This window comes from Actinoallomurus sp. NPDC052308, assembly GCF_040679195.1.
In the GTDB taxonomy this organism is placed as follows: Bacteria; Actinomycetota; Actinomycetes; order Streptosporangiales; family Streptosporangiaceae; genus Actinoallomurus; species Actinoallomurus liliacearum.
In genome coordinates this window covers 226361-283549 of record NZ_JBFAUM010000004.1, presented here as the reverse complement: position 1 = coordinate 283549, position 57189 = coordinate 226361, and the positions used below count along the sequence as shown (strand labels likewise).

Annotated in this window: 54 protein-coding genes (2 of these 54 only partly in view); 40 read left to right on the top strand and 14 right to left on the bottom strand. The window is 71.7% G+C overall.

The annotated features are described in order from the left end of the window. Positions 1 to 2763, top strand: partial view of a methionine synthase gene (gene metH / locus AB0L00_RS15910; protein WP_364433924.1) — the 3' portion only. Its footprint begins 711 nt before the window's first position; the window shows 2763 of its 3474 coding nt (coding positions 712-3474); the start codon falls outside the window, past its left edge; it ends in the stop codon at positions 2761 to 2763. A gap of 138 nt (positions 2764 to 2901) precedes the next feature. Here metH and AB0L00_RS15905 read toward each other — a convergent pair whose 3' ends face one another. The 5 genes from AB0L00_RS15905 to AB0L00_RS15885 form a co-directional block, all read right to left on the bottom strand. After that, on the bottom strand, positions 2902 to 3405 hold the full coding sequence (locus AB0L00_RS15905) for a S26 family signal peptidase (protein ID WP_364433921.1): 504 nt from the start codon (positions 3403 to 3405) through the stop codon (positions 2902 to 2904). A 37-nt stretch (positions 3406 to 3442) separates the two neighbouring features. Further along, positions 3443 to 5260: an ABC transporter ATP-binding protein gene (locus AB0L00_RS15900; RefSeq protein ID WP_364433918.1), complete on the bottom strand. Its 1818-nt coding sequence runs from the start codon at positions 5258 to 5260 to the stop codon at positions 3443 to 3445. Between the two features lie 40 nt (positions 5261 to 5300). Continuing rightward, complete coding sequence (locus tag AB0L00_RS15895; protein ID WP_364433915.1) at positions 5301 to 5804, bottom strand: hypothetical protein; 504 nt, start codon at positions 5802 to 5804, stop codon at positions 5301 to 5303. After that, positions 5804 to 6301: a MauE/DoxX family redox-associated membrane protein gene (locus tag AB0L00_RS15890; protein ID WP_364434452.1), complete on the bottom strand. Its 498-nt coding sequence runs from the start codon at positions 6299 to 6301 to the stop codon at positions 5804 to 5806. The genes AB0L00_RS15895 and AB0L00_RS15890 overlap by 1 nt, the downstream gene beginning before the upstream one ends. 71 nt (positions 6302 to 6372) lie before the next feature. Further along, positions 6373 to 6540 (bottom strand): hypothetical protein, encoded by a 168-nt coding sequence (locus AB0L00_RS15885; RefSeq protein WP_364433912.1) that lies wholly within the window; start codon positions 6538 to 6540, stop codon positions 6373 to 6375. A gap of 175 nt (positions 6541 to 6715) precedes the next feature. Between AB0L00_RS15885 and AB0L00_RS15880 the strand changes: the two genes are divergently transcribed. The 8 genes from AB0L00_RS15880 (at position 6716) to AB0L00_RS15845 (ending at position 16182) form a co-directional block, all read left to right on the top strand. Then, positions 6716 to 7372 (top strand): HAD family phosphatase, encoded by a 657-nt coding sequence (locus tag AB0L00_RS15880; protein ID WP_364433909.1) that lies wholly within the window; start codon positions 6716 to 6718, stop codon positions 7370 to 7372. A 171-nt stretch (positions 7373 to 7543) separates the two neighbouring features. Next, on the top strand, positions 7544 to 7999 hold the full coding sequence (locus AB0L00_RS15875; protein ID WP_364433906.1) for a hypothetical protein: 456 nt from the start codon (positions 7544 to 7546) through the stop codon (positions 7997 to 7999). Between the two features lie 255 nt (positions 8000 to 8254). Then, positions 8255 to 9253: an ABC transporter permease gene (locus tag AB0L00_RS15870; RefSeq protein WP_364433903.1), complete on the top strand. Its 999-nt coding sequence runs from the start codon at positions 8255 to 8257 to the stop codon at positions 9251 to 9253. Positions 9254 to 9299: 46 nt separating this feature from the next. Beyond that, on the top strand, positions 9300 to 11048 hold the full coding sequence (locus AB0L00_RS15865; protein ID WP_364433900.1) for an ABC transporter substrate-binding protein: 1749 nt from the start codon (positions 9300 to 9302) through the stop codon (positions 11046 to 11048). 79 nt (positions 11049 to 11127) lie between these two features. Then, entirely contained in the window at positions 11128 to 12141 is a 1014-nt protein-coding gene (locus tag AB0L00_RS15860) for an ABC transporter permease (RefSeq protein WP_364433897.1), read from the top strand. Beyond that, positions 12138 to 13199: an ABC transporter ATP-binding protein gene (locus AB0L00_RS15855; protein WP_364433895.1), complete on the top strand. Its 1062-nt coding sequence runs from the start codon at positions 12138 to 12140 to the stop codon at positions 13197 to 13199. Before AB0L00_RS15860 ends, AB0L00_RS15855 begins: the two co-directional genes overlap by 4 nt. Before the next feature lie 91 nt (positions 13200 to 13290). Beyond that, positions 13291 to 14385 (top strand): dipeptide ABC transporter ATP-binding protein, encoded by a 1095-nt coding sequence (locus tag AB0L00_RS15850; protein ID WP_364433892.1) that lies wholly within the window; start codon positions 13291 to 13293, stop codon positions 14383 to 14385. An 81-nt stretch (positions 14386 to 14466) separates the two neighbouring features. Further along, a complete protein-coding gene (locus tag AB0L00_RS15845) occupies positions 14467 to 16182 on the top strand; it encodes an ABC transporter substrate-binding protein (protein WP_364433889.1) in 1716 nt (571 codons plus the stop codon). A gap of 43 nt (positions 16183 to 16225) precedes the next feature. Here AB0L00_RS15845 and AB0L00_RS15840 read toward each other — a convergent pair whose 3' ends face one another. The 6 genes from AB0L00_RS15840 to AB0L00_RS15815 form a co-directional block, all read right to left on the bottom strand. Further along, positions 16226 to 18727: an FtsX-like permease family protein gene (locus AB0L00_RS15840; protein WP_364433886.1), complete on the bottom strand. Its 2502-nt coding sequence runs from the start codon at positions 18725 to 18727 to the stop codon at positions 16226 to 16228. Continuing rightward, complete coding sequence (locus AB0L00_RS15835; RefSeq protein WP_364433883.1) at positions 18727 to 19497, bottom strand: ABC transporter ATP-binding protein; 771 nt, start codon at positions 19495 to 19497, stop codon at positions 18727 to 18729. The genes AB0L00_RS15840 and AB0L00_RS15835 overlap by 1 nt, the downstream gene beginning before the upstream one ends. Positions 19498 to 19706: 209 nt before the next feature. Beyond that, entirely contained in the window at positions 19707 to 20384 is a 678-nt protein-coding gene (locus AB0L00_RS15830) for a response regulator transcription factor (RefSeq protein ID WP_345346765.1), read from the bottom strand. Beyond that, the gene (locus AB0L00_RS15825) at positions 20385 to 21566 is read right to left on the bottom strand and encodes a sensor histidine kinase (protein ID WP_364433879.1); all 1182 of its coding nucleotides are present in this window, start codon (positions 21564 to 21566) and stop codon (positions 20385 to 20387) included. A gap of 195 nt (positions 21567 to 21761) precedes the next feature. Then, positions 21762 to 22391: an exonuclease gene (locus AB0L00_RS15820; protein ID WP_364433876.1), complete on the bottom strand. Its 630-nt coding sequence runs from the start codon at positions 22389 to 22391 to the stop codon at positions 21762 to 21764. 73 nt (positions 22392 to 22464) lie between these two features. After that, complete coding sequence (locus tag AB0L00_RS15815; protein WP_364398345.1) at positions 22465 to 23364, bottom strand: PD-(D/E)XK nuclease family protein; 900 nt, start codon at positions 23362 to 23364, stop codon at positions 22465 to 22467. A 121-nt stretch (positions 23365 to 23485) separates the two neighbouring features. Between AB0L00_RS15815 and AB0L00_RS15810 the strand changes: the two genes are divergently transcribed. From AB0L00_RS15810 to AB0L00_RS15745, 14 genes are all read left to right on the top strand, one after another. Continuing rightward, a complete protein-coding gene (locus AB0L00_RS15810; protein WP_364433873.1) occupies positions 23486 to 24616 on the top strand; it encodes a site-2 protease family protein in 1131 nt (376 codons plus the stop codon). A 9-nt stretch (positions 24617 to 24625) separates the two neighbouring features. Beyond that, a complete protein-coding gene (locus AB0L00_RS15805) occupies positions 24626 to 25558 on the top strand; it encodes a tRNA (adenine-N1)-methyltransferase (protein WP_364433870.1) in 933 nt (310 codons plus the stop codon). A 238-nt stretch (positions 25559 to 25796) separates the two neighbouring features. Continuing rightward, positions 25797 to 27569, top strand: a complete 1773-nt coding sequence (gene arc, locus AB0L00_RS15800; RefSeq protein WP_364433867.1) for a proteasome ATPase — start codon at positions 25797 to 25799, stop codon at positions 27567 to 27569. Positions 27570 to 27862: 293 nt separating this feature from the next. Then, positions 27863 to 29377 (top strand): depupylase/deamidase Dop, encoded by a 1515-nt coding sequence (gene dop / locus AB0L00_RS15795; RefSeq protein WP_364433864.1) that lies wholly within the window; start codon positions 27863 to 27865, stop codon positions 29375 to 29377. Positions 29378 to 29611: 234 nt separating this feature from the next. After that, the gene (locus AB0L00_RS15790) at positions 29612 to 29821 is read left to right on the top strand and encodes a ubiquitin-like protein Pup (protein WP_252805181.1); all 210 of its coding nucleotides are present in this window, start codon (positions 29612 to 29614) and stop codon (positions 29819 to 29821) included. 6 nt (positions 29822 to 29827) lie between these two features. After that, positions 29828 to 30676, top strand: a complete 849-nt coding sequence (locus AB0L00_RS15785; RefSeq protein WP_364433861.1) for an endonuclease VII domain-containing protein — start codon at positions 29828 to 29830, stop codon at positions 30674 to 30676. A gap of 168 nt (positions 30677 to 30844) precedes the next feature. Further along, the gene (gene prcB / locus AB0L00_RS15780; protein WP_364434449.1) at positions 30845 to 31648 is read left to right on the top strand and encodes a proteasome subunit beta; all 804 of its coding nucleotides are present in this window, start codon (positions 30845 to 30847) and stop codon (positions 31646 to 31648) included. A gap of 51 nt (positions 31649 to 31699) precedes the next feature. Then, a complete protein-coding gene (gene prcA, locus AB0L00_RS15775; RefSeq protein WP_364434446.1) occupies positions 31700 to 32464 on the top strand; it encodes a proteasome subunit alpha in 765 nt (254 codons plus the stop codon). A 258-nt stretch (positions 32465 to 32722) separates the two neighbouring features. Beyond that, positions 32723 to 34081, top strand: coding sequence for a Pup--protein ligase (gene pafA / locus AB0L00_RS15770; protein ID WP_252783541.1), 1359 nt, complete (start codon positions 32723 to 32725; stop codon positions 34079 to 34081). Positions 34082 to 34167: 86 nt separating this feature from the next. Then, on the top strand, positions 34168 to 35583 hold the full coding sequence (locus AB0L00_RS15765) for an FKBP-type peptidyl-prolyl cis-trans isomerase (RefSeq protein ID WP_364433858.1): 1416 nt from the start codon (positions 34168 to 34170) through the stop codon (positions 35581 to 35583). A 25-nt stretch (positions 35584 to 35608) separates the two neighbouring features. After that, positions 35609 to 36517: an FKBP-type peptidyl-prolyl cis-trans isomerase gene (locus AB0L00_RS15760; protein WP_364433855.1), complete on the top strand. Its 909-nt coding sequence runs from the start codon at positions 35609 to 35611 to the stop codon at positions 36515 to 36517. A 49-nt stretch (positions 36518 to 36566) separates the two neighbouring features. Further along, positions 36567 to 37334 (top strand): transcriptional regulator, encoded by a 768-nt coding sequence (locus AB0L00_RS15755; RefSeq protein ID WP_364433852.1) that lies wholly within the window; start codon positions 36567 to 36569, stop codon positions 37332 to 37334. 33 nt (positions 37335 to 37367) lie between these two features. After that, positions 37368 to 37826, top strand: a complete 459-nt coding sequence (locus AB0L00_RS15750; protein WP_364433849.1) for a DUF3291 domain-containing protein — start codon at positions 37368 to 37370, stop codon at positions 37824 to 37826. 56 nt (positions 37827 to 37882) lie between these two features. After that, positions 37883 to 39355 (top strand): aldehyde dehydrogenase, encoded by a 1473-nt coding sequence (locus tag AB0L00_RS15745; protein ID WP_364433846.1) that lies wholly within the window; start codon positions 37883 to 37885, stop codon positions 39353 to 39355. Positions 39356 to 39373: 18 nt separating this feature from the next. Here the strand turns inward: AB0L00_RS15745 and AB0L00_RS15740 are convergent, their stop codons facing one another. After that, positions 39374 to 39922: a MarR family transcriptional regulator gene (locus AB0L00_RS15740; protein WP_345346719.1), complete on the bottom strand. Its 549-nt coding sequence runs from the start codon at positions 39920 to 39922 to the stop codon at positions 39374 to 39376. A 242-nt stretch (positions 39923 to 40164) separates the two neighbouring features. On the opposite strand from AB0L00_RS15740, the gene AB0L00_RS15735 reads away from it, so the two are divergent. From AB0L00_RS15735 to AB0L00_RS15665, 15 genes are all read left to right on the top strand, one after another. Next, entirely contained in the window at positions 40165 to 40986 is an 822-nt protein-coding gene (locus tag AB0L00_RS15735; protein ID WP_364433842.1) for an FAD binding domain-containing protein, read from the top strand. After that, on the top strand, positions 40983 to 41468 hold the full coding sequence (locus AB0L00_RS15730; protein WP_364433839.1) for a (2Fe-2S)-binding protein: 486 nt from the start codon (positions 40983 to 40985) through the stop codon (positions 41466 to 41468). Before AB0L00_RS15735 ends, AB0L00_RS15730 begins: the two co-directional genes overlap by 4 nt. Further along, positions 41465 to 43822 (top strand): xanthine dehydrogenase family protein molybdopterin-binding subunit, encoded by a 2358-nt coding sequence (locus AB0L00_RS15725; protein WP_364433836.1) that lies wholly within the window; start codon positions 41465 to 41467, stop codon positions 43820 to 43822. Before AB0L00_RS15730 ends, AB0L00_RS15725 begins: the two co-directional genes overlap by 4 nt. A gap of 104 nt (positions 43823 to 43926) precedes the next feature. Then, positions 43927 to 44448 (top strand): cupin domain-containing protein, encoded by a 522-nt coding sequence (locus tag AB0L00_RS15720; protein WP_345346707.1) that lies wholly within the window; start codon positions 43927 to 43929, stop codon positions 44446 to 44448. A 1-nt stretch (position 44449) separates the two neighbouring features. Then, positions 44450 to 45379: a PDR/VanB family oxidoreductase gene (locus tag AB0L00_RS15715; RefSeq protein ID WP_364433833.1), complete on the top strand. Its 930-nt coding sequence runs from the start codon at positions 44450 to 44452 to the stop codon at positions 45377 to 45379. Positions 45380 to 45500: 121 nt separating this feature from the next. Beyond that, positions 45501 to 45722: a recombinase-like helix-turn-helix domain-containing protein gene (locus tag AB0L00_RS15710; protein ID WP_345346701.1), complete on the top strand. Its 222-nt coding sequence runs from the start codon at positions 45501 to 45503 to the stop codon at positions 45720 to 45722. Continuing rightward, on the top strand, positions 45719 to 46780 hold the full coding sequence (locus tag AB0L00_RS15705) for a Rieske 2Fe-2S domain-containing protein (protein ID WP_364433829.1): 1062 nt from the start codon (positions 45719 to 45721) through the stop codon (positions 46778 to 46780). Before AB0L00_RS15710 ends, AB0L00_RS15705 begins: the two co-directional genes overlap by 4 nt. Next, a complete protein-coding gene (locus tag AB0L00_RS15700; protein WP_364433827.1) occupies positions 46777 to 47706 on the top strand; it encodes a VOC family protein in 930 nt (309 codons plus the stop codon). The genes AB0L00_RS15705 and AB0L00_RS15700 overlap by 4 nt, the downstream gene beginning before the upstream one ends. Then, complete coding sequence (locus AB0L00_RS15695) at positions 47703 to 48407, top strand: aspartate dehydrogenase domain-containing protein (RefSeq protein WP_364433824.1); 705 nt, start codon at positions 47703 to 47705, stop codon at positions 48405 to 48407. Before AB0L00_RS15700 ends, AB0L00_RS15695 begins: the two co-directional genes overlap by 4 nt. Then, positions 48404 to 49180, top strand: coding sequence for an alpha/beta fold hydrolase (locus AB0L00_RS15690; RefSeq protein ID WP_364433821.1), 777 nt, complete (start codon positions 48404 to 48406; stop codon positions 49178 to 49180). Before AB0L00_RS15695 ends, AB0L00_RS15690 begins: the two co-directional genes overlap by 4 nt. Beyond that, the gene (locus AB0L00_RS15685; protein WP_364433819.1) at positions 49177 to 49914 is read left to right on the top strand and encodes an SDR family oxidoreductase; all 738 of its coding nucleotides are present in this window, start codon (positions 49177 to 49179) and stop codon (positions 49912 to 49914) included. The genes AB0L00_RS15690 and AB0L00_RS15685 overlap by 4 nt, the downstream gene beginning before the upstream one ends. A 23-nt stretch (positions 49915 to 49937) precedes the next feature. After that, entirely contained in the window at positions 49938 to 50720 is a 783-nt protein-coding gene (locus AB0L00_RS15680) for an SDR family oxidoreductase (RefSeq protein WP_364433816.1), read from the top strand. Continuing rightward, the gene (locus AB0L00_RS15675) at positions 50713 to 52326 is read left to right on the top strand and encodes a thiamine pyrophosphate-binding protein (RefSeq protein WP_364433813.1); all 1614 of its coding nucleotides are present in this window, start codon (positions 50713 to 50715) and stop codon (positions 52324 to 52326) included. The genes AB0L00_RS15680 and AB0L00_RS15675 overlap by 8 nt, the downstream gene beginning before the upstream one ends. Beyond that, complete coding sequence (locus AB0L00_RS15670; protein ID WP_364433810.1) at positions 52323 to 53051, top strand: dienelactone hydrolase family protein; 729 nt, start codon at positions 52323 to 52325, stop codon at positions 53049 to 53051. Before AB0L00_RS15675 ends, AB0L00_RS15670 begins: the two co-directional genes overlap by 4 nt. Positions 53052 to 53099: 48 nt before the next feature. After that, positions 53100 to 54467 carry an MFS transporter gene (locus tag AB0L00_RS15665; RefSeq protein WP_364433807.1) on the top strand — a complete coding sequence of 456 codons (1368 nt, stop codon included), beginning with the start codon at positions 53100 to 53102 and terminating at the stop codon, positions 54465 to 54467. Positions 54468 to 54554: 87 nt separating this feature from the next. On the opposite strand, the gene AB0L00_RS15660 is transcribed toward AB0L00_RS15665, so the two are convergent. Both AB0L00_RS15660 and AB0L00_RS15655 read right to left on the bottom strand, forming a co-directional pair. Beyond that, on the bottom strand, positions 54555 to 54968 hold the full coding sequence (locus tag AB0L00_RS15660) for a hypothetical protein (RefSeq protein ID WP_364433804.1): 414 nt from the start codon (positions 54966 to 54968) through the stop codon (positions 54555 to 54557). A 145-nt stretch (positions 54969 to 55113) separates the two neighbouring features. Next, positions 55114 to 56184, bottom strand: coding sequence for a DUF3866 family protein (locus AB0L00_RS15655; protein WP_364433801.1), 1071 nt, complete (start codon positions 56182 to 56184; stop codon positions 55114 to 55116). 51 nt (positions 56185 to 56235) lie between these two features. Here AB0L00_RS15655 and AB0L00_RS15650 point away from each other — a divergent pair, with 51 nt between their 5' ends. Together AB0L00_RS15650 and AB0L00_RS15645 are read left to right on the top strand one after the other, a co-directional pair. Then, positions 56236 to 57180, top strand: coding sequence for a YafY family protein (locus tag AB0L00_RS15650; RefSeq protein WP_364433798.1), 945 nt, complete (start codon positions 56236 to 56238; stop codon positions 57178 to 57180). After that, on the top strand, positions 57177 to 57189 hold the start of the coding sequence (locus AB0L00_RS15645) for a WYL domain-containing protein (RefSeq protein ID WP_364433795.1). The gene runs 929 nt beyond the window's last position; the window shows 13 of its 942 coding nt (coding positions 1-13); the start codon lies at positions 57177 to 57179; its stop codon lies off the right edge, out of view. Before AB0L00_RS15650 ends, AB0L00_RS15645 begins: the two co-directional genes overlap by 4 nt.

Sequence of the window (57189 nt, the reverse complement as noted above, 5' to 3'; positions counted from 1 at the left end):
CGCTACCTGGCCCGCCACGCGACGACCGCGCTGTCGTGCATGCCGAACGCCGGGCTGCCGGAGCTGACCGCCGACGGCGCCTTCTACCCGCTGACCCCGGACCAGCTCGCCGACGCGCACGACACCTTCACCAGGGAGTTCGGCCTGTCGCTGGTCGGCGGCTGCTGCGGCACGACCCCGGAGCACCTGCGCCGGGTCGTGCGGAAGGTCCGCGGCCGGGAGCTCGCCGCGCGACGGCCGAGGCCGGAGGCGGGCGCCGCCTCGCTCTACCAGCACGTCCCGTTCCGGCAGGACACCTCGTACCTGGCGATCGGCGAGCGCACCAACGCCAACGGCTCGAAGGCGTTCCGCGAGGCGATGCTGGAGGCCCGCTGGGACGACTGCGTGAAGATCGCCCGGGATCAGGCCCGCGACGGCGCCCACATGCTCGACCTGTGCGTCGACTACGTCGGTCGCGACGGCGTCGCCGACATGAAGGAGCTGGCCTTCCGGTTCGCCACCGCCTCCACCCTGCCGATCGTGCTGGACTCCACGGAGCCGCCGGTCATCCAGGCGGGCCTGGAGATGCTCGGCGGCCGCGCCGTGATCAACTCGGTGAACTACGAGGACGGCGACGGCCCGCAGTCCCGCACCGCCCGGCTCATGCCGGTCGTCAGGGAGCACGGCGCGGCGGTCATCGCCCTGACCATCGACGAGGAGGGCCAGGCCCGTACGGCCGAGTGGAAGGCACGGGTGGCCACGCGGCTGATCGAGGACCTCACCACGAAGTGGGGCATGCGGGCCGAGGACATCATCATCGACTGCCTCACCTTCACGATCGGCACCGGCCAGGAAGAGTCCCGGCGCGACGCCGTGGAGACGATCGAGGCGATCCGCGAGATCAAGCGGCGGCACCCGAACGTCCAGACCACCCTGGGCCTGTCGAACGTCTCGTTCGGGCTCAACCCGGCCGCCCGGATCGTGCTCAACTCCGTCTTCCTCAACGAGTGCGCCAACGCCGGCCTCGACTCGGCCATCGTGCACGCCTCCAAGATCCTGCCGATGGCGCGGATCCCCGACGAGCAGCGCCAGGTCGCGCTCGACCTCGTGTACGACCGGCGCCGGGACGGCTATGACCCGCTGCAGCGGTTCCTGGAGCTGTTCGAGGGCGTCGACGCCGCCGCGATGCGCGCCGACCGCGCCGCGGAGCTGGCCGCCCTGCCCCTGTGGGAACGCCTCAAGCGCCGCATCATCGACGGCGAGTCCGACGGCCTGACCGCCGACCTGGACGAGGCGCTGGCGCAGCGCCCCGCGCTGGAGATCGTCAACGAGGTGCTGCTCGACGGCATGAAGACGGTCGGTGAGCTGTTCGGCTCCGGTGAGATGCAGCTGCCCTTCGTGCTGCAGTCCGCCGAGGTGATGAAGGCCGCGGTCGCCCACCTTGAGCCGTACATGGAGAAGAGCGACGAGGGCGGCAAGGGCCGCATCGTGCTGGCCACCGTCAAGGGCGACGTCCACGACATCGGCAAGAACCTCGTCGACATCATCCTGTCCAACAACGGCTACGAGGTGGTCAACCTCGGCATCAAGCAGCCGATGTCGGCGATCCTCGACGCGGTCGGGGAGCACCGGGCCGACGTGATCGGCATGTCCGGTCTCCTGGTCAAGTCGACCGTGATCATGAAGGAGAACCTCGAGGAGCTCAACTCGCGCGGGCTGGCCGGCCGCTGGCCCGTGCTGCTCGGCGGCGCCGCGCTGACCCGCGCGTACGTCGAGCAGGACCTCGCCGAACTGTTCGACGGGGAGGTCCGCTACGCCCGCGACGCCTTCGAGGGACTGCGCCTGATGGACGCCTTCATGGCCGTCAAGCGCGGCGAGGCCGGCGCGGCGCTGCCGCCGCTGCGCCGCCGCCGGGTCACCGGCGGCGCGAGGCTCCAGGTGACCGAGCCCGAGGACATGCCGAAGCGCTCGGACGTGGCCACCGACAACAAGATCCCCGACCCGCCGTTCTGGGGCGACCGGGTGGTCAAGGGCGTGCCGATGGCCGACTACGCCGCCTACCTGGACGAACGGGCCACCTTCATGGGCCAGTGGGGCCTGCGCGCCGCCCGCGGCGGCGACGGCCCGTCGTACGAGGAGCTCGTCGAGACCGAGGGGCGGCCGCGGCTGCGGATGTGGCTGGACCGCATCCAGACCGAGGGCCTCGTCGAGGCCGGCATCGTGTACGGCTACTTCCCCTGCGTCAGCGAGGGCGACGACGTCGTCCTGCTCCATGACGACGGCTCCGAGCGCACCCGGTTCACCTTCCCCCGGCAGCGGCGTGACCGGCACCTGTGCCTCGCCGATTTCTTCCGGCCCCGCGAGTCCGGCGAGACCGACGTGATCGGCTTCCAGCTCGTGACGGTCGGCTCGAAGATCAGCGAGACCACACAGGAGCTGTTCGAGAAGAACTCCTACCGCGACTACCTGGAGTTGCACGGCTTGTCGGTACAGCTCGCGGAGGCGCTCGCCGAATACTGGCACACCCGCGTCCGCGCGGAGCTGGGATTCGGCGGCGAGGACCCCGGGGACCTGGACGCGTTCTTCAAGCTCGGCTACCGGGGCGCGCGGTTCTCCCTCGGCTACGGCGCCTGCCCGGACCTGGAGGACCGCGCCAAGATCGTGGACCTCCTGCGGCCGGAGCGGATCGGCGTGACGCTGTCGGAGGAGTTCCAGCTCGTCCCCGAGCAGTCCACCGACGCCATCGTCGTGCACCACCCGGAGGCGAAGTACTTCAACACCTGACGCCGTCCGGGGACCCGGTCACCCCGAGGGGGAGTCCGCACCGGGTCGGCGATCGCGACGCCGTCCGGAGACGCCGTCACCCCACGGAGAGCCCACACCCGGCCGCGTCGGCGACCGCAGCGCCGTCCGGAGACGCCGTCACCCCGCGGAGAGCCGGCGGACCGCCACGCCGACGAACTGCTCGGCGTGGACGAACCCGTAGTCGCGGGAGTCCCAGCTCGTGGGCGCGTTGTCGCCCAGCACGACCAGGGCGCCCGGCGGCACGGTCGAGTGCGGGGTCTCCCGCAGGCACGGCACCCGGTCCACCGGCACGGGATCGCCGGCCACCGCGATCACCCGCTTGATGAACAGGAACCCATCCGGGTGCATCAGCTCGATCGGCACCTCCGGGACCTCGTCCTCCGGAGCCGGATCCAGGTCCGGGGGCGGTGCGTCCAGCGTCGGCGGCTGAATCCGGACCACCACGATCTGGCCCACGCGTACGCGCCGGGTCCGGCGGACCAGCAGCCGGTCGCCGGCGTAGAGCGTGGGCTCCATGCTGGGGCCGTCGACGGTGGTGACCAGGTAGCGCCGGCGTACCCATCCGGCCAAGACGCCGGCCACCACCAGCAGGCCGCCCACCGCCGCCGCGAGCGACGTCATCCGAGGTCCTCCCAGAGGTGACGACTCCGTCGCGGGTTCACCCGGCCGCCTCCTGGTATCCGGCCGCCTGCAGCCGGAACAACCGGGCGTAGTCGCCGTCCGCCGCCATCAGCGTCTCGTGGGTGCCGAGTTCGGCGACGCGCCCGCCGTCGAGAACCGCGATGAGGTCGGCCTCCCGTACTGCGCTGAGCCGGTGTGAGATCAGCAGGCTGGTACGGCCGGCGCGGTGGCGGCGCATCTGGGCGTGGACCTCGTGCTCGGCCTCCGGGTCGAGCCCGGAGCTGGGCTCGTCGAGGATCATCAGGTCCCGGCCGTCGCGGACGAAGGCCCGGGCCAGCGCCAGACGCTGCCACTGGCCGCCGGACAGCACCACACCGGTGTCGGGGTCGTCCTTGTCGGCCTCGGAGAAGAACATCCGGGTCAGGAGGGTGTCATAGCCGCGGGGCAGCCCGGCGATCCGGTCGTGGACGCCCGCCCGCACGGCCGCCCGCTCGACCTCCTCCGGCCGGTCGAGCACGCGGATGTCACCGACCGCGATGTTCTCCCGCGCGGTCATGTCGTAGTTCATGTGATCCTGGAACACGGCGCTGACGCGCTCGCGCAGCGCAGCGGGCGGGATGTCGCGCAGGTCCACGCCGTCCCACAGGATCCGTCCCCGGGTCGGGTCGTACATCCGGCACAGCAGCTTGACCAGCGTGCTCTTGCCCGCGCCGTTCAGGCCGACGACGGCGGCCGCCCGGCCGTGCGGGATCGTCAGGGCGACGCCGCGCAGGACCCAGGGGTGGTCGTCGCTGTAGCGGAACCACACGTCGCGGAACTCGATGCCCCGCCGCAGCTCCGCGGCGTCCCCCGCGGCGGCGCTCGGCAGGTCCGGTTCCGCCCGGGTCACCGCGACGTAGTGGGTGAACGCCAGCAGACGGCCGTGGGCGGTGGAGATGGAGGCCGTCAGCAGGTCGAGAGCGGTCTGCACGCCGCCGACCGCGGCGAGGAACATGGTGACGTCCCCGACGCCGAGCGCGCCGTGCCGCGCCGCCATGATGGCCCACCACAGGCCGCCGCCGGCCACCGCCGCGCTCAGCGCGGTGAGACCGCCCTGGACGGCCAGCTCACGCCGGTCCATCCGCCGTTCGGCCGTGTTGCCACGCTCGCGTTCGGCCATCATCCGGGCGCGCAGGAAGGCGCCGATGCCGAAAAGCCGGATCTCGGTGGCCGCCTGTACGTCGGTCAGCAGGCGGCTGTAGAAGAACTCCCGGCGATGGGTCTGCTCGGTCGCCCACTGCATGCCCGCCCGGCTCCGCGACAGCAGGAGTTCGGCGATCAGCGCCGGTACGGCGGACAGCAGGACCAGCGCGGTCATCAACGGGCTGATGACCAGCAGCGATCCGACGAAGCCGATGAGGGACAGCACGCCCCGCGCGACCCCGCAGACGGAGTCGACCAGGTATCCGGTGCTGCCGCTCGCCTCCTGTGCCAGGCGCAGCCGGTCCAGGAAGACCGGATCCTCGAATCGCCGCAGCCCGACCTGGCGTTCGGTCGCGGCGAACAGCCGGCCGGTCGCCTCGGCCCCGGCGACCCGTCCGGTCTGGGCCCGCAGGTAGCGGCCGATCCCGGGGAGGGCCGCGGCGGCCAGCCCGGCGACCACCAGCGCGGCGGCGGGGCCCGCGACCGCGCCGTGGGACGTCGTCAGCCGGTCGATCACCGTCTTCGTCAGCCACGCGGTCGCGATCGGGGCGGCGGACTCGGCCAGGGTGACCAGGAGATATCCGGAGACGCCGCCGGGCGCCGACCGCCAGGTGAGCGTGGTCGCCTCGGCCCCGGCGACGGCCAGTTCCCGCAGGCGGGCGTGCCGTCTCATCGGCGTGGCCCGCCCGTTTCCCGGCCCGTGTTCGACGTTCTCATACCGGGGATTCGATGGGCAGGTCCTCCAGGCGTCCGGCCGCGGCCACCACCCGTTGCTCTCCGTCGATGAGGTACAGCGCCGGCGTCCAGGTGTTCTGGAAGGCGCCGCTCACGGCGCCTTCGTAGCCCTCGACGACGACGCGGACCGCCGGCGACAGGACCGCGAGCAGTTCGGGGTCCTCACCGGTGACCACCGCGAGCCGGGGCAGGCCCGTCGCGAGCCCCGCGAAGCGCGGCGCGAGGTCGTGGCACGGCTCGCAGCCCGCGGAGAAGAAGCCGACCAGTCCGATGAGGTCCGCGCGGGAGAGCGGCTCGCCGTCGACGGTCGTGGTGGCGAAGTCACCGACCTCCGAGCCGGGTTTCAGCGCCGTCGGCGGCCCGGCGTGCCGCGGCTGCGCCGCGCCCTGCTCCCGGAGCCGGCGGATCAGAGCGAGCGTGAGGAAGAGGTTCAGCACGCACAGCAGGCCGATGAGGACGACGGCGGCGGCTAGGTAGGGCATCAGGGATTCCTCGCGAGCAGGTCGACGATGTCGTCGAGAAAGACGATCAGCACCGCTCCGACGAGCCCGGCCGCCGCGGCCACCGCGACTCCGGCCGCGGGCGGCAGGCCGCCGGGGGACAGGCCGCCGAGCGCGGCGCAGGAGAACAGCACTCCGTTACGGACGAGATGGCGGGGGCCGAGCGGAGCGCTGGAGGGGCCGAAGCAGCGGCAGGTCGCACGGCGTCCGCGCCGTATCGCGGCCGCGATGGCCGTGGTGAAGGCGGCCAGCAGCACGGCGGCGAGACTGAAGCCGTACGACGTGGTGGGCGGCGCGACCAGCAACAGGGGCACCAGCGCCTCAAGGGCGGTCGTGACGACCGCCAGGAGCCGGGCGCGGCCGGGCCACGCCGGCACCAGCGCGGGCACGGACCTGGCGAAGCCGTCGAGGTCGCGGAGCTTGGAGACGGCCGACACGGCGAAGACCAGCCCGATCAGGCAGGCGCTCCCGATCCGCATGAGTTCCACGCGCGCTCCTCACAGAACACCCGTCGCGGGCGGAGACGTCACGTCCCCGCCCGCGAGGGACCTCACGGTGATCCGCAGGCACCGACCACGGCGGTGTTGCATCCCTCGTTGAGGCAGCACACACGGAGGTAGTACAACCCGCGGTAGCAGTAGTTCGACCTGCTGCAGCCGGCGGACGCGGTGGCCTTCGGGGCCACGCGAGCCAGCAGACGATCGATGAGACGCGTCATGGGTCTCCTATCCCGGCCGTGACGGCCGTGCCCGGCAGTTCGGCCATGATCATCGGACCGACCGGATTATGGCACAAGGCCTGGACCGCAACTCCGGTAAAATGACCAACTCTTCCCAGGTGCTCGTGCTGTTGGCGGTCGTCCATTGCCCCACTTCCGCCCGGGATGTGAGGAGATGGTGCGCGTGCTACAGGCGGTCCTGTTCGACATGGACGGGCTGCTGCTCGACTCCGAGCGGCTCTGGCTGGAGGCCGAGGCCGAGGTGATGGCCTGGCTCGGCGGCTCGTGGGGGCCGGAACACCAGGAGTTCCTGGTCGGCGGCTCGCTCGACCGCACGGTCGCCTACATGCTCGACCTGACCGGCGCGCCCGCCACCCCCGAAGAGGTCGGCGGCAGGCTGCTCGACGCGATGGCCCGGCGCTTGCGGGCCGAGGTCCCGATGATGCCGGGCGCCCGCGACCTGCTCGACGAGGTCCGCGCCGCGGGCCTGCCGTCCGCCCTGGTCTCCTCCACCCACCGGGCGCTGATGGAGCACGCCCTCGACGGGATCGGGCGCGACAGCTTCACCGTGACGGTGGCCGGGGACGAGGTGAGCCGCACCAAGCCCCACCCGGAGCCGTACCTGGCGGCGACCCGCCTGCTCGACGTCGACCCGCGCCGCTGCGTCGCCCTGGAGGACTCGCTCAACGGCGCGACCAGCGGCGCCGCCGCGGGCTGCCACGTCGTCGCCGTGCCCAGCGTGGTGCCGATCGAGGAGGCCCCGCGCCGCACGGTCGTCGCCTCCCTGCAAGAGGTCGACCTGGACCGCCTGCGCGCCCTGATCCGACCCTGAGGTCATGCCCGGGGAGTACCCGGAACGGTCCCGGAGGAGGAGCGCCGAACGCGTCATGACGTGTCAGGATGGAGACGTCATGAAAAAGGCCGGAACGAACCGGCCGGTCCGGCGGCGTCCGTCCGCGCCGGGCGGGCCGGCGGACCGGCCGGGTCGCTGGTGAGGTGTGCGATGAGCGATGTCCTTCTGTTCACGATCAGCCTGGCGGCGACCGTGCTGGGTCTGCTGGGCAGTTGGGCGGCCTACCGCAGGCGTGGCGCCGCGTCCGGCATGCGGGGCGCCGCCTGGTCCATGGTGCCGATGGGCGCCTACCTGACCGGCCTCACCAAGTTCCTGTCGGACCTGGTCTTCAGCCCGGTCAAGTGGGCGGGTGTCGCCCTGTTCGGTCTGGGCGCCCTGCTGTACGTCGCCTCCGGCGTCATGCTGCGGAAGGGCCCGGCCGCGGACGGCGGGTCCGGCCGGAAGAACGCACCGAAGAAGGCGCCGAAGAGCGCGCCCAAGGGCGCGGCGTCCAAGGGCGCGGCGTCCAAGGGCGAGCTGCAGAGCCGCCGGCCGACCGCCGGACCGGCCGTCGACCCGGACCTGGCGGAGATCGAGCAGATCCTGAAAAACCGTGGTATCAGTTGATGACCTGCGAAGATATCGACAGGTGATAACGCTCCGCGTTCGCGGCATCGCGTTGCCGTGACGCACGTCTGCCCTTGATGACGACCGGATCACAATCGAGACACGGGTACTAGCGCCAGCCTGCTCACGGGCGTGAGAGTCATCCCGGAGGGGATACGGTTCCCTCTCCGACGGGCCGGAACCACAGGAGTCCGCAGGTGGACTCCTTGGTGGCCCGCGGATGAACAACGCGGCCGAATGTGGGAGGTACCTGTCGTGACCGCACCGATCGAGGTCACCGGGTCGGAGCTCGAGGCCAGGCCCGACGCCGTCCTCGGCGGCGCGCGGAAGATCGAGGGACGCTCCCTCGGTCAGATCGCGCTCATGCGCCTGCGGCGCGACAAGCTCGCGATGGGCGGCGGCATCGTGGTGCTCCTGCTGATCCTGGTGGCGATCTTCGCGCCCTTCCTGAGCGACTGGTTCGGGCACCCGCCGAGCGAGTTCCACCAGGACCTGATCGATCCGAACCTGCAGCGCCCGCTGCACGGCCCGTGGCACTCGGGGATCAGCGGGAAGTTCCCCCTCGGCATCGAACCGACCAACGGCCGGGACATCTTCAGCCGCATCGTGTACGGTGCCCGGATCTCGCTGCTGATCGCCTTCCTGGCGACGCTGCTGTCCGTGGTGATCGGCACCGTCCTCGGCATGATCGCCGGTTACTTCGGCGGCTGGGTCGACACCCTGATCGCCCGGGCGATGGACGTCTTCCTGGCCTTCCCGATCCTGCTGTTCGCGATCGCGCTGGGCGGCGTCGTCCAGGGCAAGGCGTTCGGGCTCTCCGGCAACGGCCTGCGCATCGGCTTGCTGATCTTCATCATCGGCTTCTTCAACTGGGCCTACATCGGCCGGATCATCCGCGGTCAGACGCTCACGTTGCGGGAGCGGGAGTTCGTCGACGCCGCGCGGGCGATGGGCGCGCGGGCTCCGTACATCCTCTTCCGCGAGCTCCTGCCGAACCTCGTCGCCCCCATCCTGGTCTACTCCACCCTGCTGATCCCGACGAACATCCTGTTCGAGGCGGCGCTGTCCTACCTCGGTGTAGGAGTCAGCGAGCCCACCCCGACCTGGGGCGGCATGCTCTCCCAGGCGGTCCCGATCTACTCGGTCGACCCCTGGTTCATGGTGGTGCCCGGTCTGGCGATCTTCGTGACGGTGCTCGCGTTCAACCTGTTCGGCGACGGCCTCCGCGACGCGCTCGACCCGCGGGCCCGCTGACCACACGCCTTCTCCAAGAAACCCCCACAAGGAGGAACGTAGCCAAATGAGGAGATCAATCCCTCTCGTCGCGACAGGGCTCGCGGCGACCCTCGCCCTGGCCGCCTGCGGCGGCGGGAGCGGCGGTTCGGGCGGCACCAGCGGCGATGGCACGTTCAACGCCGCGCTGACCAAGCCCGTGAACGCGTCGACCAAGACCGGCGGCACCCTGCGCCTGGCCAACTCGGGTGACTGGGACAACATCGACCCGGCCGACACGTACTACGCCTACTCGTGGGACTTCGCCCGTGTCTATGGCCGGACGCTGATGATGTTCAAGTCCGTGCCCGGCAAGGCCGGCACGGAGCTGACCCCCGACCTCGCGCAGGGCCCGGGTCAGCACAGCGCGGACCTGAAGACCTGGACGTACAAGCTCAAGCCGGGCATCAAGTACGAGGACGGCACCCCGGTCCGGGCGCAGGACATCAAGTACGACGTCGAGCGGACGCTGGACAAGAAGGTCTTCCCGAACGGGCCGACCTACTTCAACGACTACCTCGACCTGCAGGGCTACACCTCGCCCTACAACGACAAGACCCCCGGCAAGCTGGGGCTAAAGGCCGTCGAGACGCCGGACGATCAGACGATCATCTTCCACCTGAAGAAGCCGTTCGCCGCGTTCGACTACTTCGCGATGCTGCCCTCGACCATGCCGGTCCCGCCGGCCAAGGACACGGGCGCGAACTACAAGCAGCACGTCGTCGCCACCGGCCCGTACAAGTTCGAGAACTACACGCCGGGCAAGTCGATGACGCTGGTCCGCAACACCAACTGGGACCCCGCCACCGACCCGAACCGCAAGCAGCTGCCCGACCGGATCGAGGTGCAGCTCGGCATCAACGCCGACGACCTCGACAACCGTCTCATCAACGGGTCGCTGGACAGCGACGTCGTCGGCACCGGCGTGCAGGCGGCCGCCGCGGCCAAGATCCAGTCGCAGCCGCGGCTCAAGAAGAACGCCGACTCGGCGCCGACGGCCCGCCTCTGGTACACCGCCATCTCCGGCGACGTCGCGCCCTTCGACAACGTCCACTGCCGCCGCGCGGTGGAGTACGCGGCCGACAAGCAGGCCATGCAGACCGCCTTCGGCGGCCCGCTGTCCGGCGGTGACATCGCCACGCACCTGATGATGCCGCTGATCCCCGGCAGCAAGGACGTCAACCCCTACCCGTCCGGCCCGGGCAACCACGGCGACATCGCCAAGGCCAAGCAGGAACTCGCGGCCTGCGGCAAGCCCAACGGCTTCAAGACGGTCCTCACGGCCCGCACCGAGCGGACCAAGGAGGTCAACGGCGCGCTGGCCCTGCAGCAGAGCCTGGCCAAGGTCGGCATCCAGGCGGAGATCAAGAAGTTCCCGCAGGGCGACTACTTCAAGCTGTACGCCGGTAAGCCGGAGTACGTGAAGAAGAACGGCCTCGGCCTGATCATGATGGCGTGGGGCGCGGACTGGCCGGAGGGCTTCGGCTACCTCTCCCAGATCGTCGACAGCCGCGTCATCCGCGACGCCGGCAACACGAACCTCGGCGTCAAGGACCCGGCGGTCGACAAGCTGGTCGACCAGGCCGCGACGACCGCCGACGCGACCGCCCGCAACGACCTGTGGGCACAGGTCGACGCCAAGGTCATGGACGACGCGTACATCATGCCGTTCCTCAACGTGAAGGGCCTGCTGTACCGCCCGCCGGGCGTGAAGAACGTCTTCGTGAACCAGGGCCTCAACGGCCTGTACGACTACGCCCAGATGGGCGTGAAGTAACCTCCGCTCCCTAGAAGGCAGGTGAAGGCCGTCGGTGGCCGGCGGGCGACCCGCCCGCCGGCCACCGTGGCCGGGCACTGTGGTCACATTCCTCATCCGGCGTCTGATCGCCGCGATCGCGCTGCTCGTCATCGTCAGCATGGTGACCTTCGCGATCTTCTTCCTCGTCCCGAGGCTGACCGGGGCCACCACCGCGGACCTCGCGTCGCGGTACGTCGGCAAGAGCGCCGGACCGCAGGCGATCCACGAGGTCGAGGTACGGCTCGGGCTGAACAGGCCGGTGGCGATCCAGTACTGGAACTTCGTCAAGGGCATCATCATCGGCGCCCACTACGACTTCGGACCCTCGAAGGTCTACTGCGGGCCACCGTGCTTCGGCTACTCCTTCATCAACCAGACGCCGGTCTGGCCCGACCTGCTCGACCGGGCCCCGGTCACCCTCTCGCTCGCGGCCGGTGCGGCGATCATCTGGGTGCTGTTCGGTGTCGCGACGGGCGTCGTCTCCGCGCTGAAGCGGGGCACGGCCGTCGACCGCATCTCGATGGGCATCGCGCTGGCCGGCGTCTCACTGCCCATCTTCTTCACCGGCCTGGTGTCGCTGGCCATCTTCCGCGACAACCTCAACTGGTTCCCCAACGCCGGAACCTATGTCGGACTGACCCAGAACCCGCTCCAGTGGGCGTCGGCCCTAGCCCTGCCCTGGGTCACCCTCGCCTTCCTCCAGGCGGCCCTGTACGCCCGGCTGACCCGGGCGGGCATGCTGGAGACGATGGGCGAGGACTACATCCGGACGGCACGCGCCAAGGGCCTGCCCGAACGCACCGTCGTCGTCCGGCACGCCCTGCGGTCCACGCTCACCCCGGTGCTCACGATCTTCGGTCTGGACCTGGGCATCCTGCTGGGCGGCGCGGTGCTGACCGAGAGCACCTTCTCCCTGCCAGGGCTGGGCAAGTTCGCCATCGACTCGATCAACAACAACGACCTTCCGCGCGTGCTCGGCGTGGTGATGATGGGCGCGTTCTTCATCGTGCTGTGCAACCTCGTCGTGGACATCCTGTACGCCGTGGTCGACCCGAGGGTGAGGCTGTCGTGACCGAGGACCAGACCGCGGGCCCGGCCGCCGGCGCGGCGTCGCAGTCCTTCCTGGACGTCCGGGACCTGCGCATCCACTTCCCGACCGACGACGGGCTGGTCAAGTCCGTCGACGGACTGTCGTTCCAGCTCGACCGCGGCCGCACGCTCGGCATCGTCGGGGAGTCCGGCTCGGGCAAGAGCGTGACGAGCCTCGGCCTGCTCGGCCTGCACAACCGCCGCAACGCGCGGGTCTCCGGCGAGATCTGGCTGGACGGCCAGGAGGTCATCGGCTCCTCACCGGAGCAGGTGCGCCGCCTGCGCGGCCGGAAGATGGCGATGATCTTCCAGGATCCGCTGTCGTCGATGCACCCGCTGTACACGGTCGGCGCGCAGATCATCGAGGCGTACCGGCTGCACAACGACGTCAGCAAGGAGGTCGCGCGCAAGCACGCGATCGACATGCTGGGCCGGGTCGGCATCCCGCAGCCGGACCGGCGGGTCGACGACTACCCGCACCAGTTCTCCGGCGGCATGCGGCAGCGCGCGATGATCGCCATGGCGCTGTCCTGCGACCCCGAACTGCTCATCGCCGACGAGCCCACCACGGCGCTCGACGTAACGGTGCAGGCGCAGATCCTCGACCTGATCCGTGACCTGCAGGAGGAGTTCAACTCCGCCGTCATCATGATCACGCACGACCTGGGCGTGGTCGCGGAACTGTCCGACGACATCCTCGTGATGTACGGCGGCCGGTGTGTGGAGTACGGCTCGGCCGAGGACATCTTCCACCGGCCCGAGCACCCCTACACCTGGGGCCTGCTCGGCTCGATGCCGCGCCTGGACCGCGACCGGTCCGAGCGCCTCATGCCCATCAAGGGCTCCCCGCCCAGCCTCATCAACGTCCCGGTCGGCTGCGCGTTCAGCCCCCGCTGCGGGTACGCGGAGCTCAACGAGGGCCGCAGCGAGACCGAGCGGCCGGAACTCCGCGAGGTCGCGCCCGGCCACCGTGTCGCCTGCCACCTGGGCAGGGAGGACCGGCGCCGCATCTGGAACGAAGAGATCCGGCCGAAGCTGTGATCGAGGAGATCGTGGGGGACGGGCACGCCGCGCCGGCGCGTACCGTCGTCGAATGGCACCGGCCGAAGAGCCGGATCGAACTGGAGAGACAGTGACTACACCCGACAGCGAGGTCGTGGCGGACCAGCGGCCGGCCGGTGACGGCGACGCGCTGCTGGAGGTCCGCGGGCTCCGCAAGCACTTCCCGGTCACCCGTGGCGCGATCGTCAAGCGCCAGGTGGGCGCGGTCAAGGCGGTCGACGGGGTCGACTTCGCGGTGCGCGCGGGCGAGACGCTCGGCCTCGTCGGCGAGTCCGGCTGCGGCAAGACCACCACCGGCCGGATGATCACTCGGCTGCTGGAGCCGTCGGACGGGCAGATCATCTTCCAGGGCCAGGACATCACCCACGTGTCCCAGGGCAGCATGCGGCCGCTGCGGCGCGACCTCCAGATGATCTTCCAGGACCCGTACTCCTCGCTGAACCCCCGCAAGACCGTCGGGTCGATCATCGGAGCGCCGTTCCGGCTGCAGGGCATCGCGACCGAGAGCGGCGTCAAGCGGGCCGTGCAGGACCTGCTCGAGGTCGTCGGGCTCAACCCCGAGCACTACAACCGCTACCCGCACGAGTTCTCCGGCGGGCAGCGCCAGCGCATCGGCATCGCCCGCACCCTCGCGCTGCGGCCCAAGCTGATCGTCGCGGACGAGCCGGTCTCCGCGTTGGACGTGTCGATCCAGGCTCAGGTCGTCAACCTCCTCGAGGACCTGCAGGAGGAGTTCAACCTCACCTACGTCGTCATCGCCCACGATCTGTCGGTGGTGCGCCACATCTCCGACCGCGTCGGCGTGATGTACCTCGGCAAGCTGGTCGAGCTGGCCGACAGCACGGCGCTGTACAAGAGCCCGATGCACCCCTACACCGTGGCGCTGATGTCGGCGGTTCCGATCCCCGACCCGACCAAGCGCAAGGGCCGCGAGCGCGTCCGGCTGCAGGGCGACGTCCCCAGCCCGCTGAACCCGCCGCCGGCCTGCCGCTTCCACACCCGCTGCTGGAAGGCCCAGGAGATCTGCGGCAAGATCGAGCCGCCGCTGGTCGAGGTGCTTCCGGGCCACCGCGTCGCCTGCCACTTCCCGGAGAACGCCCCCGAGGGCGCAGGCGCCAAGGTGACCAAGGCGGCCGAGACGGCCGAGGAGGCCGGCCACGCCTGACCGCGGACCGGCCGGATCCGAGTGGCGGAGATCTCATGCGGCGTTTTGCCGGAATGATGCACTGACTGCAATAATTTACCGGTGAGAGGTAGATTCGCGGCCTGTGCCGTCCTTCTCGTGCTCGGTGCCACCGCCTGCGGCGGGGGTCGGACCACGGTGCGCCTCGACACGTCGTTCGACCAGGCGTCGTCCCGTGTCGTGTACCCGTCCACCGTGCGCGGGGGCACCCTGCGCCTGGCCGCCACGGACGCCCCGGTCTCCCTCGACCCCGGCGACGTCGGCCTGGCCTACGAGGCCGACCTCGCCCGCCTGTACGCGCGCTCCCTCGTCACCTACGCCGCGGCTCCCGGATCGGCCGGGCTGCGGCTCGTCCCCGACCTGGCGGAGTCGCTCGGCCGGCCCAGCGACGGCGGCCGGACCTGGACGTACAAGCTGCGCCCCGGGATCACGTACGAGGACGGCACCCCGGTCCATGCTCGTGACGTCAAGTACGCGATCGCGCGCGGCTCCTACACCGCCCAGCTCACCCACGGGCCGCGCGACCTGCGCGAGGCCCTCGCCGGCAAGTACTGGGGCCCCTACCTCGACCGCGACCTCGACCACTTCACCGGCGTGACGACGCCCGACGACCGCACGGTCGTGTTCCACCTGAAGAGGCCCGACTACGACTTCGACCAGCTCGCGGCCGGCCCTCAGACCGCTCCCGTGCCGCGGGCGAAGGACACCCGGACCGACTACGAGAAGCACCCGATGTCGACCGGGCCGTACCAGTTCGCCCGGCACGACGTCGGTAAGGGCTTCACGCTGGTGCGCAACCCGCACTGGCACGACGATCCGAACCGCGCGGCGCTGCCCGACCGCATCGAGGTGACCGAGAAGGTCGCCGCCGCGGACCTCGACGCGAGGCTGGGCTCGGGGGCCCTGGACGCCGACCTGGCCGGCGCCGGCGTCCAGCCCGCCACCCGGACCACGATCCTCGGCGCGCCCGCCGCGAAGGCCCGGGCCGACGACCCGATGACCGGGCTCGTGCACTACGCCGCGCTGTCCACCCGTGTCCGGCCGTTCGACAACGTCCACTGCCGGCGCGCCGTCCAGTACGCCGTCGACCGCACGGCGGTCCAGCGCGCCTACGGCGGCCCCACCGCGGGCGTGCCGGCCACCGGCGTCCTGCCGCCCACGGTCACCGGGTACCAGGCCGCCGACCCGTACCCGCACGACGTCGCGCGGGCACGGCAGGAGCTCGCGGCGTGCGGCCACTCGAGCGGGTTCACCACGGGCCTCGCCGTGCGCGGGGACCGGCCGGGCGACGTCGCCGCCGCCCAGGCCCTGCGCCAGGCGCTCGGGCAGATCGGCATCGACGCGCGGGTGACCACCCTGTCGGCGTTCCAGTGGGGCAGCACGGCCGGTTCGCCCGCGTACGCGCACCGGCACGGCCTGGGCGTACTGATCGACTCCTGGGCCGCGAACCGGCCCACCGGGTACGCCTTCCTGCGGCCCCTCACCGGCGCCGTCGCGAAGGTCAACAACCCGAACCTGATGGAACTGCGGGACGCGCGGGTGAACCGGTTCCTCGCCCTGGGAGCGCGGACCCCCGACGCGACGCGCCGCGCGCAGCGGTGGACCGAGGCCGACCGCGCCGTCATGGCGACGGGCGCCTTCGTTCCGCTCCTGACCGAGAAGACCGTGCTGTACCGGCCGCCCGCGCTCGCGAACGCCTACGTCCACCCCGTCTACGGGATGTACGACTACGCCGCGCTCGGCCTCCGGACCAAGGCCCGGACGTCGTCGTCCCGCTGACCGGCGGGGCCGCCCGGCCGGGCAGGGGGACGATGGCGCCGACCTACTCGAAGGCGATGGCCTTGAGGACGTCCATGCGGGAGGCGCGCCAGGCCGGCCACAGCGCCGCCAGGACGCCGATGACCGCGGCCAGTACGAGGTAGCCGATCAGGGTGGCGACCGGCACGCTCAGGACGGTCAGACCCTGGCCGCTGAGCGCCCGCTGGAAGCCGATCCCGGCGACCACGCCGATGGCGATGCCGAGCACCGCGCCGAACGCCGCGATCAGCACCGACTCCAGCCGGATCATCCGCCGCGTCTGCCGGCGGCTCGTGCCGATCGCCCGGAGCAGCCCGATCTCCCGCGTCCGCTCGATCACCGACAGCGCGAGCGTGTTGATGATCCCCAGCGCGGCGATGACGATCGACAGGGCCAGCAGCGCGGTCAGCAGCAGCACGAACTGGTCGACGCTCTGCTGGACGCTCTTCTTCACGTCCGACCGGTCCTGCACCTTGAGGCCGGGATAGGCGCTCAGCGCCTGCTCGACGGCCTTCTTCGTGGCGGTGTCGGCCTTGGTGACGTTGACCATCAGGGCGACGCCCGTGGGGTGGTCCGTGTGCGCCAGGTAGGCCGGCAGCGCCAGCACCCGGGACCCGACCAGGGGGTTCCTGGCGTAGATCCCGGCGACCCGCACCGACGCGGTGCTCCCGTCGGGGAAGCGGACGCCGACCGTCGAACCCACCCGCAGCCGGTCCGAGGTCGCGGTCGGCCGGTCGACCAGGAGGCCGTCCCGGCCCAGGTCCGTCGACCCCGACACCAGCGACAGCCGGGCGGCGCGCTCCAGGTCGGCGGGGCGTTCGGTGGCCACGAACGACCTCGTCCCGCCGCCCGCCGCGAACCGGCCGGAGTACAGGGCCGTGACCTGCTCGACCCCCGGCGCGGCCCGCACCGTTTGAGCCGGCTCCGCCGGGCTGAAGATCCGTTCCGCCGCGGTGACCATGTAGTCGGCGGCGAAGCTCCGGTCGACCTGCCGGGAGATCGACGCCTTCGCCGACGCGCTCACCACGTTGATCCCGCTGACGAGGGCCAGCCCGATCATCAACGCGGAGGCGGTGGCCGCCGTACGGCGCGGGTTGCGCAGGGCGTTCTGCGTCGCCAGGCGTCCCGGCGTCCGGAACAGCCGCGGGTAGGCGACGCCGAGCGCCCGCACGACCGGACGGGCGAGCACCGGCGCGAGCATCGCCACGCCCAGGAACACCAGGGCGAGGCCCACACCCAGCAGCGCCGCGCCGGAACCGCCGAGTCCGAGCCCGCCCAGGACCGCCCCCGCGGCGGTCACCGGCGACCCGGCCACGACCCGGATCCGCAGCGACCGCTGCGGCGTCGCGACGTCGTCGCGCATCGCGGCGACCGGCGGGATCCTCGCCGCCCGGCGGGCGGGGAAGTAGGCGGCCACGACCGTGACGACCATGCCGACGACGTACGACCACAGGACCGGCTTGTAGGTGAACGCCAGCCCGCCACCCAGGTCGGCGCCGAGCGCGTTGAACAGCGTCCGCAGCAGCACCGCCAGGCCCACGCCGGAGCCCAGCCCCACGGTCGAGCCGACGAGGCCGACGCCGACCGCCTCGCCGAGCACGGCGCGGGTGACCTGCCGGCGCGAGGCGCCGACCGCGCGCAGCAGCGCCAGTTCCCGGGACCGCTGGGCGACCAGCATCGAGAACGTGTTGAAGATGATGAACGCGCCGACGAAGACCGAGATGACCGCGAAGATCAGCAAGGCCGTCCGGATGAACGACATGATGGTCGCGACCTGACTCTTGTTCTCCTCGCGCAGCTTCGTACCCGTGATCGCCTCGTAGTCCGGCGACGGGAGCGCCCGCTGGATCCGGTCGCGCAGCGCCGTCTCCGAGACGCCCTTCCGCGCCGCGACCGTGATGTCGCTGAACCGGCCGGGTCGCAGCAGCAGTCGCTGCGCGGTGCCCTGGTCGAAGGCCGTGACGGTCGCGCCCATGAGACTGCCGGAGTCGATGGTCCCCACGACCGTCACCGACTGGGTCGGCCCCTGGACGAGGACACGGGCCCGATCCCCGACCTTCAGACCGGCCTTCTCCGCCGTCTGCCGGTCGATGGCGACCTCGCCCGCGCCGGCCGGGCCGCGCCCGGCCGTGATGGGAAGGTTCCGGTCGCCGGAGTCCCAGCCGACACCCAGTTGCGGCGGTCCGGAACCACCGACCACCTTGCCGTCCTTGCCGACGACCGCGGCGAAGCCCGTCACCCCGCCGTGCGCCCGCGCCACGCCGGGCACCCGGCCGACCATCGCGACCAGGGACGAGGGCAGCGTCGGCGCCGCCGCGCCGTCATCGGACTCGACGACCTTCTTCGGGCGGACCTCGACCGCGACGCCCTTGCCGGTCCGGGAGAACAGCCGGTCGAACTGCCGGCCCATCGTGTCGGTGAACACCAGCGTGCCGGCGACGAACGCCACACCCAGCACCACGGCGAACGCCGTCAGCGCCAGGCGTATCTTGTGCGCCACGAGGTTGCGCACGGTGACCTTGAGCATCACCGGTAGCCGGCCCCCGGCAGCTCGAAGCCCTTCATGCGCTCCAGCACCTTCTCGGCCGTCGGATCCTGCATCCGGTCCACCAGCCGTCCGTCGGCCAGGAACAGCACGAGGTCCGCGTAGGCGGCCGCCACCGGGTCGTGCGTCACCATGACGACCGTCTGCCCCATCTCCCGCACGGAGTTCCGCAGGAACGCCAGGACCTCCGCCCCGGACCGGGAGTCCAGGTTGCCGGTCGGCTCGTCCGCGAAGATGATCTCCGGGCGGCTCACCAGCGCGCGGGCGCACGCCACCCGTTGCTGCTGGCCGCCGGACAGCTCGCTCGGCCGGTGGGACAACCGGTCACGCAGCCCGATCGAGTCGACCACGGTGTCGAGCCACGCCTGGTCCGGCCGCCGGCCGGCGATGTCCAGCGGCAGGGTGATGTTCTCCAGCGCCGTCAGCGTCGGGACCAGGTTGAACGCCTGGAAGATGAAGCCGATCCGGTCTCGCCGCAACCGGGTGAGCCGCTTGTCGTCCAGCCGGGTCAGGTCCACGTCGCCGACGAAGACCCGCCCCGAGTCCACCGAGTCCAGCCCCGCCATGCAGTGCATGAGCGTCGACTTGCCCGAGCCCGACGGCCCCATGATCGCGGTGAACCGGCCGGCGGGCAGATCCACCGACACCTCGTTCAGCGCGATGACCTTCACGTCACCCCGGCCGTACTCCTTGACGAGCCGGTCGGCGCGCGCGGCCGGTGCGACGGAGACCGGCCCGGGAGGCTCGGTCACGGGGGAGGGGATATCAGGCACGGAACAGTACTCCCTGCTCACATACGGTGCTTTGTCTCGCATGAGACTAAAACCCGGGGTGAGCGGTTTCGTCGGCCCAGCGGACGGAGGCCGCTTCCACCCGCAGACGGAGCGTCCGCGCCGTCTCCTCCTAGGGGAGGACGCGGCCCGGGGGGTTTCCGGCAGATCCGGTGATCTGCCGGAAGGCCTCAGCTCTGACCCGGCTGGGTGAGACCCGTCTCGTACGCGAAGACGACGGCCTGCACGCGGTCGCGCAGCCCGAGCTTGGCCAGGAGGTTGCCCACGTGCGTCTTCACGGTCGTCTCACTCACGACGAGCTCCGCCGCGATCTCCGCGTTGGACAGCCCGCGGGCGACGTGCCGCAGCACCTCCAGCTCCCGCTCGGTCAGCATCCGCAGCCCGCGCGGCGGCGCGGTCTCCCGCACGGCCGGCAGCCGCGTCGCGAACTTGTCCAGCAGCCGCCGTGTCACGCTCGGCGCGACGATCGCGTCGCCGTTCGCCACGATCCGGATCGCCGCCACCAGGTCCTCCGGCGGCGCGTCCTTCAGCAGGAACCCGCTGGCCCCCGCCCGCACCGCCTCGACGACGTACTCGTCCAGGTCGAACGTCGTCAGGATCAGCACCCGCGGGTCGTGGGTCGCGGCGCCCTCCCGGACGATCCGGCGCGTCGCCTCGATCCCGTCCACGCCCGGCATCCGGATGTCCATCAGGACCACCTCCGGCAGGAGCGTCCGCGTGAGCTCCACGGCCTGCGCGCCGTCGCCGGCCTCGCCCACCACCGCGATGTCCGGCTCACCCTCCAGGATGAGCCGGAAGCCGGTGCGCAGCAGCGGCTGATCGTCGACGAGGAGCACCCTGATCGTCACCTAGACCTCCAACGGGAAACGGGCGCGGACTTCGAACCCACCACCGGAACGCGGCCCGATCCGCAGATCGCCACCATAGAGGGCGACACGCTCACGCATGCCCACCAGCCCATGCCCACGGCTGCCGTTCTGGCCGAGCCCGGCCGCCAACCCCCGGCCGTCATCCTCGACCTCCACCATGAGCTGCCGGTCCGTGTAGTGGATCCGCACCCAGGCACGCGCCTGCGGACCCGCGTGCTTCAGCGTATTGGTCAGCGCCTCCTGGATCAGCCGGAACGCCGCCAGATCCACGCCCGGCGACAGCGACCGGCTCTCACCCTCGATCCACAGCTGCACCTGCAGCCCCGTCTCCCGCAGGTGATCGACCAGCTCGCCCACGTCGCTCACCCCCGGCTGCGGGGACAGCTCACCGCGTACCGGCTCCGCCTCCGTCCGCAGCACCCCCACCAGCCGCCGCATCTCGCCCAGCGCCGTACGCCCCATCTGCTCGATGGTCGTCAGCGCGTCGCGTACCGCGTCCGGGTCACGCTCCAGGATCCGCCGCGCCGCGCCGGCCTGAACGGTCATCACGCTGACGTGGTGGGCGACCACGTCGTGCAGTTCCCGCGCGATCCGCGACCGCTCCTCCGTACGCGCCGCCCGCGCGTCGGCCTCCCGCGCCCGCTCCAACCGCCGCGCCCGGGCCTCCAGCTCGTTCAGGTAGGCCCGGCGCAGCCGCAGGCTCCGCCCCAGCCACCAGACGCCCACGAACAGGATCGTGTTGCTCACCGCCGGCCAGAAATCGGCGCCCACACCGACCAGCAGCGCGATGAACACCAGCAGCGTCACCACGCCCACGGACAGGCTCGTCGCCAGCCCGCGATGCGCCGCGAGGGTGTACGTGGCGATCAGCACGGCCACGGCGGGCGCCGACATGTCATAGCCCATCGCCGTCAGCAGCACGCAAACACCGACCATGAACGCCAGCACCGAGACGGGCAGCCGCCGCCGCATCGTGAGCGACAGCAGGGCCACGCCGCTGAGGCCCACGCTGAAGACGTCCGGCCCCTTGGGCACGCCGTCGTCTCCCTGCAGCACCATCGCGGTGATGAAGGTCACCGTCAGCAGCACGGACATCAGCGCATCCGTCGCGATCGGATGCGCCTCCAGCCACGCGCGGCGACCACGGATCAGCTCGGACACACCCACACGTTAGGGCGTGTGACCGTGAGTGGTCCCCTCCTGCACGCGGATCCCTTCTCCTCCTCCGGGAGGAGGACACCGCCCCGGGCGGCGGAGAGGTCCTCGGGCCGGGCGGCCGGGAGGTCGTCGCCACGAACGGCCGGGAGACCGTCGCTTCGGGTGGCCGGGAGGTCGCCGCCTCCGGTGGCCGGGAGGTCATCGGGCCGGGGCGCCGTCCCACGCCATCAGGTTCTGCAACAGCTCGGCCTGCTCGACCGCGTCGTCCAGCGCGTGGTGCGTGTGCCGCCGGCGGGACAGCAGATGACGCGGCATCCGACCCTTCACCGACCGGGTCACCGTCTCCCCGGACCGGGCGGCGTACAGCGTCTTCAGGTCGAGGAAACGCGAGTGCCCGAACGGCGACCCCGTCTCGGCGAACCGTACGAAGTACCAGTACAGGAACATCCAGTCGAAGCCCAGCGGATACGCCGCGAACACCGGCTTGCCGCCCTCCGCGCGGCCGGCCGCCTGGACCCACCGGGCCGCCGCCGACATGGCCTCCGCCGGATCACGGCCCTCCCGCAGCAGCCGCTCGCGGTCCAGGCCGCTGACCGCCAGCGCGGCCGCGTCGTACTCGTCACTGATCGGGCGCAGCTCGGCGTAGAACGTCGTGGCCTCCGGATCCCGACGCTCGAACGTCCGGCCGTCGTAGGTCCCCGCCACCGTCAGCCCGAAACTGATCATGGAGTACGGCCCCGGGATCGGGCCGTCGGCCTCCACGTCGGCCGAGATGTACACGTCCGGGGCGGTCCCGCCCGCCGACCGCGGCGTCTCGTTCCGGCTCATATCAGCCGATCATGCCGGTCGCCGGACGCCCGGTCACCTCATTTTCCCGCCGCCCACCAGGCGACGCCGGACCTCACACGTCGTCGCGCGGATCCCGCGGCGAGACCTCGTCCCGCGGTGTCCCCGTCCCGCCGCCCACCACCGGCAGCGGCGGCGGCTCCCCGCCGAACGACGGGCAGCGCTGCTGATGGTCGCACCAGTCGCACAGCCGGCTCTTGCGCGGCCGCCACTCGCCGGAGTCCATCGCCCGGCGGATCGCCTGCCACAGCGCGTCGACCTTCCGCTCGGTCGCGCGCAGATCCGCCTCGTCGGGGGAGTAACGCAGGACCTCGCCGTTGCCGAGGTACATCAGCTGCAGCAACCGGGGCACCGTGCCGTGCAACCGCCACAGCACCAGCGCGTAGAACTTCATCTGGAACAGCGCCCGCGCCTCGAAGTCCGCTCTGGGCGCCTTGCCCGTCTTGTAGTCGACCACCCGGACCTCACCGGTCGGGGCGACGTCCAGCCGGTCGATGTAGCCGCGCAGCTGCAGGCCCGACTCCAGGACCGTCTCCACGTACAGCTCACGGTTCGCCGGCTCCAGCCGCCGCGGGTCCTCCAGCACGAAGTAACGCTCGACCATCGCCCGCGCCTCGGCCAGCCACTCCGCGCGCGCCGCCTCGACGTCCGCGCCGTCGAAGAGGTCCGCCAGCTCCGGCTCCTCGGCCAGCAGCCGCTCCCACTCCGGCCCCAGCAGCTCCAGCGCCGCCGCCGGCGTGCGCTCCGCCGCCGGGATGTCGAACAACCGCTCCAGCACCGCGTGCACGAGCGTGCCGCGCACGGCCGCCGGACTCGGCCGCTCGGGGATCCGGTCGATCACCCGGAAGCGGTACAGCAACGGGCACGTCATGAAATCGCCCGCCCGCGACGGGGACAACGTGCCGATCACGCTGGCACCGCCGGAGGACGCCGCGCCGGTCTCGATGGCCGTCATGACCGCAACCCTAGGGGAGACCGGCGACAGAATCGCGCCGGAACATGCCCGCCCGCCCTCGGGGGGATCGCGCCCGACGCCCTTAGGTCCCCTTGACAGCCGGACGCGTAGCATTCCCCCCGTGGCAGACAGCACCCCCCGCGACAGCGGTCCCTCCCGCCGCCCGGGCATCCTCATGGGACGGCCGTTCGGCATACCGGTGTACGTCTCGCCGACCTGGTTCATCGTCGCGATCATCATCACTGTGATGTTCGAGCCCACCGCGCTGCGCATCGTCGACCGGCCGCAGAGCTTCCTCGTCGCCTTCCTGTACGCGGTGCTGCTCTACGCGTCCGTGCTGGTCCACGAGCTCAGCCACTCCGTCGTCGCCCGCGGGTTCGGCCTGCCCGTACGCGCCATCACCCTGCACGTCCTCGGCGGCGTCTCCGAGATCGAGCAAGAGCCGCGCACCCCCGGCCGCGAGTTCGCCGTCGCGGCCGCCGGTCCCGCGCTGTCCCTCGCGCTCGCCGGCGGCGGCTACGCCGTCCTTCACTTCGCGAGCCTGCCACCGGTCGCCGAACTCCTCGTCGAGGCGCTCACCGTCGCCAACCTCCTCGTCGGCGTCTTCAACCTGCTGCCCGGCCTGCCCCTCGACGGCGGCCGCATCGTCCGCGCCGGCGTGTGGAAGCTCACCGGCCGCCAGCGCGCCGCCACCGTCACCGCCGGCTGGATCGGCCGCGCCGTCGCCATCGCCGTCCTCGCCCTCAGCGCCGCCATGTCCGTCACCGGCGACGACCGCTGGCTCACGGTCCTGTGGGGCGCCCTCGTGGCGTCGTTCATCTGGATGGGCGCCACCGAGGCCATCCGGGTCGCCCAGTTGCGCGAGCGCATCCCGCTCCTGAACGCCCGCACCCTCGCCCGCCGCGCCGTACGCGTCCCGCAGAACCTGCCCCTCGCCGAGGCCGTCCGCCGCGCCCGCGAGGCACGGGCGGGCGCCATCGTCGTCATCGGGCACGAGGGCGACCCGCTCGGCATCGTCAGCGAGAGCGCCGTCAACGCCACCCCGGAGAACCGCCGCCCCTGGGTCGACACCGCCTCCCTCACCCGCACCCTCGACGCCGGCCTCATCCTGCCCGCCGACCTCTCCGGCGAGGACCTCCTGGCCGCCATCCAGCGCACCCCCGCCACCGAGTACCTTCTGGTCGAGCCGACCGGGGAGATGTACGGCGTGCTCGCCGCCGAGGACGTCAGCCGGACCGTCGCGAGGCCGTAGCCTTAGAACATGACCGAACCCTCCATCGCCGGTTCCCGCATGCCCAAGGTCCCGCACGGGCCGTTCCGCCCCGGCGACCGGGTTCAGCTCACCGACCCCAAGGGCCGCATCAACACCGTCACCCTGCAGGCCGGCAAGGTCTACCACAGCCACAAGGGCTCCATCCCGCACGACGAGATCATCGGCAGCCCCGAAGGCAGCGTCTTCCGGTCCTCCGGCGGCACCGAGTACCTCGCCTTCCGCCCCCTCCTCGCCGACCACACCCTCCGCATGCCGCGCGGCGCCGCCGTCGTCTACCCCAAGGACGCCGCCCAGATCCTCGCCGCCGCCGACATCTTCCCCGGCGCGCGCGTCGTCGAGGCCGGCGCCGGGTCCGGCGCGCTCAGCTGCTGGCTCCTGCGCGCCGTCGGCGAGCACGGCACCGTCTCCTCCTACGAGCGCCGCGAGGACTTCGCCGAGGTCGCCCGCGCCAACGTCGAGGGTTACTTCGGCGGCCCGCACCCCGCCTGGCGGCTGACCGTCGGCTCCCTCGAGGACGCCCTCACCGACACCGACGTCGACCGCGTCGTCCTCGACATGCTCGCCCCCTGGGAGTGCCTCGACGCCGTCGCCAAGGCCCTCGTCCCCGGCGGCATGGTCTGCGCCTACGTCGCCACCACCACCCAGCTGTCGCGCGTCGTCGAGGCGCTGCGCGAGCACGGCAACTTCGCCGAGCCGTACGCCTTCGAGACCCTGGTGCGCTCCTGGCACGTCGAAGGCCTCGCCGTCCGGCCCGACCACCGCATGGTCGGCCACACCGGCTTCCTCGCCACCGCCCGCCGGCTCGCCGACGGCGTACGCCCCCCGGCGCGGCGCCGCCGCCCCGCCAAGGGCGCCCACGGCGAGACGGCCGAGACGACGCCCCGGGAACCGGCCGCCGAAGCCGATCTGTCCGGAGAGTGACGAGAATCTCTCCACCCCGCCCGGCCCTGTCCGGACGCCAGAACTTGCGGCGTCAAGCCCCGGCGGCGATCTTTTTGCCCAGGACCGGGGGGCTTCGCCGAAGATCATCAACCTCGGGGACCTGCCACTTCATTGAGAACATGGTTCCCACGCCACGACACGAGTACCCCTGGGCCAGGTTACGGAGGCGCTCGGGATAGGTAGGGTTTCAGGTAGGTCGTCGTCTCTGCCTGAGGAGGTGACGAGCGTGGCCGCTCGTGACGATGCCGGGGCGCGTAAGGCGCAGCACGAAAAGGAGGTCCGCGACCTCCAGACGCAGGTCTCCTTCCTGGAGGAGGAGATCTCCGTGCTGCGCCGCAAGCTCGCGGAGTCCCCCCGACAAGTTCGTGTACTCGAAGAGCGCCTTCACGAGGCGCAGGCAAGTCTGGCCGCGGTTACGGGCCAGAACGAACGTCTCGTGGCGACCCTCAAGGAAGCCCGAGAGCAGATCATCGCCCTCAAGGAGGAGGTCGACCGGCTCGCGCAGCCCCCGTCGGCCTTCGGAACGTTCCTCGCCGCCCGCGAGGACGGCACGGTCGACATCTTCACCGGTGGCCGCAAGCTGCGGGTGAACGTCAGTCCGGGCATCGAGATCGACGAGTTGCAGCGTGGCCAGGAGGTCATGCTCAACGAGGCGCTCAACGTCGTCGCCGCTCTCGAGTTCGAGACGCAGGGCGAGGTCGTGATGCTGAAGGAGGCCTTCGAAGACGGCGAACGCGCCCTCGTGATCGCCCACGCCGACGAAGAACGCGTCGTCAAGCTGGCCGAGCCCCTGCGCGGAGTCCCCCTGCGCGCCGGCGACTCGCTCATGCTGGACACCCGATCCGGATACGCCTACGAGAAGATCCACAAGGCGGAGGTCGAGGAGCTCGTCCTCGAAGAGGTCCCCGACATCTCCTACCAGGAGATCGGCGGCCTCGGCCCGCAGATCGAGCAGATCCGCGACGCCGTCGAGCTGCCCTACCTCCACGCCGACCTGTTCCGCGAGCACCAGCTCCGTCCCCCGAAGGGCGTCCTGCTGTACGGCCCGCCCGGCTGTGGCAAGACCCTCATCGCCAAGGCGGTCGCCAACTCCCTCGCCAAACAGGTCGCCGAGAAGACCGGTGCCGAGGGGAAGAGCTTCTTCCTCAACATCAAGGGCCCGGAGCTGCTCAACAAGTACGTCGGTGAGACCGAGCGGCACATCCGCCTGGTCTTCCAGCGGGCCCGCGAGAAGGCCTCCGCGGGTACCCCCGTGATCGTGTTCTTCGACGAGATGGACTCCATCTTCCGCACCCGCGGATCCGGCGTCTCATCCGACGTCGAGAACACCATCGTCCCCCAGCTGCTGTCGGAGATCGACGGCGTCGAGGGCCTGGAGAACGTCATCGTGATCGGCGCCTCCAACCGGGAGGACATGATCGACCCGGCGATCCTCCGCCCCGGCCGCCTCGACGTGAAGATCAAGATCGAGCGTCCGGACGCCGAGGCCGCCAAGGACATCTTCTCCAAGTACATCCTCACGGACCTGCCGCTCCACCCTGACGACCTGAAGGAGCACGGCAGCTCTCCGGAGGCCACCGTCGACGCGATGATCCAGCGTGTCGTCGAGCGGATGTACAGCGAGACCGAGGAGAACCGCTTCCTCGAGGTCACGTACGCCAACGGCGACAAGGAAGTCCTGTACTTCAAGGACTTCAACTCCGGCGCGATGATCCAGAACATCGTCGACCGGGCCAAGAAGATGGCCATCAAGGACTTCCTCGACAGCGGGCAGAAGGGCCTGAGGGTCACCCACCTTCTCGCCGCCTGCGTCGACGAGTTCAGCGAGAACGAGGACCTGCCCAACACCACCAACCCCGACGACTGGGCCCGCATCTCCGGAAAGAAGGGCGAGCGGATCGTCTACATCCGCACCCTCGTCTCCGGGAAGCAGGGCACCGAGGCCGGGCGTTCGATCGACACCGTCGCGAACACCGGGCAGTACCTCTGACCGACGAAGAAACCCGTGGCGGCCGGAATCCGATTCCGGCCGCCACGCGGCGTTCCGGGATCTTTCCGCCCACGTCCCGCCGCGCTCTGCCGCGTCCCAGGGTGGCCGTACGAGCTCACCACGCCATGACCACGGGTTGACCCGGGTCTTGGTCCGCCCTGCACCGGCCCTTGCCCTGACGGCCGCTGAGGCCGTTCGCGGCCGGATCCGGCCTCTCCGCCCACGCCCGGTTTCGCATCACGATCCCGCCGCGCCGCACAGGACCACGCCCATCGCGCATTAGGCTCAGACCTATGAGCGTGCGGCGGGTGATGGGGATCGAGACCGAGTACGGCATATCCGTGCCCGGTCAGCCAGGGGCCAACGCGATGGTGACCTCCTCGCAGGTCGTCAACGCGTACCTCGCGGCGTCGGCGGCGAAGGCCAGGCGGGCACGGTGGGACTTCGAAGAGGAGAACCCGCTGCGCGACGCCCGCGGCTTCGACCTGGCCCGAGAGGTCGCCGACCCCACCCAGCTGACCGACGAGGATCTCGGGCTGGCCAACGTCATCCTCACCAACGGGGCCCGGCTCTACGTCGACCACGCCCACCCGGAGTACTCCACGCCCGAGTGCACCAACCCCCGGGACGCCGTGATCTGGGACAAGGCCGGAGAGCGCGTCATGGCCGACGCAGCCGCCCGCGCCGCCAGGGTCCCGGGCACCCACCCGATCCAGCTGTACAAGAACAACACCGACAACAAGGGCGCCTCCTACGGCTGCCATGAGAACTACCTCATGCGCCGGGAGACCCCGTTCTCCGACATCGTCCGGCACCTCACGCCGTTCTTCGTCACCCGGCAGGTGGTCTGCGGCGCCGGCCGCGTCGGCATCGGCGTGGACGGCCGCGGCGACGGCTTCCAGATCAGCCAGCGGGCCGACTTCTTCGAAGTCGAGGTCGGTCTCGAGACCACCCTCAAGCGCCCCATCATCAACACCCGCGACGAGCCGCACGCCGACCCGGAGAAGTACCGCCGGCTGCACGTCATCATCGGCGACGCGAACATGAGCGAGGTCTCGACCTACCTCAAGCTCGGCACCACCGCGCTGGTCCTCGCCATGATCGAGGACGGCTTCCTCACCGTCGACCTGTCGGTCGACATGCCCGTCGCGACCCTGCGGGCGATCTCCCACGACCCGAGCTGCAAGCACCTGCTCACGCTGCGCGACGGCCGGAAGATGACCGCGGTCCAGCTCCAGATGGAGTACCTCGAGCAGTCCCGCAAGTACGTCGAGGACCGCTTCGGCGGCGACGCCGACGACCTGACCGTCGAGGTCCTCGACCGCTGGGAGTCGGTCCTGCAGCGGCTCGGCGAGGACCCGATGCAGCTGTCCCGCGAGCTCGACTGGGTCGCCAAGCTCGAGCTGCTCGAGGGCTACCGAACCCGCGACGGCCTCGACTGGTCCCACCCGCGGCTGCAGCTCGTCGACCTGCAGTACTCCGACGTCCGCCCCGACCGCGGCCTGTACAACCGGCTCGCCGCCCGCGGGCGGATGGAGCGGATCGTCAGCGACGCCGAGGTCGACTCGGCGATCGAGGATCCGCCGGAGGACACCCGTGCCTACTTCCGCGGCCGGTGCCTGCGGCAGTACGCCGACTCCGTGGCGGCGGCGTCCTGGGACTCGGTGATCTTCGACGTGCCGGGCCGGGAGTCGCTGCAGCGGGTGCCGACCTTGGAGCCGCTGCGCGGCACCAAGGCGCACGTCGGGAGCCTCCTGGACCGCTGCCGCACCGCCTCCGACCTCGTGGCGGCCCTCACCGGCGAGTGACCCGCACATCCGTCCGTACGCCCTCCTCGGCCGGCGTACGGGCGGACGATCAGGGGGGTGCGACTGTGATCGCTGCACAGTTGTGACGGGTATGACCGTTTCGCGGCGATGGTCACTGGCGATAACGGCGTCAGGAGACCAACCGCCGATCGGCGTGGCGCACGCCCAGTGATCCACTCCGCGTCGGTGGCCGGCGATAGAGTCAAGGTCTCGGCACGAACGGGAGGATCACTCATGGCAACCAGGGACACCGGCGGTCAGCGGCAGACGACCCGGCGCGAGGAAGAGGTCGACGAGACCCAGGCCGCGCCCAGCGAGGACGTCCAGGAGCGCCAGGAGAAGCTCACCGACGACGTCGACGCAATCCTGGACGAAATCGACGAAGTACTAGAAGAGAACGCAGAAGAGTTCGTTCGTAGCTACGTCCAGAAGGGCGGAGAATAATAGGATATGTCCGGATTTGCCTCCGCATCCAAGCTCTGCCCGGACTGCGGGTTAGAAAAGCCTGCGTCAGAGTTCCGGCGGAACGTCAAGCGGCCTGATGGTCTCGGCTTTTACTGTCGAGACTGCGTCTCGCGGCGGGAGAAGGAGGCGTACCGCAAGCGACGAGAGCGGCAGGGTAAGGCGGTCCGGGAGCGGGTGGAAGCACCCGAGGGTCACAAGTGGTGTCCCGGCTGCAAAAGGGTCAGGCCTTTGAATGAGTGGGGGCGTAACAAGCGCAGCCGTGATGGCTACAACTCCTATTGCCGGGAGTGTAAAAACGCGCGGAGCGCTCGTGACTATCTCAGGAAGACGCATCGCCTGACGCCCGAAAGCGTGCAGCGCCTGATCGCTGAGCAAGGCGGTCGCTGTCTCATCTGTATGAAGGCGGCGGCAGAGCATGTCGACCATGACCACGTCACAGGTGAACGCCGTGGGGTCCTCTGCTTCAACTGCAACGTTGCCCTGGGGCAGTTCAAAGACGACCCGTGGGTGCTGAGGCGAGCGATCGAGTACCTCACGGGAGGACTGCTCGGCCTGCGGCCTGGAGCCGACGGAACGCTCGAGGTTGCGGAGGTTCGGCGATCTCAACCATTCCCCAGGGACGACTGGCCGGACCGGGATTTCGCGGTGCTCGGCGCCCGCGTCGGCGACGTGCCGAAGGATCCCTGGGAGACGGATGTGTTCGTGGTGGGTCCGGAACCGTCGCAGGAGCGGTTCCCCGGGCTCGACCTGAGCGACCCCGGGTTTCCAGATCGGGGCGCGTTGCCGCGGGAGCCGTTGGGGCCGCCGGAGTGGGCCTTGACGGCCGCTGACTGACGCGGTCGGGTTCGCCCTGGGCGGACGGGGGCAGGGATCACGCGGTATGCGCCTGACGTCACAGTGACAGTAGGGTCTGAGTTGCGGAGGCGCATCGCATCCGCTGCCTTTGGAAGGAGTCGTGTGACGTCGCAAGGTTCCGCGCCGGGGCGTCTGCCGGGCGCGTTCATGAGCCAGGGCCCCCCGTCGTTCACCGAGTTCCTGTCGTCGTACTCGCCGGGGCTGCTGCCGGGGTCGCGTGAGCTGCCGGCCGGGGTGTCGGCCGGGGACCAGATCCCGCACGGCACGACGATCGTCACGATCACGTTCCCGGGCGGCGTGGTGATGGCGGGCGACCGGCGGGCCACCGCGGGCAACGTGATCGCCCAGCGGGACATCGAGAAGGTCTACCGCGCCGACGAGTACTCCGCCGTCGCGATCGCGGGCACCGCGGGCATCGGCCTTGAGGTGGTGCGCCTGTTCCAGGTGGAGCTGGAGCACTACGAGAAGATGGAGGGCCGCACGCTCTCGCTGGAGGGTAAGGCCAACCGGCTCGCCACGATGGTCCGCGGCAATCTGGGCATGGCCCTGCAGGGCTTGGTCGTCGTGCCGCTGTTCGCCGGCTATGACGAGGATCAGGACAAGGGGCGGATCTTCAGCTACGACCCGGCCGGCGGGCGTTACGAGGAGCACGACTTCCACAGCATCGGCTCGGGGTCGGTGTTCGCCAAGGGCGCGCTGAAGAAGCTGTTCCGGCCGGAGCTGGCGGAGGAGGACGCGGTCGTCGCCTCGATCCAGGCGCTGTACGACGCGGCGGACGACGACTCGGCGACGGGTGGACCGGACCTGACCCGCCGGATCTTCCCGGTGATCGCCGTGGTGACGGCCGACGGGTACCGGCGGTTGCCGGACGAGGAGGTCGGGGGTCTGACGGAGCGGGTCGTCGAGGGGCGGATGCGTTCGCCCGGCGGGCCGTCGGCTCCGCTGCTGTAACGTCCGCGATCTCGAGTAGTGAACGAGTAGTAAGGAACGCCACCGGTGTCCATGCCGTTCTACGTGTCGCCCGAACAGCAGATGAAGGACAAGGCCGACTACGCGCGTAAGGGCATCGCGCGCGGCCGCAGCGTCGTCGTGCTGCAGTACGACGACGGCATCCTGTTCGTGGCGGACAATCCGTCCCGCGCGCTGCACAAGATCAGCGAGATCTACGACCGGATGGCGTTCGCCGCGGTCGGCAAGTACAACGAGTTCGAGAACCTCCGTCAGGCGGGCGTGCGCTACGCCGACGTCAACGGGTACATGTACGACCGCCGGGACGTCACCGCGCGGGGTCTGGCGAATGCCTACGCGACGACGCTGGGCACGGTGTTCACCGAGATGAACAAGCCGTACGAGGTGGAGCTCGTCGTCGCGGAGCTGGGCGAGGACGCCACCTCGGACCAGATCTACCGGCTGACCTTCGACGGGTCGGTCGCCGACGAGCACGGTTACGTCGCGATGGGCGGTCAGGCCGACCAGGTCGCGGCGGGGCTGCAGGAGCACTACGAGGAGGGGCTGTCGCTGGCCCGGGCGCTGCGGCTGGGCGTACGGGCGCTGGAGCGGCAGGACGGCGACCGGCATCTGGAGGCCGAGCAGTTGGAGGTCGCGGTGCTGGACCGGAACCGGACGCACCGGTTGTTCCGGCGGCTGCCGCCGGCCCGGATCCGGGTGCTGCTGGAGGAGGCCGGTGCCGGGAGCGCGCAGGCCGAGTCGGGTGCCGAGTCGGGTGCCGAGTCCGGCGCCGAGCCGGGTGACGCGACCGCGGAGTGACGTCCGCGCCCGTCCGCCGCGCCTGGGAAGGGGCGCGGCGGACGGGCGCCGCTGTTTGTGATCTACAACGTAAAGGCCGGTGCCGTCGTCTGCCGAACCGGTCGTCGATTCGCCGTGGCCGCCGGCGTGCCGACCGGACGCCGGCCCGCCGTACGGTGCCGTCGTGCGGCCGTCGGACGGCCGATCGCGAGGCGGGTCGTCGCATACCGCAACCTGATCTCTACCAACGGCGGCCTTCGGACGCATAGCCTTGCGGATGTGGATAGGCGCATCTTCGGGTTGGAGAACGAGTACGGCGTAACGTGCACCTTTCGCGGGCAGCGACGGTTGTCACCCGACGAGGTGGCCCGGTACCTCTTCCGCAGGGTCGTCTCGTGGGGCCGTAGCAGCAACGTGTTCCTGCGCAACGGGGCACGGCTGTACCTCGATGTCGGCAGTCATCCTGAGTACGCGACGCCCGAGTGCGACAGCGTCGACGAGCTGGTCGTGCACGACAAGGCGGGGGAGCGGATCCTGGAGGGTCTGCTCGTCGACGCCGAGCGGCGCCTCCGTGAGGAGGGCATCGCGGGTGACATCTACCTGTTCAAGAACAACACCGATTCGGCCGGTAACTCCTACGGGTGTCACGAGAACTACCTCGTCGGGCGGCACGGTGAGTTCGGCCGCCTGGCCGACGTGCTGATCCCGTTCCTCGTGACGCGTCAGATCATCTGCGGTGCCGGAAAGGTGCTGCAGACGCCGCGCGGCGCGGTGTACTGCGTGAGCCAGCGCGCCGAGCACATCTGGGAGGGCGTGTCGTCGGCGACGACGCGTTCGCGGCCCATCATCAACACCCGGGACGAGCCGCACGCGGACGCCGAGCGCTTCCGCCGGCTGCACGTCATCGTCGGCGACTCGAACATGAGCGAGACGACGATGCTGCTCAAGGTCGGCGCGACCGACCTGGTGCTGCGCATGGTCGAGGCGGGGGTCGTGATGCGCGACCTGACGCTGGAGAACCCCATCCGGGCGATCCGGGAGGTCAGCCACGACATGACCGGCCGGCGCAAGGTGCGCCTGGCCAACGGCCGGGAGGCCAGCTCGCTGGAGATCCAGAAGGAGTATCTCGACAAGGCGCGGGAGTTCATCGACCGGCGGGGCGCGGACCCGGTGGTGCTGCGCGTGCTCGACCTGTGGGAGCGGACCGTGCGCGCCGTGGAGACGGGCGATCTGGACCTGGTGGCCCGTGAGATCGACTGGGTGACGAAGTACCAGCTGATCGAGCGGTATCGGCACAAGTACGATCTGCCGCTGAGCTCGCCGCGGGTGGCCCAGCTCGACCTCGCGTACCACGACGTGCATCGGGGCCGGGGCCTGTACTACCTGCTGGAGCGCAAGGGCGCCGTCGAGCGGGTGGCCAGGGACCTGGACATCTTCCAGGCCAAGTCGGTGCCGCCGCAGACGACGCGGGCGCGGCTGCGCGGGGAGTTCATCCGCAAGGCGCAGGAGAAGCGGCGCGATTTCACGGTCGACTGGGTGCACCTGAAGCTGAACGACCAGGCGCAGCGGACGGTCCTGTGCAAGGACCCGTTCCGTTCGGTCGATGATCGCGTCGACAAGCTGATCGCGGGAATGTAGCGGCGTTCTCACGCTACCTTTAGATGCCCGCTGACAGGGTGGGGGCCTTGTCGCGATAGTCGTCGAACCGCGGAACGGTGGAGAAGATGTCTGAAGTCAAAGGCCGCGAGCAGACGCGGACGGACGAGCCGCAGGACGCCGAGGGGCGGGACGCCTCCGCGGCGGACGCCACGGCGAGCGGCGAGCCCGGAGCCGCCGAGCGGCCCGAGACGGAGGACGCCGAGGCGGCCGGCGGCGAAGCGGCCGAGCGGTCCGAGGAGGAGGACGCGACGGCGGCCGCGGACGAGGACGACGCCGAGGCCGCCGACGACGACGCCTCGAAGCGGGCCGAGGCCGAGGACGAGGGCGCGAAGGAGACGGTCGGCGAGGCCGCTGGTGCGGCGGAGCCGGCGGACGCCGAGGACACCGAGGTCGACGACGAGCCGAAGAGCCGGTTCGCCCATCCGGATCCGATCAAGCTGAAGATGCCGGCGGCCAAGGAGATCACCCGGACCGAGTTCACGCCGCACGCGCTGGGCGCCAAGGGTCGCGGCGCCCCCCGGTCGGGCACGCGGGCCCAGGCGAAGCGCCGCAGGATCCTGTACACGACGGCGACCGTGGTCCTGGTGGGACTGGTGGCCGGGGCGGCGGTCTGGTACGAGACCCGCCCGGCGCCGGCGGTCAAGGTGTCGGGCGCGTTCGGCAAGGCACCGTCGGTGAAGGTGCCCAAGGACAAGCCGCCCGTCAAGCAGCAGATGAAGGAGGTCGTGTCCGGCTCCGGCAAGGCCGTGGCCAACGGCGACCTCGTCGTCGCGCAGGTGGTCGCCTACAAGTGGGGCGCCAAGGGCGGCGGCAAGGAACTCTTGAACACCTACAGCAAGAAGCAGCCGATCGTGGGTCAGGCCGGTCAGCTGACCGGGCTGACCGCGCTGGACAAGGCGATCACCGGGCGTAAGGCGGGGACGCGGCTGGTGATGACGCTGCCGTACCAGGCGGTCGGTGACCAGATCGCCCAGTCGCTGCAGCTGGCCAAGACCGACGACTTCGTCGTGACGGTCGACGTGCTGAACAGCTTCGGCAAGACCTCTTCGGCGCAGGGCACACCGCAGAAGCTCGACGATCCGAAGCTGCCGGCGGTGACCGGTGGCGCGGGCGCCGCTCCGACCGTCAAGATCCCGTCCGCGGACGCTCCCGGCACGTTGCAGGTCAAGACCCTGATCCAGGGCAACGGCCCGGTGGTGCAGAAGGGGCAGACGCTGATCGCGCAGTACCACGGGGTGCTGTGGCGGGACGGCAAGGTCTTCGACTCGTCGTGGCAGCGCGGCGCGCCCGCGTCGTTCCCGATCGGCGTCGGGCAGGTCATCCCGGGTTGGGACACCGGCCTGGTCGGTCAGAAGGCCGGCAGCCGGGTGCTCCTCGTGGTGCCGCCGAAGGAGGGGTACGGCTCGAAGGGCTCGCCGCAGGGCGGCATCAAGGGCACCGACACCCTGGTGTTCGTCGTCGACGTCCTCGGTTCGTACTGATCGTCCGGTGTTCGGAGGTTCGCGCATGCGGCGTGTCGCCGCGCTGGCCGTGCTTCCCCTCGTCGCCGCCACGGCGTGCAGCGGGGGCGGCCTGCCCGAGGGTCTGAAGGTCGCCGGGGGCGTGGGCCGTCAGCCCACGGTGACGATTCCGGCGTCCGCCCCGTCGGGGAAGCTGAAGGTCGACACGCTGCGGAAGGGGAAGGGCTCGGCGGTCACCGACGGCGACCTGGTGGTCGCCAACTACGTCGGGTACCGCTGGAACGGCGGCGACCACAAACTGGTCGCCAGCAGCTATGAGGCCGGGCGGCCCGCCCTCTTCCCCTACGGTCGCCTGGTCACGGGCCTGAACAAGGCCCTCGAGGGGCAGCGGCCGGGCGGCCGGGTGCTGGCCGTGATCCCGCCGAGTCAGGGGTACGGGTCGAGCGGGTACGCGCCGTGGCAGATCGGCGCCGCCGACTCCATGGTGTTCGTGCTCGACGTGATCGCGACGTACCACAACGGCGCGAGCGCGCAGGGCCGGTCGCTGCCGCAGACCGACGGTGCGCTCCCGCAGGTCACCGCCGGGTCGACGCCGACGATGAAGATCCCCTCGACGGCGCCGCCGAGACAACTGCGGGTAAAGACGATCATCGAGGGCGGTGGGCCACAGGTCCAGGCGCACCAGCTGGTCGTCTTCCACGACCTGGGGCAGATCTGGCGGACGGGCAAGGTCTTCGAGTCCACGCGCGCCCGGGGACGCCCCGACTCGGCGGTGGCCGGAGCCGGTCAGATGATCAAGGGCTGGGACAAGGCCGTGGTCGGGCAGCGGGTCGGCAGCCGGGTGCTCGTCGTGATCCCGTCGAAGGACGGGTACGGGGCGAAGGGGCACGCCGCCTCGGGCATCAAGAAGGACGACACGCTGGCGTTCGTCATCGACGTCCTCGCCGCCTACTGAGCCCCGGCCACGGGGCACCGCGGCCGGGCGCCGTCCCTAGACTCGGGACGTGGACGACGTCGATGCCATCGCGGCCCTGCAGGATCCGGTACGCCGGAGGCTCTACGAGTACGTGGCCGCGCAGGATCACGAGGTGGGCCGGGCGGAGGCCGCGGACGCGGCCGGGATCCAGCGCACTCTGGCCGCCTTCCATCTCGACCGCCTGACCGAGGCGGGCCTCCTCGAGGCGGTCTTCCGGCGGCCCGCCGGGCGAACGGGTCCCGGCGCGGGCCGCCCCGCGAAGCTGTACCGGCGTTCGGTGACGGAACGCGTGGTGAGCGTGCCTCCGAGGGACTACCGCGCCGTGGCGGAACTCCTCGCCGCGGCGGTCGAGGAGGCCGGCGGCGAGGAGATCCTGGAGCGGCTGGCGCGGAGCCGCGGCCGATCCGCCGGCGCGGCCGTCGCCGGACCGTCCGGCGACCCGGGCACACGCTCGTCCGGAGGCGGGAGCGTTCGCCCGCCCGAGGTCCCGACCGTGGAGCCGCCGGCGGATGCGACCGTACGCCCGCCCGAGGACGACGTCGCGGCGGGTGAGCGGGTCGCGGCCGCGCTGCGGGCCAGGGGGTACGAGCCGTATCGCGAGGGCGGCGAGGTGCGGCTGCGCAACTGCCCGTTCCACGCGTTGGCGGTGGAGTTCCCGCCGCTGGTCTGCGGGATGAACCTGGCGCTGCTGGAGGGGCTGCTCGAGGGTCTGGAACCGACCGGGATGGTGGCGCGCATGGATCCGCGGCCGGGGGAGTGCTGCGTCGTGCTCGCTTCTAAAAATAATGATAGTTGACGTAGAGCGCCGGGTGATGATCTGCTGACCGTCATGACGGATCATCACCTCGCGCAGTTCAACGTCGGCCGCCTCCGCGAACCCCTCGACGCGCCGTCCATGGCCGAGTTCCTCGCCCTGTTCGAACCGGTCAACGTCCTGGCCGACTCCGCGCCGGGCTTCGTCTGGCGGTTGACCGACGGAGAAGGCGACGACGCGACCACCATCCGTCCCTACGGCGACGATGTGATCATCAATTTCTCGGTCTGGGAGTCGCGTGCGGCGCTGTGGGACTTCGTCTACCGGTCGGCCCACCTCGACGTGCTGCGCCGGCGCCGCGAATGGTTCCTGCGCATGGCCGAGCCGTACATGGTGATGTGGTGGGTGCCGGCGGGGTCGATCCCGTCGGTGGAGGAGGCGCGGGAGCGCCTGGACCGGGTGCGCCGGCACGGGCCGGGACCCGAGGCGTTCACGTTCCGGGAGTCGTACGACCCGGCCGGTGTCGCGGTATAAAACTTAGCGCTAAGATATATCCGCCTTGTCGCCGAGTGGTGGGAGCGGATCCGGTGTTGGACGTCGCAGATGAGATCCTCGTCGGGGGCCACTGGCGGAAGGGCGGCGGCGAGGTGATCGCGACCCGCGATCCCGCCACCGGAGAGGTCATCGCCCGTGTGCACGGCGCGAACCTTGAGGACGTCGAGCGCGCGGTCGCCGAGGGCGCGCGGGCGGCGGCCGACCCGGGATGGCGCGACCTGCTGCCGCACGAGCGGGCGCGGTACCTCGTCCGGATCGCCGATCTTATCGCCGAGCGGGCCGACGACCTGGCGCGGTTGCAGACCGCGGACACCGGAAAGTCGATCAACGAGACCCGCGCGCTGGTGGCCAGCGCGGCCGGGACGTTCCGCTACTTCGCCGCGGCGCTGGAGACCATGGAGGAGTCGCTGACCCCGCCGCGCGGGCCGTACCTCACCATGAGCCTGCACGAGCCGATCGGCGTCGTCGGCGCGATCACCCCGTGGAACTCCCCGATCGCCAGCGACGCGCAGAAGATCGCGCCGGCGCTGGCCGCCGGGAACGCGGTCGTGCTGAAGCCCGCCGAGTGGACTCCGCTCGTCTCCCTGGCCCTCGGCCGCCTGGTCGCGGACGCCGGGCTGCCGCCCGGGCTGCTGTCGGTGCTGCCCGGCCCGGGGCGTACGACCGGCGACGCCATCGTCCGCCATCCCGGCGTGGGGAAGGTGACCTTCACCGGCGGCACCGTCACCGGCCGGACCATCGGCGCGGTCGCGGCCGAGAAGATCATGCCCGTCTCGCTGGAACTCGGCGGGAAGTCACCGACGATCGTCTTCCCCGACGCCGACCTCGACCAGACGGTGGCCGGAGTGCTCTTCGGGATCTTCTCCTCGTCGGGTCAGAGCTGCATCGCGGGGTCCCGCGTCTTCATTCACGCCGACGTGTACGCCGACGTGCTGGAGCGGCTCGTCCGGCACACCGAAAGGCTGCGCGTCGGGCCGGGCGCGGACCCGGCGACCCAGGTGGCCCCGCTGGTGACGCACGCGCACCGAGACAAGGTCGCGGCGATGGTCGACCGCGCCCGGCAGGAGGGGGCCCGGGTGCGGTGCGGCGGCCGCGCGCCGGACGGGCCCGAGTTCGACCGCGGGGCCTACTACCTGCCGACCGTCCTCGACGGTCTGCCCAACGACTCGGCCACGTGCCAGGAGGAGATCTTCGGGCCGGTGCTCGTGGCGCTGCCGTTCACCGGCGAGGACGACCTGGTCGCGCAGGCCAACGACACGGTGTACGGGCTCGCCTGCGGCATCTGGACCGGCGACCACCGGAGGGCGTGGCGGGTGGCCCGGCGGATCGAGGCCGGCACGGTCTGGATCAACACCTACAAGCAGTTCAGCATCTCCACGCCGTTCAGCGGGATAAAGGCGAGCGGGATCGGGACGGAGAAGGGCCGGGACGGCATCCGCTCCTACACGCGCCAGAAGAGCCTCTACTGGGGGCTGACCGCCGAACCGCTGCCCTGGGCGGGCGTTTGAGGCGGGGCCCGGACACCCCTAGGTCTGGTCCGGGCCGGTCTCGGGCGGTGTCTGCTCGGCCAGTTCCAGGGAGCGCTCCAGCTTCCGGAGCAGCCGGCCGAGCTGGCGCTGTTCGGTGTCGGTGAGCCCGGCCAGCATCCGCTTCTCGTTGGCGAAGTGGGCGGCGGCCACCGTGTTGATCGCTTCGAGTCCCTTGTCCGTCAGCCGGGCGTAGACCACTCGCCGGTCGTCCGGGTCGCGCTCCCGGATGACCAGGCCGGCCTTCTCGAGCCGGTCGAGCCGCAGGGTGATGCCGCCGGTGGTGACCAGCGCGATCTCGGCGAGCTCCCCGGCCGTCTTGCGGTACGGCGCGCCGGAGCGGCGCAGGGCCGCGAGCACATCGAAGGCCGCCATGTTCAGGCCGTAGCGGTCGAACAGGTCGCCGAGCAGGCCCTGGTAGCGGATGAAGCTGCGGTGCAGCCGCCCGAGGACCTCCATGGGGGTGGCGTCGATGGAGGGCAGCTCGCGCTCCCACTGCTCCAAGATCAGGTCGACCGCGTCCGGCCGCCCTGATGATCTGCTCGTCATACGTCGGTCGGGGAGAGGGGCGCGGGCCGTCCTCTCCCTCCTCCTTCCGGTGGGGCCTCTGAGGGGTGTGAAAGCCAGTGCCAAACGTACCGGGAGGCGGAGCGGGGGAAGTGCGGAACCTTGTGCGGGGCGCGCCGCGATGCTAAAAACCTTAGCGATAGTTTGCTTAGCGCTAAGGATCTTCGGGGTGTGCGCGATCGGCTCGACGCGGGCGCCCGGATGAACGGTCAGGAGGCGAAGGGATGCGCGTGCTCCCCGCCGGGCTCGTGGCGCCCACACAGCGCACGATCCCGGATTTTCGACTGCATCGGCCGCGCACGATCGCCGAGGCGGTCCTGGCCGGCTCCGCCGACGGCGCCGTCTACGCCCAGGGCTGCACCGACCTGTTCGCCCGGTTCCGCGAGGGGCTGGACTGCTCCTCCCTCGTCTGGCTGGCGGACCTCGAGGAGCTTGCCCGCATCGACTGGGACGGCACGACGCTGGCGATCGGCGCGGCGGTCGGGCACCACACCGGCTCGGGCGACTCCGCGGTGCGCACCGCGCTGCCCGGCCTCGCGGCCGGCTGGCGACGCATCGCCAACCACCGCATCCGGCTCCGGGCCACCATCGGCGGCAATCTCATGGCCCGGCGCACCCGATACGAGATGTCGATCATGCTCGACGCCCTGGGCGCGGAGCTCCTCTTCGCCGCGCCGGACGGCGGGCGCGCGCTCGCCCCGGCCGACCTGTGGGCCCGGCGCGAGCCGCACGGAGCGCTGCTGCACACCATCCGGATCCCCGAGGTGCCCGGTACGTGGTTCGGCTACGAGCGTTCACTGCGGCCGCTGCTGACGGTGGCCGCCGCCGTGCGCGGGGACACCGTCCGGATGAGCGTGGGCTCGGAGTACACCCGTCCGTACGCCGTCGAGGCGCCGGTCGGCACCGCGCCGGCCGACATCGCCGCGCTGCTGCCGGAGGAGATCGGCGACGCGGCCGGAAGCGCGCGGTACCGGCGGCACGCGGCCGGCGTCCTGCTCGGCCGGCTGCTGGCACGGTTCACCGCCGGAGAGGAGCACGTCGGATGAGCGAGCCGATCACCATCGAGTTCGACCTGGACGGGGAACGGCGGTCCGAGCGGATCGCGCCGAACACGGTCCTGCTCGACCTGTTGCGCGACCGCTGCGGCCGGCTCGGCGTGAAGGCGTCGTGCGAGCGCGGGGTCTGCGGCGCGTGCACGACCCTGATCGACGGCGCGCCCGTCGCGTCCTGCGGCGTCTTCGCCTTCAGCCTGGACGGCGCGTCGGTGGAGACGATCGAGGGCCAGGGCAGCGCGGACGATCTCGGTCCCGTGCAACGGGCCTTCGCCGAGTGCGGCGGATTCCAGTGCGGTTACTGCACGCCGGGCATGGTGATGCTGACGACCGCCCTGCTCCGGGAGCATCCGGAGCCCGACGACGAGCTGATCCGGTCGTGGATCTCCTCCAACGTCTGCCGCTGCACCGGATACCAGATGATCATCGACTCGGTGCGCCGCGCGGCCGAGCTGGCCCGTGAGGAGCGCGGATGAGCGAGGGACACGCCGCCGTCGGCGCCGGGACGGGCCAGAGCGCGGGGCATGCCGCCGTCGGCGCCGGGACGGCGCAGGGTGACGGGCACGCCGTCGTCGGCACCGCGGCGCGCCGCGGTGACGCCGCCCCGAAGGTGACCGGCGGCGCGCGCTACAGCGCCGACGTCCGGCTGCCGGGCATGCTGCACGCCAAGGTGCTGCGGAGCCCGCACGCGCACGCCCGGGTGGTGTCCGTGGACGCGACGCGGGCGCGGGCACTGAACGGTGTGCACGCCGTGCTCACCCGCGACGACCTCGGCGGCCTGTCCCCGACCTACGGGTACTTCGTCAAGGACCAGCCGGTCGTCGCCATCGACCGGGTCCGCTACGTCGGTGACGTGGTGGCGGCGGTCGCCGCCGTGGACGAGAGGGTCGCGCTGCGCGCCCTCGAGCTGATCGACGTGGTGTACGAGCCGCTGCCCGCGGTCCCGGACATCGACGCCGCGCTCGCCGCCGACGCGCCGGAGCTGTTCGAGGAGGCGCCGCCCGGAGTCGTCCCGCCGTACGGCACGGGCGCCTCGGGGCGCCTGCGGCCGCGCCGTAACGTCTGCTACGAGTTCCGGTACGAGACCGGCCCGGAGGACGCCTGGGCCGAGTGCGACCACGTCTTCGAGGACACGTTCGTCTTCTCCCGGATGAACCACTTCCACCTGGAGCCGTTCGTCACCGTCGCCGACGTGCGCGGCGAGCAGATCGAGATCTGGACCTCGACCCAGAACCCGTTCCCGCTGCGCAAGGAGCTGGCCCGGGTCCTGCGGGTCGAGGAGAACCGGATCCGGGTGCACGTGCCGTACGTCGGGGGCGGGTTCGGCGCGAAGCACAACTGCAAGACCGAGCCGATCGCCATCCTCCTGTCCCGCATGGCCGGGCGCCCGGTGCGGTACTGCCTCACGACCGAGGAGGGCTTCCTCACGCTCAGCCAGCACTCGGCCGTGCTGACGGTGCGGACCGGGGTGCTGGCCGACGGCACGTTCGTCGCGCGGGACAGCACGGTGCTGCTGGAGGCGGGCGCCTACTCCGACGGCAGCCCGCTGGTCGCGGAGAAGGCGGCCTACCGGATGCCCGGGCCGTACCGCTGGAAGCGCGTCGAGTCCTCCTGCGAGTGCGTGATGACCACCACGACGCCCACCGGCCCGTTCCGCGGCTTCGGCGCGACGCAGTCGACCTGGGCGAGCGAGAGCCAGGTCGACATGATCGCCCGCCGCCTCGGCATGGACCCCTACGACCTGCGGATGAAGAACCTGAAGGAGCTCGGCGAGCCGTTCGTGCCGGGGGAGAGCGGCATCGACAGCGACCTGGCCGAGGGCCTGGACGTCGTCGCCGACGCGCTGGGGTACCACGCGCGTGCGCGCACGCCGAACCGCGGGATGGGCCTGGCCATCGGGTTCAAGGACGGCGGCGGCGTGAACAAGCCGGCGCAGGCCCGCGTGAAGGTCTCCACGGCCGGCGACGTGTACGTCAACTGCGGGACGGTGGAGATCGGCCAGGGCGCGTCCACCGCGCTGTGCCAGGTCGTCGCGGAGGTGCTGGGCGTCCCGCTCCGGCGGGTGGTCTACGCCCCGATCAACACCGACGTCACCCCCTTCGACCAGGGCACCAACGCGTCCTCGGGGATGACCGTGATGGGGCAGGCGGTGCTGCGCGCCGCCGAGGCGGTCCGCGCGCAGGTGCTGGAGTTCGCGGCGGGGCGGCTCGGCTGCGCGCCGGCCGACCTCACCCTGCGGGACTGGGCGGTGCGGCGTGGGGACGAGGTCACGCCGCTGCCCGGCCTCATCATGGCCGTCTTCGGCGGTACGGGCTTCGAGTTCTCCGGCTCGGGGTTCTTCAAGGCGCCCAACTCGCCTGAGGCGCCGCTGGACGCGCCGTGCGTGTTCTGGGAGATCGGCTGGGCCGGCGCGGAGGTCGAGGTCGATCCGGACACCGGCAAGGTCACCGTGCTGCAACTGGTGGCCAGCGGGGACGTCGGCAAGGCCGTCAACACGCTGATCTGCCGCGGCCAGGACGAGGGCGCGGCGGTGATGGGCCTCGGCCAGGCGCTCTTCGAGGAGATGCGTTTCGACGGCGGCGTCCTGCTGAACGGCGAGGCGCTGGACTACCGGGTGCCGATGGCGGAGGACCTGCCGGAGCGGTTCGTCTCGATCACCCAGGAGCAGGGGCACGGCCCCGGGCCGTTCGGCGCGAAGGGCGCCGGCGAGGGGGCCATGGTCCCGGTGGCCGCGGCCATCGCGAACGCGGTGCACGACGCGACGGGGGCGCGGATCAGCGCGCTGCCGCTGTCACCGGAGCGGGTGTTCGACGCGCTCCGGGCCCGCTAGACCGGGCGGCGGCCGGCTCCCCAAAATTACTTAGTGCTCAGATGCTCATTGAGTGATATCTTTGCGCTAAGGTTTTTTCCCCACGACAACGGAGGTAGAGGGCAGTGAGCGACACACCGACCACCGGCGCGACCGACCTGGAAGCCCTGATCGACTCCTGCATCGCCAGCCGGGACAGCCGGTACGAGGACTGGGACACCCTCGGCTTCCAGGCCAAGGCCGGTGACGAGTTCCGGCGCGCGCAGATCCGCTACGTCGGCTCCGGCGCCACGGGGAACCACGAGACCGACAGCCGCATCATCCCGTCGGGCGGCTTCACCTTCTCCAACATGCGGCTCCCGGCCGGCGCCGTCGGCCCCGAGCACACCCACCACGACGCGGAGGAGGCCTTCTTCGTCCTCGAGGGCACCCTCGAGGTCACCGTCCACGACGTCGAGGACGGCACGAAGACCGCGAGCCGCGTGCTCGGCTACCGGGACCTGATCCGGGTGCCGGCCGGAGTGCCCCGCAGCCTGCGCAACATCGGCGACACCGACGCGCTCTTCTGCGTGATCATCGGCACGCGCAAGCCCCAGGTCCCCACCTACCCGGCGACCTCCCCGATGCACGGCATCACGCGGGACTGACATGCGCGAGCTCCGCCTGACCCAGGTGACCTGGCTGGCCGAGGGCGTCGTGCGGCTCGAGTTCACCGACCCCGGCGGCGCCGAGCTGGCGGCCTGGGAGCCGGGCGCCCACCTGTCCCTGCGCCTGCCGAACGGTCTGACCAGGGAGTACTCCCTGTGCGGCGACCCGGGCGACCGCCGCCGCTACGCGGTGGCGGTGCAGCGGGAGAAGGGCTCGCGCGGCGGGAGCGCCTGCGTGCACGAGAGGCTGCGGGTCGGCGACCTCATCGAGGTGGCCGGGCCGGAGAACCACTTCGCGCTCGAGGACGCCCCGGCGTACCTGCTCGTCGCGGGCGGGATCGGCATCACCCCGATCAAGGCGATGGCGGAGACGCTCGCGGCCCGGGGAGCGCGCTGGCGGCTCTTCCACTGCGGCGGCACCCGTGCCCGGATGGCGTTCACCGACGAGCTGAGCGCCCTCGGCGACGTCGTCATCCACGCCGACGACGAGGCCGGCGGCCCGCCGGACCTCGCCGCCGTACTCGCCGGGACGCCCGCCGACGCCCTGGTCTACTGCTGCGGCCCCGAACCGCTCATCCAGGCGGTCGAGGCGGCCATGGCCGATCCCACGCGGTTGCGCGTCGAGCGGTTCCGCGCGCCCGAGCCACCGAAGACGGGTGGCGACACGGCGTTCACGGTGACGTGCGGCCGGTCCGGGCGCAGCCTCACCGTCGAACCCGGCGTCTCCATCCTCGCGACGCTGCGCACCGTCGGAATGGACCTGCCGTCCTCGTGCGAGGAGGGCATCTGCGGCACCTGCGAGACACGGGTGCTCTCCGGCGAACCGGACCACCGTGACTTCCTGCTCACCGACGCGGAACGGGCGGCGGGCGGCTCGATGATGCTGTGCGTCTCCCGCTCCCGAGGCCCGGAACTCGTCCTGGACCTGTGACGGCGACGGTCCGGCTCGTCCTGGACCCGGCCGTCGTCCGGCCCGCACTGAACCCGGCCACCGCCCGGCCCGCCTTCGCCGGGCGGACGTCCGGCCCGCCGCAATCCCCGAAGGGAGCGTCATGACCCTGACACTGCAGCCGGTCCAGTCCCGGCATCGCGAGCCGACCAGCTACGAGCACGCGCTGGCCGATGAGCTCGAGGCCATCTTCGGCCGGGGCGTGCACGACCTGCCCGGACTGGTCGCCGCCCTCAACGAGACCGGCGTGCGCCCGGCCGGCGGCGCCGACTGGACCGAGGAATCCTTCACCGCCGAGATCGCCCGACTTGGAGCGCCAGAATGACGAGACACCCGGCCAACGCCGCCCTCGACACCGTCGACGGGCTGATCCGGCTCGGCCTGCGCAACCAGTGGTACGCCCTGTGCCGGTCGGACCAGGTACCGGCCGGCGGGCTGGTCCGGCTCGACCGCGTCGGTGAGGAGCTGATGCTCTGGCGCGACGCCGCCGGCGCCGTCCACGTCCAGGAGGACCGCTGTCCGCACCGCGGCGCGCGCCTCACGCAGGGCGTCCACATGGGCGACCGGGTCGCCTGCAACTACCACGGCGTGCAGGTCGACGCCGAGGGCGTCGTGGTGTCCGTTCCCGGAGTGCCCGGCTGCGCCCTGGAGGGGCGGAAGGCCCTGCGCACCTTCCCCGCGCGGGAGCACGGCGGGGCGGTCTTCGCCTGGTTCGGCGACCCCGAGGACGCCGAGCCGCTGCCGTTCGAGGTGCCCGAGCAGCTCACGTCCCCGGAGTGGGACCACTTCCTGGCCTACGTCGAGTGGGACGCGCCGTGGATCTACTCCCTCGACAACCTGATGGACCCCATGCACGGGGCGTTCCTGCACCGCAAGTCCCACACGATGAGCGGCGGCAGGCGCGAGGCGCTGTTCCAGATCCGGGACACCGACACCGGGTTCGTGTTCGAGAAGACCGACCAGGCCGGCGTGAACTTCGACTGGTCGGAGTGGATCGCCGGCGGCACGCCGTGGGTGCGCCTGGAGATCCCCTATCCCGCGACCGCCGGTCCCGGCGGGCCCTTCACCATCGTCTGCACCGCCACCCCGATCAACGAGACCCAGCACGCGGCCTTCTTCTGGCGCTGCCGGAAGGTGACCGGCTGGGAGCGGGACACCTGGCGGTTCCTGTACAAGACACGGCTCGAGGCCCGGCACTGGGCGGTGCTCGAACAGGACCGGCACATGGAGGAGGCGATGCCGCTCGACGCCTGGTCGCGGGAGACCCTCTACCAGCACGACCTGGCGCTCGTACGGCTGCGCCGCGCGATCCGCGCCGAGGCGCAGCGCCAGCTCGCCGCGCGCGAGGAGCGCGTCAAGCAGGGCGCGGAGGTGCGGGCGTGACCGAGAGGCCGCAGGAGCCGATCGCCCGCCTGCGCACCCTGCGCAGCGTCGCCCTGCGCACCCCGGACGCGAGCGCGGCGGCGGAGTTCTACCAGCACGTGTGGGGGCTGTCACGGATCGAGGGCGACGACGGCGTCGCCTGGCTGCGCGGCAGCGGCCCCGAGCACCACATCCTCGAGGTCCGCGAGGCCGAGCGGAACGCCCTCGGCAAGATCGCGTTCGCCGTGGGCACCCCCCGTGAGGTCGACGAGGCGGCCTTCCGCCTCGCGGCCCGCGGCATCCCGCTGGTCACCGAGCCCGGCCTCCTGGACCAGGCCGGCGGCGGGTACGGCCTGCGGTTCGCCGACCCCGAGGGCCGCCTGGTGGAGCTGTCCACCCAGGTCGAGGCGGTGACGCCCCGGGACGTGAACGGTATCGAGGCGCTGCCGCGCAAGCTCGCCCACGTCGTGCTGAACACCACCGACATCGACGCGGCGTGCGCGTTCTACACGGACGTCCTGGGCATGCGCGTGTCGGACTGGTCGGAGCACCAGATGGTCTTCCTGCGGTGCAACAGCGACCACCACGTCATCGCGTTCAACCAGGCCCCGTGGACGTCGCTCAACCACGTCGCGTACGAGATGCCGTCGGTCGACCACTTCATGCGCGGCATCGGCCGGCTGCGGCACCACGGCGTCACGCCCAAGTGGGGGCCGGGCCGGCACGGTCCCGGCAACAACACCTTCTCCTACTTCACCGACCCCGCCGGGCTCGTCTGCGAGTACACCTCCGAGGTCGAGCAGGTCGACGAGGACGCCTGGCTGTGCCGCGTGTGGCGGCGGGTGCCCGAGCTGTCCGACCTGTGGGGGACCGCCGGTCCGCCCTCGAAGGACGTCCGGTCGCGCATGGCGGGCATCCCGGACACCGGACGGTGGTGGGAGAAGTGAGGAGCGTCGCCGTCATCGGCAGGGGCGCCATCGGCGGCGTCGTCATCGGCGCGCTCGAACGCGGCGAGGTGCCGGGCGCGCGGCTGGCCGCCGTCGTCGACCTCGGCGACCCGCTGGAGGACGCGCTCGCCGTGGCGGACCTGGTCGTCGAGTGCGCCGGGCAGGCGGCGCTCGCCGCGCACGGCCCGCGCGTCATCGCGGCAGGCCGCGACCTGCTGGTCGTCTCGATCGGCGCCCTGACCGACGACGCGCTGCACGAGCGGCTGCGCGGCGGGCCGGGCCGGCTGTTCCTGACCTCCGGCGCGGTCGGCGGCCTGGACCTCCTGCGCGCGGCGGCGGCGATGGCGCCGCTGGAGCGGGTGCGGATCGTCACCACCAAGAAGCCCGCCACCCTCGGCGTGCGGGACGCCACCGGGCCGGTGGAGGTCATGCGGGGCCCGGCCCGGCAGATCGCGGCGGCCTTCCCCAAGTCCACGAACGTCGCGGCGGCGGTCGCACTCGCCGTCGGCTCCTTCGACGTCGTCGAGGCGGTCGTCGTCGCCGACCCGGCCGCCACGCTCACCTCCCATGTCATCACCGCGTCGGGGCCGGCCGGGGAGTACCGCTTCGAGATCCGCAACCGGCCCTCGGCGGCGAACCCGGCCAGCAGCCAGATCGTCCCGCACGCTGTGCTGGCCACACTCCGGGACCTGGCCCGATGACGGTCCGTACGGGCGGCGGGGTGCACGTCACCGAGCACGGCGGGTCGGGCGACCCGGTCCTGCTGCTGCACGGGATCGGCGGCAGCGCCGACTCCTTCGCCGGTCAGTTCGCCGCGCTGGCGGCCCGGCACCGGGTGCTCGCCTGGGACGCCCCGGGCTACGCGCGGTCCGCCGAGCCGGCGGACGCCCCCGGCATGGCGGGTTACGCCGCGGCCGCCGCCGCGCTGCTGCGCGAGCGGGGTGCCGCGCCGGCGCACGTCGTCGGCGTCTCCTGGGGCGGCGTCATCGCCACCCGCCTCGCGCTCGACCACCCCGGGCTGGTGCGGACCCTCGTCCTCGCCGACTCGACCCGGGGTTCGGGCCGTACGGAGGAGAAGGCGGCGGCGATGCGCCGGCGCGCCGGCGAACTGGCCGCGATCGGGCCGGAGGCGTTCGCGCGCGCCCGCGCGCCGAAGCTGCTGTCCGCCGACGCGCCCGAAGAGCTGGTGGACCGGGTGGCGACCGCGATGGCGCGGTCGATACGGCTGCCCGGTTACGCCTACGCGGCCGCCTCGATGGCCGAGACCGATCACAACGGGGTGCTCGGTCGGATCTCCGTCCCCGCGCTGGTCGTCGCCGGCGACCGTGACGTCGTCACCGGGGTGGCGGAGAGCGAGGCCATCGCGGCGGCCGTGCCCGGAGCCCGGCTCGAGGTGATCGCGGGCGCCGGGCACCTGTCCAACGTCGAACGCCCCGAGGCGTTCAACCGTCTCCTCCTGGAGTTCCTCACATGAAGGATCGGCTGGTCGTCGTCACCGGTGCGGGCCGCGGCCTCGGCCTGGTGATCGCGCGGGCCGTCGGCGAGGCCGGCGCCCGGATCGTGGTCGCCGAACGCGACCCCGGGCGGGCGGCCGCCGCGCACGCCGAGCTGACCGACGCGGGCGTCACCGTCCACCGGGTCGACACCGACGTCTCCGACCCGGCCTCGGTCGCCGTCCTCGCCGACGCCGTCCGTGACCTCGGCGGCGCGTACGGCCTGGTCAACAACGCGGCCCTCGCCGACGGCGTCGGCGGCAAGCCGTTCCACGAGATCGACGTGGCGGACTGGGACCGGCTGATGGCGGTGAACGTCCGCGGCCCGTGGCTGGTGTCCCGTGCGCTCTTCCCGCACCTGTCGCGGCCCGGCCGGATCGTCAACCTCGCCTCCGACGCCGCGATCTACGGCTCGCCCCGGCTGGCGCACTACGTGACCTCCAAGGGCGCGGTGATGGCGATGACCCGTGCGATGGCCCGCGACGCCGGGCCGCAGGACATCACCGTCAACGCGGTCGCGCCCGGCCTCACCGAGGGGGAGGCGGCCGACCTCATCCCGGCCGAGCGGCACGAGCTGTACCGGATCAACCGGGCGCTGACCCGCCCGCAGCGTCCGGACGACCTGACCGGCGCCGTCCTGTTCCTGCTGTCGGACGCCGCGTCGTACATCACCGGGCAGACGCTCGTGGTGGACGGCGGATTCGTCTTCCACTGATTCGACCGAGAGAGGCGACTTCGATGGATCTCGGCCTGAGCGGCCGCGTCTACCTCGTCACCGGCGCCAGCTCCGGGGTGGGGCTGGCCACGGCGGCGGCACTGCTGCGGGAGGGCGCCTCCGTCGCGGCCTGCGCACGCGACGGGGAACGGCTGCGCCACGCGCTCGACCGGCTCCCGCGCGCCGGCGGGGCACAGGTGCACGCCGGCACGTGCGACGTGGTGGACGGCGCGGCGGTCGCGGACTTCACCGCGGCGGCGCACGCCCGGTTCGGCCGCCTCGACGGGGTGGTCAACAACGCGGGCCGGTCGCTGATGGCGCCGGTGGCGGACACGACCGAGGCGCAGTGGCGCGAGGAGTTCGAGCTGAAGATCTTCAGCGTGCTGAACACCGTCCGCGCGGCCGCGCCGCACCTGCGGGCGTCCGACGCCCCGGCCGTCGTCAACGTCAACGCCATCCTCGCGCGCCAGCCCGAGTCGCGGCTCGGCGCGACCTCGGCCGCCCGCGCGGCGCTGCTGAACCTCACCAAGACCCTGTCGGCCGACCTCGCCCCCATCCGGGTGAACTCGGTCGCCCTCGGCCTGATCGACACCGGTCAGTGGCGGCGGCGCTACGAGGCCGCCGCCGGCGGACGGAGCTACGCGGAGTGGTCCGCGGGCATCGCCGCCGACCGGGGCATCGCGCTCGGCCGGTTCGGCCGGGCCGAGGAGGTCGCCTACCCGATCATCGCGTTGCTGTCCCCGCACGCGTCCTATGTCACCGGCTCGACGCTCGACGTCGGTGGAGGAGTTGCCAGATATGTCTGATGGAGGGGACCTGCTGGTCCAGGTGCTCCGCGAGCACGGCGTCGACACCGTCTTCGGTGTCATCAGCGTGCACAACCTCCCGCTGGTCGAGGCCGTGGACCGCGAGCTGCGGTTCGTCGCGGTCCGCCACGAGGCGGCGGCCGTCAACGCGGCCGACGCGCACGCCCGCGTACGCGGCGGGCTCGGCTGCGCGCTGACCAGCACCGGAACGGGCGCCGGCAACGCGGCCGGCTCGCTGGTCGAGGCGCTCACCGCGGGCAGCCGCGTCCTGCACGTGACCGGGCAGATCGACAGCGGCCATCTCGGCCAGGGCCGGGGCGTGATCCACGAGACCAAGGACCAGCTCGGCATGCTGACGGCGGTCTCGAAGTTCGCCGTCACCGTGCCGTCGGCCGCGGCGGCGCCCGGCGTGCTGCGCGACGCCGCCCGGCGGGCGCTGGCCAAGCCGTACGGGCCGGTCAGCGTGGAGTGGCCGATCGACCTGCAGTACGCCGCGCAGTCGCCCACGGCACCGGACGCGCGGGCGCCGGAACCGGTCCCGGTCCCCGGCGTCGGCGAGGCGGCCCGGCTGGTCGCCGGCGCGCGCAGGCCGGTGATCTGGGCGGGCGGCGGCGCCCGGGAGGCCCGCGCGCAGGTGCGGGAGCTGGCCGAACGCCTCGGCGCGCCGGTGCTGACCTCCAACGCGGGCCGCGGCGTGATCGGGGAGGACCACGAGCTGGTCGTGGGCAACTTCGCGGTCAACCCGGCGGCCGCGCCGCTCCTGGAGGAGGCGGACCTGCTGATCAGCGTGGGGACGCACTTCCGGTCGAACGAGACCCGGCACTACCGTCTCACGCTGCCCGTACGGCACCTGCAGATCGACATCGACCCGGCGGCGATCGGCCGGGTGTATCCGGCGACCGCGGGGCTGTGCGGCGACGCCGCGCCCACCCTGACAGCGCTCCTGGCCGCCCTGGGCGAGCCGGCCGTCGCGGACGAGTGGCGCGAGCGCGCCGTCGCCACGCGGGCGGCGGTCCGCGCGAAGCTGCGCTCCGACATCGGCGAGTACGCCCTGGTCTGCGACGCCATGCGGCGACATCTGCCCGCCGGATCGCCCATCGCGCGGGATGTCACCATCCCGTCGAGTCAGTGGGGCAACCGGCTGCTGCCGATCCTCGACCCGGCGACCAACGTCTTCCCGCTCGGCGGGGGCATCGGACAGGGGCTGGCGATGGGGCTCGGGGCCGCGCTGGCCCGCCAGGACGTCCCGACGCTCGTCATCGCCGGTGACGGCGGACTCGCCGTGCACCTGGGGGAGCTGGCGACGCTGGCCCAGGAGGCCCCCTGGCTGGTGCTCGTGGTGTTCAACGACGGCGGGTACGGCGTGCTGCGCAACATGCAGGAGGCCGGCTCCGGCCGCCGCTCGGGGGTGGACCTCTACACGCCGGACTTCCGTACGCTGGCCGCCTCCCTCGCGCTGCCGTACTCCCTCGTCGCCTCCGCGGACCGCTTCGACGAGGTGTTCGCCGGCGCGGTCGCGGCGCGCGGGCCGTACGTGGTGGAGGTCGACGTGACGGCCATCGGCCCGACGCCGGTGCCGTTCGTGCCGCCGGTGGAGGTGCCGTGAGCCACGGGCACGGGCCCGCCAACCGCGGGCGGAGGGTGCTGGCCATGGCCGCCCCTCTCTTCGTACGCGAACCGGACGGTGAGCCCCGGGGCGGCGCGGTGGTGCTGCACGACGTCTTCGGGGTCACGGAGTACGCCGAGGAGGTCTGCCGCGCGCTGGCCCGCACGGGCCGGCTGGCGGTCTCCCCCTACCTGTACTACCAACGGGGCGGCCCGGCCTTCGACGCCGGCGAGCTGGGCGCCGCACGAGGCCACATGGCGGAGCTGACCGCCGACGACCTGACCGCCGACATCGACGCCGCGCTGAGCTACCTGCGCGCCCGTACGACGGGCCCGGTGCTGGTCGTCGGGTTCAGCATGGGCGCCCACCTGGCGACGTGGGCGGCGGCCCGGCACGAGCTCGCGGCGGCGGTCGCGGTGAGCCCGTCGGGCGTCGGATCGTCGCCGTGGCCGGGCGTGCCTCCCACCGAGCTCCTGGTCGCCGAACGGAGGACGCCGTGGCTGGGCGTCGTCGGCGGCGCGGACGCCAGGGTGGACGCCGGCCTGCTGGAGATGGCGGCGCGGCTGCCCGGCCCGGCGGCCGCCGTGGAGGTGATCGCCGGGGCCGCGCACGGCTTCTACCGCGGCGGCCACCCCGAACATGATCCAGACGCGGCCGCCGAGGCTCGGCGTAGGATCGGGTGCTTCCTCGATACAAAACCTTTGCCCTCATCTATTGACCACTAAGATATCGACTCATAGGGTCGCGGCAACCCGCTGGACGGAAGGAATCCCATGACGACCGTGGCCGCCGGACCCTCCCTCGCATCCATCGCCGCTCGGCTCGAGCGGTTGCCGAACTCCCGCTGGCATCTGAAGGTCCGCAGCCTCATCGGCGCGGTCACCTTCTTCGAGGCGTTCGACCAGTTGCTCGTGTCCTCCGCGCTGCCCGTCCTGATCAAACAGTGGCATCTGAGCACCGGCCAGGCGACGTTCGCCGTCACCAGCGGCTCGGTCGGGATGCTCGCCGGCGCCCTCGCGGCGGGCTGGCTCGGCGACCGGATCGGCCGGGTGCGGACCGTCTCCCTCGGCGTCGCCGTCACCGCGCTGGCCAGCCTGGCACTGGTGTTCTCGCCCGGCTTCGCGTACTTCGCCGCGCTGCGGTTCGTCCAGGGCCTCGGGATCGGCGGCGTGGTCCCGGTCGCGGCGACCTACATCAACGAGATCGCCAAGAGCCGTCACCGCGGCCGGTTCGTGCTGCTGTACGAGCTGATCTTCCCCGCCGGTCTGACGGTGGCCACGCTGGTCGCCGCCTGGGTCGTACCGCACTGGGGCTGGCGGGCGATGTTCCTGATCGGCGCGGCTCCCGCCCTGCTGGTGGCGCTGCTCCAGCGCGGCGTCCCCGAGTCGCCGCGCTGGCTGGCGGCCCGCGGCCGTCTGGAGGAGGCCGGGCGGGTCATCGCCCGGATCGAGGAGGAGGTGACCCGCTCCACCGGCGAGCCGCTGAGCACACCGCAGCCGGCCGCCGAGGCCGGGCCCGTGGCCCGGGGCGGGCTGGGCGACCTCTTCACCGGCCGCTACCTGCGCCGCACCGTGGTGGTCGCGCTCCTGTGGTTCTTCGGCTACTTCGTCAACTACGGCATCACCGCCTGGCTCCCCGCGCTCTACACGAAGGTCTTCAAGCTGGACCTGCAGACGGCGCTGACCTACAACGTCGTCAGCAACGTCGCCGGCCTGCTCGGGTGCCTCATCGTCGCGCTGCTCGTCGACCGGCTGGGACGCCGACCGATCCTGGCCATCGGGCTGGGCGGGGCCGGGGTCGCGCTGCTCGTCCTCGCCGCGTCGGGCGCGGGCTCGGGCGGTCAGGTGGCGGTCTGGGCGTCGATCACGTCGCTGTTCGTCTACGCTACCAACGTCAGCCTCTACCTCTACACGCCGGAGCTGTACCCGACGCAGAACCGCGCCCTGGGCGCCTCGCTCGGCGGCGTGGCCAACCGGCTGGGCGTCATCGTCGGCCCGATCGTCGTCGGAGCGCTCATCAACGGAAGCGAGGGCATCGCCTCGATGTTCGCCGTGCTCGGAGTGGCGTCGCTCGTGGGCGCCCTGGTCGCCGTCGCGGCCGTGGAGACGAAGGGCCGCACACTGGAGCAGCTCAACTCCTGACCACCCGCGTACGACGCGGGGGATCGCGCCGATCACAGTGAGACGCCGGAGCACGTGCTCCGGCGTCTTCGTGTAACGGGTCTCGAATCAGTGCACGATGATGTTCACATTCCGATTGAAGTTCCCTCCATAATCGCCATAGGGATAGAAATGTCCGTAGCGCGAGTAGCCGTAGCGCGGGTAGCCGAAGTGCCGGTATCCGAAGTGCCGATAGCCGAAGCGGCCGCGGTAGAAACGGTGATGCCAGTAGCGGTGGTGCCGGAAGTGGTGGAAGTGACGGAAGTGACGATGGTGGCGCCACCAGCCGTCGCCGAGCGGTGTGCTCGCGCTCGCCCGGGCCACGACCGCGCTGACGTGCGCCGCCGGGATGCTCTGGGCGGATGCGGGCGGAGTGGTGAAGAGCGCGCCGGCCGTGGCGGCGATCGCGACGAGGCCGGCGGAGGCGCTTTTCCTGCTGAGCACGATGATCACCTCGATGCCGGAAGGCGGGAAGGGCGTCAATGGCCCTTCTTGTGATGATCTGTCATCGCCTTCCGCTTTCCAGGATCCTCGCCGGAACTCCCGGTAAAACAATCGAACGGTAACGAGAAGGGTATTTCTCGGCGGCTTGGCGGTTTCTCGACTATCGATCTATGCCGTAAAGGCGTCAGCTTAGAAGTTTCGCGACATGACGTCCGGCCGCGGCGACCGCCAGGAAGCCCGCGAGGTCCTGATCCAGCCCCCGGCCCATGGTCGAGACCCGCACGGGAGAGTCGCGGACGGCCTCCTCCAGGCCGTCGACGGAGACGGTGACGAGTTCGTGCCGCTCGCCGAGAGGCTCGGCCTCGGCCCGTACCCGGTCGCCGAACGCGCCCGGCAGGTCCGGCACCACCACCTGGGCCCGCGCCAGGGCGACGCGACCGTAGGCGGTCAGGCTGTGGTGGGAGATCCCGCGGTGACGCTCCCGTGCGTCGGCCTCGCTGACCCGCAGGGACCCCACGGGACGGCCCTCCAGGACCGCCGCCGCGTTCACCGCCTCGCCCGCCGACACGCCGGAGAACCCCCAGCGGGTGCCCGTGCCGAGGTTCCCCGGACCCTGCGCGACGACGGCGACCTCGGCGTCGAGCACCAGGCGCGCGGCCAGCAGGCCGGTGTGCAGCGTCACCGCCTCCAGGTCGCCGCCGAACGCCTGGCCGACCGTCACGGTCGCGGCCAGCGCGCCCGCCTCCCGCAGCGCCGCCGCGGTCCTGGAGAACCAGGCGGGCAGCGCGCCGCCGTCCGGCATGACGTAGACGACACGGGTGCCGGGGCGGTCCAGGTGCAGCCCGGCGATGATCGCCGGCAGTGCCGAGTGCAGGTCGGCGACGACCACCGGCATCCCGTCGATCGACTCGGCGTCGCGCAGCACCTCGTGATGGGCGGAGTCCTGCTCGTCCGTGCCGAGCACCGTCGCCTGCAGAGGCGTGTAGCGTGCCTTGACCAGATGGCCCGGGCCGGACGGATCCTGCGGGAAACGGTCGGGGACCGCGACCACCATGGCGTACCCTCCGGTGCCGAGCCCCATCGCGAGCGCCGTCGTGTTGAGCAGCACGGCGTCGCCCGGCCGGGGCCGTCCCACCAGGGCCGGATAGGCAAGGGCGCGGGCTTCGCCCTCGTCGTCGATCGTGACGTCGAGTTCGACCGCTCCGGGCCATTCGCGGCGTATCTTGACAACCGTGCCTTTGCGCCATCGGATCACTCGCCAACGGTAGCGTCGGAGGACACGCGGACGGGCCAGAAGGAGTGGACGATGTCGCGCCGCAAGACCGAGCGGCTGCTCAATCTCGTGGTGTGCCTGCTGGCCACCCGGCGGTACCTCACCGCTGAGCAGATCCGGCAGGCCGTGCCGGGCTACCCCGAGGGGGACGAGGCGTTCAAACGCATGTTCGAGCGCGACAAGGAGGAACTGCGCGAGCTCGGCATCCCCATCGAGATGGGCAGCGACGGCGACGAGGAGCCCGGCTACCGCATCCAGCGCCAGGCGTACGAACTGCCGGAGATCCAGGTGGCCCGCGACGAGGCCGCCGTCCTCGGGCTGGCCGCGCGGGTGTGGCAGCGGGCCAGCCTGGCCGAGGCGGCCTCCGGGGCGCTGCTGAAGCTGCGCGCCGCCGGCGTGGACACCGACGAGGCCGCCTCCCTCGGCATCGAGCCCAGGGTCGGCACCGACGACCCCGCCTTCCCCGCCCTGTGGCGCGCGGTCCGGGATCGCCGGCCGGTCGCCTTCGAGTACCAGGGCGTCGGCCGCAGCGCGCCGCAGCGCCGCCACCTGGAGCCGTGGGGAGTGGTCAACAGGCACGGCCGCTGGTACGTCGCCGGCCACGACCGCGACCGCGGTGAGGCGCGGGTCTTCCGCCTCAGCCGGATCAGGGGCGACGTCACCACCGACGGGCCGGCCGGCACGGTGACCGTTCCGGAGGGCGTGGACGTCCGGGAGGTCGTCACCTCGAAGGGGGGAACCGCCCCCGGGCGGCGTACCGCCACCGTGCGCCTGCGGCACGGCGCGGCCGACGGCATCCGGCGCTGGGCGGCGAACATCCGCCGGGACGACGACGAGTGGGATCTGGCGGAGCTGACGTTCGCCGAGGTGGACCAGTTCGCCGACTACCTCGCCGGGTTCGCCGACGACGTGGTCGTGATCGAGCCGCCGGACGTGCGCGACGCGATGATCCAGCATCTGAAGGCGGTGTGCCAGTGAGCTCCTCGG

What these genes read in the sequence shown, in the direction of transcription:
- AB0L00_RS15905 (WP_364433921.1), bottom strand. Translation starts at nt 3,405, where the DNA reads ATGACGTCGCTCGCGGCGGCGGTGGGCGGCCTGCTGGTGGTGGCCGGC.
- AB0L00_RS15900 (WP_364433918.1), bottom strand. Translation starts at nt 5,260, where the DNA reads ATGAGACGGCACGCCCGCCTGCGGGAACTGGCCGTCGCCGGGGCCGAG.
- AB0L00_RS15895 (WP_364433915.1), bottom strand. Translation starts at nt 5,804, where the DNA reads ATGCCCTACCTAGCCGCCGCCGTCGTCCTCATCGGCCTGCTGTGCGTG.
- AB0L00_RS15890 (WP_364434452.1), bottom strand. Translation starts at nt 6,301, where the DNA reads ATGCGGATCGGGAGCGCCTGCCTGATCGGGCTGGTCTTCGCCGTGTCG.
- AB0L00_RS15885 (WP_364433912.1), bottom strand. Translation starts at nt 6,540, where the DNA reads ATGACGCGTCTCATCGATCGTCTGCTGGCTCGCGTGGCCCCGAAGGCC.
- AB0L00_RS15880 (WP_364433909.1), top strand. Translation starts at nt 6,716, where the DNA reads ATGGTGCGCGTGCTACAGGCGGTCCTGTTCGACATGGACGGGCTGCTG.
- AB0L00_RS15875 (WP_364433906.1), top strand. Translation starts at nt 7,544, where the DNA reads ATGAGCGATGTCCTTCTGTTCACGATCAGCCTGGCGGCGACCGTGCTG.
- AB0L00_RS15865 (WP_364433900.1), top strand. Translation starts at nt 9,300, where the DNA reads ATGAGGAGATCAATCCCTCTCGTCGCGACAGGGCTCGCGGCGACCCTC.
- AB0L00_RS15840 (WP_364433886.1), bottom strand. Translation starts at nt 18,727, where the DNA reads ATGCTCAAGGTCACCGTGCGCAACCTCGTGGCGCACAAGATACGCCTG.
- AB0L00_RS15820 (WP_364433876.1), bottom strand. Translation starts at nt 22,391, where the DNA reads ATGAGCCGGAACGAGACGCCGCGGTCGGCGGGCGGGACCGCCCCGGAC.
- AB0L00_RS15815 (WP_364398345.1), bottom strand. Translation starts at nt 23,364, where the DNA reads ATGACGGCCATCGAGACCGGCGCGGCGTCCTCCGGCGGTGCCAGCGTG.
- AB0L00_RS15805 (WP_364433870.1), top strand. Translation starts at nt 24,626, where the DNA reads ATGACCGAACCCTCCATCGCCGGTTCCCGCATGCCCAAGGTCCCGCAC.
- dop (WP_364433864.1), top strand. Translation starts at nt 27,863, where the DNA reads ATGAGCGTGCGGCGGGTGATGGGGATCGAGACCGAGTACGGCATATCC.
- AB0L00_RS15790 (WP_252805181.1), top strand. Translation starts at nt 29,612, where the DNA reads ATGGCAACCAGGGACACCGGCGGTCAGCGGCAGACGACCCGGCGCGAG.
- AB0L00_RS15785 (WP_364433861.1), top strand. Translation starts at nt 29,828, where the DNA reads ATGTCCGGATTTGCCTCCGCATCCAAGCTCTGCCCGGACTGCGGGTTA.
- prcB (WP_364434449.1), top strand. Translation starts at nt 30,845, where the DNA reads ATGAGCCAGGGCCCCCCGTCGTTCACCGAGTTCCTGTCGTCGTACTCG.
- prcA (WP_364434446.1), top strand. Translation starts at nt 31,700, where the DNA reads ATGCCGTTCTACGTGTCGCCCGAACAGCAGATGAAGGACAAGGCCGAC.
- AB0L00_RS15765 (WP_364433858.1), top strand. Translation starts at nt 34,168, where the DNA reads ATGTCTGAAGTCAAAGGCCGCGAGCAGACGCGGACGGACGAGCCGCAG.
- AB0L00_RS15760 (WP_364433855.1), top strand. Translation starts at nt 35,609, where the DNA reads ATGCGGCGTGTCGCCGCGCTGGCCGTGCTTCCCCTCGTCGCCGCCACG.
- AB0L00_RS15750 (WP_364433849.1), top strand. Translation starts at nt 37,368, where the DNA reads ATGACGGATCATCACCTCGCGCAGTTCAACGTCGGCCGCCTCCGCGAA.
- AB0L00_RS15740 (WP_345346719.1), bottom strand. Translation starts at nt 39,922, where the DNA reads ATGACGAGCAGATCATCAGGGCGGCCGGACGCGGTCGACCTGATCTTG.
- AB0L00_RS15735 (WP_364433842.1), top strand. Translation starts at nt 40,165, where the DNA reads ATGCGCGTGCTCCCCGCCGGGCTCGTGGCGCCCACACAGCGCACGATC.
- AB0L00_RS15730 (WP_364433839.1), top strand. Translation starts at nt 40,983, where the DNA reads ATGAGCGAGCCGATCACCATCGAGTTCGACCTGGACGGGGAACGGCGG.
- AB0L00_RS15725 (WP_364433836.1), top strand. Translation starts at nt 41,465, where the DNA reads ATGAGCGAGGGACACGCCGCCGTCGGCGCCGGGACGGGCCAGAGCGCG.
- AB0L00_RS15715 (WP_364433833.1), top strand. Translation starts at nt 44,450, where the DNA reads ATGCGCGAGCTCCGCCTGACCCAGGTGACCTGGCTGGCCGAGGGCGTC.
- AB0L00_RS15710 (WP_345346701.1), top strand. Translation starts at nt 45,501, where the DNA reads ATGACCCTGACACTGCAGCCGGTCCAGTCCCGGCATCGCGAGCCGACC.
- AB0L00_RS15705 (WP_364433829.1), top strand. Translation starts at nt 45,719, where the DNA reads ATGACGAGACACCCGGCCAACGCCGCCCTCGACACCGTCGACGGGCTG.
- AB0L00_RS15690 (WP_364433821.1), top strand. Translation starts at nt 48,404, where the DNA reads ATGACGGTCCGTACGGGCGGCGGGGTGCACGTCACCGAGCACGGCGGG.
- AB0L00_RS15685 (WP_364433819.1), top strand. Translation starts at nt 49,177, where the DNA reads ATGAAGGATCGGCTGGTCGTCGTCACCGGTGCGGGCCGCGGCCTCGGC.
- AB0L00_RS15680 (WP_364433816.1), top strand. Translation starts at nt 49,938, where the DNA reads ATGGATCTCGGCCTGAGCGGCCGCGTCTACCTCGTCACCGGCGCCAGC.
- AB0L00_RS15675 (WP_364433813.1), top strand. Translation starts at nt 50,713, where the DNA reads ATGTCTGATGGAGGGGACCTGCTGGTCCAGGTGCTCCGCGAGCACGGC.
- AB0L00_RS15665 (WP_364433807.1), top strand. Translation starts at nt 53,100, where the DNA reads ATGACGACCGTGGCCGCCGGACCCTCCCTCGCATCCATCGCCGCTCGG.
- AB0L00_RS15650 (WP_364433798.1), top strand. Translation starts at nt 56,236, where the DNA reads ATGTCGCGCCGCAAGACCGAGCGGCTGCTCAATCTCGTGGTGTGCCTG.